General features: G+C 71.4%; 46 protein-coding genes and 1 pseudogene. 22 read left to right on the plus strand and 25 right to left on the minus strand.

Annotated elements, in window-relative coordinates; genetic code table 11:
• Positions 1-379 precede the first annotated feature (379 nt).
• The 10 genes from QMZ92_RS29320 to QMZ92_RS29365 all read right to left on the minus strand — a co-directional run bounded on the left by QMZ92_RS29320 (position 380) and on the right by QMZ92_RS29365 (position 10,377).
• On the minus strand, positions 380-1,153 hold the full coding sequence (locus QMZ92_RS29320; protein ID WP_283300586.1) for an IclR family transcriptional regulator: 774 nt from the start codon (positions 1,151-1,153) through the stop codon (positions 380-382).
• A 637-nt stretch (positions 1,154-1,790) separates the two neighbouring features.
• On the minus strand, positions 1,791-2,609 hold the full coding sequence (locus tag QMZ92_RS29325) for a beta-keto acid cleavage family enzyme (RefSeq protein ID WP_283300587.1): 819 nt from the start codon (positions 2,607-2,609) through the stop codon (positions 1,791-1,793).
• The gene (locus QMZ92_RS29330; RefSeq protein WP_283300588.1) at positions 2,606-2,968 is read right to left on the minus strand and encodes a cupin domain-containing protein; all 363 of its coding nucleotides are present in this window, start codon (positions 2,966-2,968) and stop codon (positions 2,606-2,608) included. The genes QMZ92_RS29325 and QMZ92_RS29330 overlap by 4 nt, the downstream gene beginning before the upstream one ends.
• 5 nt (positions 2,969-2,973) lie before the next feature.
• On the minus strand, positions 2,974-3,801 hold the full coding sequence (locus QMZ92_RS29335) for a cyclase family protein (RefSeq protein WP_283300589.1): 828 nt from the start codon (positions 3,799-3,801) through the stop codon (positions 2,974-2,976).
• A gap of 60 nt (positions 3,802-3,861) precedes the next feature.
• On the minus strand, positions 3,862-5,418 hold the full coding sequence (locus QMZ92_RS29340) for an ATP-binding cassette domain-containing protein (protein ID WP_283300590.1): 1,557 nt from the start codon (positions 5,416-5,418) through the stop codon (positions 3,862-3,864).
• A complete protein-coding gene (locus QMZ92_RS29345; RefSeq protein ID WP_283300591.1) occupies positions 5,411-6,403 on the minus strand; it encodes a branched-chain amino acid ABC transporter permease in 993 nt (330 codons plus the stop codon). The genes QMZ92_RS29340 and QMZ92_RS29345 overlap by 8 nt, the downstream gene beginning before the upstream one ends.
• The gene (locus QMZ92_RS29350; protein ID WP_283300593.1) at positions 6,400-7,311 is read right to left on the minus strand and encodes a branched-chain amino acid ABC transporter permease; all 912 of its coding nucleotides are present in this window, start codon (positions 7,309-7,311) and stop codon (positions 6,400-6,402) included. Before QMZ92_RS29350 ends, QMZ92_RS29345 begins: the two co-directional genes overlap by 4 nt.
• Before the next feature lie 49 nt (positions 7,312-7,360).
• Entirely contained in the window at positions 7,361-8,581 is a 1,221-nt protein-coding gene (locus QMZ92_RS29355; protein ID WP_283300594.1) for an amino acid ABC transporter substrate-binding protein, read from the minus strand.
• A gap of 3 nt (positions 8,582-8,584) precedes the next feature.
• Positions 8,585-9,595: a 3-hydroxyacyl-CoA dehydrogenase family protein gene (locus QMZ92_RS29360; RefSeq protein ID WP_283300595.1), complete on the minus strand. Its 1,011-nt coding sequence runs from the start codon at positions 9,593-9,595 to the stop codon at positions 8,585-8,587.
• Complete coding sequence (locus QMZ92_RS29365) at positions 9,589-10,377, minus strand: SDR family NAD(P)-dependent oxidoreductase (protein ID WP_283300596.1); 789 nt, start codon at positions 10,375-10,377, stop codon at positions 9,589-9,591. Before QMZ92_RS29365 ends, QMZ92_RS29360 begins: the two co-directional genes overlap by 7 nt.
• Before the next feature lie 759 nt (positions 10,378-11,136).
• On the opposite strand from QMZ92_RS29365, the gene QMZ92_RS29370 reads away from it, so the two are divergent.
• Positions 11,137-11,883 (plus strand): IclR family transcriptional regulator, encoded by a 747-nt coding sequence (locus QMZ92_RS29370; protein WP_283300597.1) that lies wholly within the window; start codon positions 11,137-11,139, stop codon positions 11,881-11,883.
• On the opposite strand, the gene QMZ92_RS29375 is transcribed toward QMZ92_RS29370, so the two are convergent.
• Positions 11,831-13,222, minus strand: a complete 1,392-nt coding sequence (locus tag QMZ92_RS29375; protein ID WP_283300598.1) for an MFS transporter — start codon at positions 13,220-13,222, stop codon at positions 11,831-11,833. The two genes, QMZ92_RS29370 and QMZ92_RS29375, sit on opposite strands and share 53 nt — an antisense overlap.
• Positions 13,223-13,508: 286 nt before the next feature.
• Here QMZ92_RS29375 and QMZ92_RS29380 point away from each other — a divergent pair, with 286 nt between their 5' ends.
• Entirely contained in the window at positions 13,509-13,706 is a 198-nt protein-coding gene (locus QMZ92_RS29380; RefSeq protein ID WP_283300599.1) for a hypothetical protein, read from the plus strand.
• Here QMZ92_RS29380 and QMZ92_RS36570 read toward each other — a convergent pair.
• Positions 13,617-13,985, minus strand: a pseudogene (locus tag QMZ92_RS36570) (IS1634 family transposase); the annotation flags it as partial. The gene QMZ92_RS29380 and the pseudogene QMZ92_RS36570 overlap by 90 nt on opposite strands.
• A 94-nt stretch (positions 13,986-14,079) precedes the next feature.
• A complete protein-coding gene (locus QMZ92_RS29385; protein WP_349307775.1) occupies positions 14,080-14,535 on the minus strand; it encodes an ATP-binding protein in 456 nt (151 codons plus the stop codon).
• Between the two features lie 950 nt (positions 14,536-15,485).
• Here QMZ92_RS29385 and QMZ92_RS29390 point away from each other — a divergent pair.
• Entirely contained in the window at positions 15,486-16,388 is a 903-nt protein-coding gene (locus QMZ92_RS29390; RefSeq protein WP_283300600.1) for an ATP-dependent DNA ligase, read from the plus strand.
• A gap of 225 nt (positions 16,389-16,613) precedes the next feature.
• Here the strand turns inward: QMZ92_RS29390 and QMZ92_RS29395 are convergent, their stop codons facing one another.
• Positions 16,614-17,063 (minus strand): LysR substrate-binding domain-containing protein, encoded by a 450-nt coding sequence (locus tag QMZ92_RS29395; protein ID WP_283300601.1) that lies wholly within the window; start codon positions 17,061-17,063, stop codon positions 16,614-16,616.
• 89 nt (positions 17,064-17,152) lie between these two features.
• On the opposite strand from QMZ92_RS29395, the gene QMZ92_RS29400 reads away from it, so the two are divergent.
• From QMZ92_RS29400 to QMZ92_RS29425, 6 genes are all read left to right on the plus strand, one after another.
• Entirely contained in the window at positions 17,153-17,584 is a 432-nt protein-coding gene (locus tag QMZ92_RS29400) for a nuclear transport factor 2 family protein (protein ID WP_283300602.1), read from the plus strand.
• Between the two features lie 413 nt (positions 17,585-17,997).
• Positions 17,998-20,016 (plus strand): HEAT repeat domain-containing protein, encoded by a 2,019-nt coding sequence (locus QMZ92_RS29405; RefSeq protein ID WP_283300603.1) that lies wholly within the window; start codon positions 17,998-18,000, stop codon positions 20,014-20,016.
• Positions 20,017-20,384: 368 nt separating this feature from the next.
• The gene (locus QMZ92_RS29410) at positions 20,385-21,086 is read left to right on the plus strand and encodes a hypothetical protein (protein WP_283300604.1); all 702 of its coding nucleotides are present in this window, start codon (positions 20,385-20,387) and stop codon (positions 21,084-21,086) included.
• The gene (locus QMZ92_RS29415; protein ID WP_283300605.1) at positions 21,083-22,510 is read left to right on the plus strand and encodes an ATP-binding protein; all 1,428 of its coding nucleotides are present in this window, start codon (positions 21,083-21,085) and stop codon (positions 22,508-22,510) included. Before QMZ92_RS29410 ends, QMZ92_RS29415 begins: the two co-directional genes overlap by 4 nt.
• Positions 22,511-22,536: 26 nt before the next feature.
• Positions 22,537-24,018, plus strand: a complete 1,482-nt coding sequence (locus QMZ92_RS29420; RefSeq protein ID WP_283300606.1) for an FtsW/RodA/SpoVE family cell cycle protein — start codon at positions 22,537-22,539, stop codon at positions 24,016-24,018.
• Positions 24,015-25,481 carry a penicillin-binding transpeptidase domain-containing protein gene (locus tag QMZ92_RS29425; RefSeq protein ID WP_283300607.1) on the plus strand — a complete coding sequence of 489 codons (1,467 nt, stop codon included), beginning with the start codon at positions 24,015-24,017 and terminating at the stop codon, positions 25,479-25,481. The genes QMZ92_RS29420 and QMZ92_RS29425 overlap by 4 nt, the downstream gene beginning before the upstream one ends.
• A gap of 131 nt (positions 25,482-25,612) precedes the next feature.
• On the opposite strand, the gene QMZ92_RS29430 is transcribed toward QMZ92_RS29425, so the two are convergent.
• Complete coding sequence (locus QMZ92_RS29430) at positions 25,613-26,716, minus strand: ferritin-like domain-containing protein (RefSeq protein ID WP_283300608.1); 1,104 nt, start codon at positions 26,714-26,716, stop codon at positions 25,613-25,615.
• Positions 26,717-26,845: 129 nt separating this feature from the next.
• On the opposite strand from QMZ92_RS29430, the gene QMZ92_RS29435 reads away from it, so the two are divergent.
• The 5 genes from QMZ92_RS29435 to QMZ92_RS29455 all read left to right on the plus strand — a co-directional run bounded on the left by QMZ92_RS29435 (position 26,846) and on the right by QMZ92_RS29455 (position 33,083).
• Positions 26,846-27,781, plus strand: a complete 936-nt coding sequence (locus QMZ92_RS29435; RefSeq protein ID WP_283300609.1) for an AurF N-oxygenase family protein — start codon at positions 26,846-26,848, stop codon at positions 27,779-27,781.
• Positions 27,782-27,972: 191 nt separating this feature from the next.
• Complete coding sequence (locus QMZ92_RS29440) at positions 27,973-28,719, plus strand: TetR/AcrR family transcriptional regulator (RefSeq protein ID WP_283300610.1); 747 nt, start codon at positions 27,973-27,975, stop codon at positions 28,717-28,719.
• A gap of 258 nt (positions 28,720-28,977) precedes the next feature.
• Entirely contained in the window at positions 28,978-29,253 is a 276-nt protein-coding gene (locus QMZ92_RS29445) for a DUF8847 domain-containing protein (RefSeq protein WP_138053207.1), read from the plus strand.
• Positions 29,254-29,293: 40 nt separating this feature from the next.
• The gene (locus QMZ92_RS29450) at positions 29,294-32,053 is read left to right on the plus strand and encodes an outer membrane protein assembly factor BamB family protein (RefSeq protein ID WP_283300611.1); all 2,760 of its coding nucleotides are present in this window, start codon (positions 29,294-29,296) and stop codon (positions 32,051-32,053) included.
• A 154-nt stretch (positions 32,054-32,207) separates the two neighbouring features.
• Positions 32,208-33,083 carry a coiled-coil domain-containing protein gene (locus QMZ92_RS29455; RefSeq protein ID WP_283300612.1) on the plus strand — a complete coding sequence of 292 codons (876 nt, stop codon included), beginning with the start codon at positions 32,208-32,210 and terminating at the stop codon, positions 33,081-33,083.
• A gap of 153 nt (positions 33,084-33,236) precedes the next feature.
• Here the strand turns inward: QMZ92_RS29455 and QMZ92_RS29460 are convergent, their stop codons facing one another.
• The gene (locus QMZ92_RS29460) at positions 33,237-33,872 is read right to left on the minus strand and encodes a TetR/AcrR family transcriptional regulator (protein ID WP_283300614.1); all 636 of its coding nucleotides are present in this window, start codon (positions 33,870-33,872) and stop codon (positions 33,237-33,239) included.
• Positions 33,873-33,966: 94 nt separating this feature from the next.
• Between QMZ92_RS29460 and QMZ92_RS29465 the strand changes: the two genes are divergently transcribed.
• On the plus strand, positions 33,967-35,421 hold the full coding sequence (locus QMZ92_RS29465; protein ID WP_283300630.1) for an amidase: 1,455 nt from the start codon (positions 33,967-33,969) through the stop codon (positions 35,419-35,421).
• A gap of 233 nt (positions 35,422-35,654) precedes the next feature.
• On the opposite strand, the gene QMZ92_RS29470 is transcribed toward QMZ92_RS29465, so the two are convergent.
• The 5 genes from QMZ92_RS29470 to QMZ92_RS29490 all read right to left on the minus strand — a co-directional run bounded on the left by QMZ92_RS29470 (position 35,655) and on the right by QMZ92_RS29490 (position 41,847).
• Entirely contained in the window at positions 35,655-36,896 is a 1,242-nt protein-coding gene (locus QMZ92_RS29470) for a styrene monooxygenase/indole monooxygenase family protein (RefSeq protein WP_283300615.1), read from the minus strand.
• A 62-nt stretch (positions 36,897-36,958) separates the two neighbouring features.
• A complete protein-coding gene (locus QMZ92_RS29475) occupies positions 36,959-37,582 on the minus strand; it encodes a GTP-binding protein (protein ID WP_283300616.1) in 624 nt (207 codons plus the stop codon).
• Positions 37,563-38,003, minus strand: a complete 441-nt coding sequence (locus QMZ92_RS29480) for a DUF742 domain-containing protein (protein ID WP_283300617.1) — start codon at positions 38,001-38,003, stop codon at positions 37,563-37,565. Before QMZ92_RS29480 ends, QMZ92_RS29475 begins: the two co-directional genes overlap by 20 nt.
• Positions 38,000-38,482 (minus strand): roadblock/LC7 domain-containing protein, encoded by a 483-nt coding sequence (locus QMZ92_RS29485; RefSeq protein WP_283300618.1) that lies wholly within the window; start codon positions 38,480-38,482, stop codon positions 38,000-38,002. The genes QMZ92_RS29480 and QMZ92_RS29485 overlap by 4 nt, the downstream gene beginning before the upstream one ends.
• Complete coding sequence (locus QMZ92_RS29490) at positions 38,479-41,847, minus strand: sensor histidine kinase (protein WP_283300619.1); 3,369 nt, start codon at positions 41,845-41,847, stop codon at positions 38,479-38,481. The genes QMZ92_RS29485 and QMZ92_RS29490 overlap by 4 nt, the downstream gene beginning before the upstream one ends.
• Positions 41,848-42,218: 371 nt before the next feature.
• On the opposite strand from QMZ92_RS29490, the gene QMZ92_RS29495 reads away from it, so the two are divergent.
• Complete coding sequence (locus tag QMZ92_RS29495; protein ID WP_283300631.1) at positions 42,219-43,031, plus strand: protein phosphatase 2C domain-containing protein; 813 nt, start codon at positions 42,219-42,221, stop codon at positions 43,029-43,031.
• Positions 43,032-43,078: 47 nt separating this feature from the next.
• Here QMZ92_RS29495 and QMZ92_RS29500 read toward each other — a convergent pair whose 3' ends face one another.
• Both QMZ92_RS29500 and QMZ92_RS29505 read right to left on the minus strand, forming a co-directional pair.
• Positions 43,079-43,573 carry a MarR family winged helix-turn-helix transcriptional regulator gene (locus QMZ92_RS29500; protein WP_502962167.1) on the minus strand — a complete coding sequence of 165 codons (495 nt, stop codon included), beginning with the start codon at positions 43,571-43,573 and terminating at the stop codon, positions 43,079-43,081.
• 355 nt (positions 43,574-43,928) lie between these two features.
• Positions 43,929-46,757, minus strand: coding sequence for a M4 family metallopeptidase (locus QMZ92_RS29505; protein WP_283300621.1), 2,829 nt, complete (start codon positions 46,755-46,757; stop codon positions 43,929-43,931).
• A gap of 149 nt (positions 46,758-46,906) precedes the next feature.
• On the opposite strand from QMZ92_RS29505, the gene QMZ92_RS29510 reads away from it, so the two are divergent.
• Positions 46,907-47,938, plus strand: coding sequence for a helix-turn-helix domain-containing protein (locus tag QMZ92_RS29510; RefSeq protein WP_283300622.1), 1,032 nt, complete (start codon positions 46,907-46,909; stop codon positions 47,936-47,938).
• Positions 47,939-48,226: 288 nt separating this feature from the next.
• Positions 48,227-49,054 (plus strand): trypsin-like serine peptidase, encoded by an 828-nt coding sequence (locus QMZ92_RS29515; RefSeq protein ID WP_283300623.1) that lies wholly within the window; start codon positions 48,227-48,229, stop codon positions 49,052-49,054.
• A 262-nt stretch (positions 49,055-49,316) separates the two neighbouring features.
• Here QMZ92_RS29515 and lon read toward each other — a convergent pair whose 3' ends face one another.
• Together lon and QMZ92_RS29530 are read right to left on the minus strand one after the other, a co-directional pair.
• A complete protein-coding gene (gene lon / locus QMZ92_RS29520; RefSeq protein ID WP_283300624.1) occupies positions 49,317-51,719 on the minus strand; it encodes an endopeptidase La in 2,403 nt (800 codons plus the stop codon).
• A 1,027-nt stretch (positions 51,720-52,746) separates the two neighbouring features.
• Positions 52,747-52,932 carry a hypothetical protein gene (locus QMZ92_RS29530; RefSeq protein ID WP_283300632.1) on the minus strand — a complete coding sequence of 62 codons (186 nt, stop codon included), beginning with the start codon at positions 52,930-52,932 and terminating at the stop codon, positions 52,747-52,749.
• A 93-nt stretch (positions 52,933-53,025) separates the two neighbouring features.
• Between QMZ92_RS29530 and QMZ92_RS29535 the strand changes: the two genes are divergently transcribed.
• From QMZ92_RS29535 to QMZ92_RS29550, 4 genes are all read left to right on the plus strand, one after another.
• Positions 53,026-53,721 carry a spermidine synthase family protein gene (locus QMZ92_RS29535; protein ID WP_283300625.1) on the plus strand — a complete coding sequence of 232 codons (696 nt, stop codon included), beginning with the start codon at positions 53,026-53,028 and terminating at the stop codon, positions 53,719-53,721.
• An 83-nt stretch (positions 53,722-53,804) separates the two neighbouring features.
• The gene (locus QMZ92_RS29540) at positions 53,805-54,548 is read left to right on the plus strand and encodes a response regulator transcription factor (protein ID WP_283300626.1); all 744 of its coding nucleotides are present in this window, start codon (positions 53,805-53,807) and stop codon (positions 54,546-54,548) included.
• Positions 54,545-55,642: a sensor histidine kinase gene (locus QMZ92_RS29545; protein ID WP_283300627.1), complete on the plus strand. Its 1,098-nt coding sequence runs from the start codon at positions 54,545-54,547 to the stop codon at positions 55,640-55,642. The genes QMZ92_RS29540 and QMZ92_RS29545 overlap by 4 nt, the downstream gene beginning before the upstream one ends.
• 287 nt (positions 55,643-55,929) lie before the next feature.
• A partial coding sequence (locus QMZ92_RS29550; RefSeq protein ID WP_283300628.1) for a 2-oxoglutarate dehydrogenase E1 subunit family protein occupies positions 55,930-56,243 on the plus strand: 314 nt, incomplete at its 3' end.

Consider the following 56,243-nt stretch of genomic DNA (forward strand, 5'->3'; position numbering starts at 1 on the left):
TCGGCCAGCAGACGGGACCCGGCATGGCTGACCACACCGTGGCCGTCGGCCGAGACGACGAGCTTGGGGCGCGAGGCGGTAGTGTGCACGCAGAAAGTGCCTTCCTGCTGGGATGACAGAGACCTTCGACAAGCCTCATCTTCCCAGCTCAGAGGGCACTTTCGCGTTTCGGATCAAGATCCGGACACCGCGGCAAGTGAAACAGGCAGGTTAGCCCCCGGGGTGAAGGAGTCCGCCGGGAAGAAGAAGGGCAAGAACAGCACCGGCCACGGCAACCGCTACCTCGCCCGCGTACTCGGCGAGGCCGCGGTCGGTGCAGCTCGAACCGACAGTACGTTCAAACTCCTCGGCGATGCGTCGAACGCTGCCGCCGGACCGCTCATGCCCATTCCTGCTTCGCGACGAGGTCGCGCAACGCCAGCAGCGCCTGAGCGCACTCCTCTTCACGGCCGTGAAAGCGCTGAGCCGGCATGGGAACGCTGACCGCCATCTTCTGGCCTGCCACTTCGAAGGCCACGCCCGCCGCACAGATGCCGTCGTTCTGCTCTTCGTAGTCGTAGGCGACTCCGGTCTCACGGATCCCGTTCACCTGCTCGAGCAGGTCAGGGAGCTTGGTGATGGTGTGCGAAGTGAGGGCCGGCAGTCGCGGAGGAAGGAGCTGGCGCATCCGGCTCGGCATGAGTGTGGCCAGGATCGCCTTTCCCGGAGCACAGGAGTGCAAAGAGAAGCTCTCCCCCACCGCGCTCGCGGCACGGAGGCGATGGGGCGCTTCCACCTGGTCGATGAACGTGATCTCCCCCCTGTCCAGCACCGACAGGTCGACGGTCTCCTTCAGACGAGCGGAGAGGCCGAGCAGGAACGGGTGGATGAGCCTCACGACCTCACGGGTGCTGGCCTCTGCGAGACGGGCGATCTCCGGCCCCAGCCGGTAGCGCCCACGCCCGCCCCTGCCCGACACGACGAGCCCCTCGTCCTCCAGCGCACTCATGATCCTGTGGATGGTGGTCCTGGGAAGACCGAGCCGCTCGGCCAACTCGGACTGTGTCAGCCCTCCCGGTGTCTCGCGGATCGCACGCAGCATCTGGGCTGCCCGCGAGATCACCTGGATACCACCCTGATTCCGTGCGGACGCCTCGTCGGATCGTGAAGTCATATACCTATTCTGTCCCTACGTACGGATCGCCAAGGAATTCCTGGCGGGCGAGCGTTCCGGCACTCGGCAACGAACTGCGAGGACAGGAACCGGGAGAGGAAGACGAACTCATTCTCACTCGAAGTCGTTCCGGTGCCGGAAGATCCTGCCCGATGTGCAGACGGCTGTGCAGTGCCAGCCCCCACGACGTGTCGTGACCCGGGTGCAGCATCCGGCTCCCGTGGATTTCTTGCCCGGGGCCGGAACGACCGTGGAGGGCACATGGGACGTAACGTTCGTGCCGCGCCGATTCGAAGAACTCGGACGGGTCGCGGAACAGGGCCATGAGGTCCTTGGCCCGCCGCGGGCCAAGGACCTCGGTGACCACGTGTTCATCTCCGACGTGCGTGGCGTCGGAGGGCGATCCCCGCCGTGCGAGAAAACGTGATCGGCGAGGCGCCGTCGCACGTAATTCCGGGTGCCGCCCCTTCCTCGGAACCGCCACTCCGGCGTCTCCTCGGAGCACCCGTGCACGTCCGTGTGGACAGTCGCGTGCATCACCGGAGGAAGTCGCTCGCACCCCCGTATCGAGCTGCAGCGACTCCAAATGCAGCAGAGCCGATGCCTCGTGCAGTTCCACGGTCATTCTTCCGTCGGATCAGGGGCTCGGTCGCAGCCGCAGCAAGGCCTCGGTTTCCGCGACCGAGGCGATGTCCAGGTCCAGACCCTGCGCGAGCTGAATGGTTCGGGCCACGAGAGGCTCGTTGCCCTGCGTCAGCTCGCCCTTGCGGAGGTAGAGCGTGTCCTCCATACCGGCACGAGCGTTGCCCCCCAAGGAGAGGGCCATGGCCGTCAGGTTCAGGTTCGACCTGCCGATGGCGATGATCTGCCAGATCGCTCCCTCGGGCAGGCGGCGCACGATGGTGAGGAGGTTGTCGGCGGTGGCGGCCGCCCCGCCGGCGACGCCAAGGACGATGCTGAACTGCAGTGGTTCCTCAAGAAGCCCTTGGTCACGAAGCCGCAGACACTCGTCCAGATGTCCGGTGTCGTAGATCTCTAGTTCCGGTTTCACCCCCAGCTCCTGCATCCGTGCCGCGAGCCGCCGCACGCCGGTGGGCGGGTTGCGGAACTCGCCGGCGCCGAAGCTCATACTGCACGGGTTCAGCGTCGCCATCCGCGGGCGGAGCTCCACAAGCTTCTCCCGGTCCTCGAACGGCACGGCCAGGCCGACGCCCGTGGAGAGCTGGATGAGAATCGGGCAGCGCTCCGCGATGAGATCCATGGTGAGGCGGGCGACGTCGAGGTCGGCGGTAGGGCGATCCTGTGCGTCGCGCAGGTGAATGTGGGCGACGGAGGCACCGAGGTGGTACGCCTTCTCGACGGCCTCGGCGATCTCGTGCGGCTGAGTGGGCAGCGACGGGTTGTCGCTGCGCTGGGCGATCGGCCCGGTCGGGGCCACAGTGACGACAACACTCACGGCCGGTTCTCCGGAGTCGGTATGGCGATGACGACGAGAAGGCGGGCGCCCCTGGCGGTACGGTTCTCGAGCGAACGGACGGTACCGCGCGGCAGGTGGACCGAGTCTCCTGGGCCCAGCGTCTCGGCCGGGCCGTCCTCGACGGTGAGGGTCAGCTCACCGTCGAGGACGTAGTAGACGGTTTCCTCAGCGGTCGGCGTGGTCTGGGCGGTGCCTGCGGGGTGGTAGTACGACTCCCCCACCCAGAACCGCTCGGTCGGCCCGGCTTCGTGGCCCTGGAGGCGCCGGGCGTCGACGCCGTCGTGCAGCGACGGGAAGTAGGCGGGTGCTCCCTCTCCCCTGACTATACGAGCAGCCATCGGTCTCAGCCCCGCTCAATGCGATAGGTCCCCCCGGGGTCCGCAATGGCGACGAGACGTACGATGCAGCCATCGCCTCCCACCCAGCGCCAGGGGAAGGCCGCGAAGGTCAGCCGTCGGCCCGTCACCTTGTCCAGGTCGCCGCCGATGTTCTCGAAGCCGTAGATGCCGGCGCTCAGGATCGCGTTGTGGCAGGGCTCCCAGTACGGGAAGTCCTCCTTGACGGGCCGACCTGTCTCTTCCTCGTACTCGCGCACCGCCCACGGCAGTAGTCCCCCGGACTCCTCACTGGGACCGTGCGGACCGATGGCCGTACCCAAAGGGTGGTCGAGTGCCTGGCAGTCGGAGCCGACGGCCTTGACCCGGCGCTCCACGAACCATTCGCCTGCCTCCTTGTAGAAGCCGGGCGAGTACGCGTAGTACTCGGCGCTGTCGGCGTACTTCCGGTGCCAGCCGGTGTTGACGATGACAAAGTCACCCGCCCGCACATCGGTCACCGAAGCGGCCTTCTCGAGATCGTCGGCAGTGACCACCTCCCACTTCTGCTTGGGGATGTCGAGCACGACGCCGGTGCCGAAGAAGTTTCGCAGCGGGATCTCGTGGAGGAGCGGGGTGCCCTCCACGACGTGTCCCGGTGCGTCGATGTGCGTGCCCGAGTGCATCACGGTGGTGATCTTCTGGGTCAGCACCCGGCTCTTTGCCATGCCGTGGAGCCGCTCGATCTTCACGTCCTCGAAGTACGGCCAGGCAGGTACGCCATGGCCCCACGGATGGGACAGGTCGTAGAACTCGAGGCCCTGCTCGTTGGGGCCTTCCGCCCATGTGTAAGTCATCGGTCTCTCCTTCGTGATGGGGTCCCGCGAATCGGAACGGGGGAACTGGTCAGGGGACGCTCAGTCGTCGATGCCGGATTCTCCGACGTAGAGGGAGCGCAGACTTGGATGCGTACGGATGTCCTCAGGGGTGCCGGAGAGCGCGATGCGACCGTGCGCGAGCACATAGGCACGATCAGCGAGACTGAGTCCACGCTCGAGGTTCTGCTCGACGAGCAGCATGGCCGTGTACGAGGACTTGAGCTTCTGGAGCGCTTCGTACAGCGCGTCAACCGCGACGGGCGCCAGTCCGAGACTGATCTCGTCGAAGATCACGAGCTTCGGGGCCGTCATCAGGGCGCGGCCGATGGCCAGCATCTGCTGCTGCCCGCCCGACATCGCCGTGCCGGGACCGGACCGCCGTTCGGCCAGGACCGGGAACAGCTCGTAGACATGCTCCAGGCGCTCGCGCGCGATGGGGGCGTCGACCCCGTCGGCGGCCAGGAGCAGATTCTCCTCGACCGAGAGTGTGGCGAAGATCCGACGGCCCTCCATGCAGTGTGCGATGCCCGCAGCTGTGATCTCGTCGGGACGCAGTCCGGTGAGTCGTCGGTCCTCCTTGGTGACCTCACCGGCGTGCGGGCGTACGACACCGCTGATCACATTGGCGAGTGTGGTCTTGCCGGCGCCGTTCGCGCCGAGTAGGGCCACGGCCTCCCCCGGGTGCACGACGAGGTCGACCCCACGGAGCGCGCGTACACCGCCGTAGGAGGCCTCAACGCCGCTGACCGTGAGCAGCGGACGCTCCGGGTCTTCCCGAGGCCCCGGCGGGGTGAGCTTCGCGCGCACCGGCCCTGCGTCGCCGGGCTTGGACGCCGTACCGAGATAGACGGCGGCGACCTTCTCATCGGCGAGGACGTCACACGTCGGACCTTCAGCGATGAGCTTACCGAAGTCGAGGACCGCGGCCCGGTCGCAGCAGGCGGTGATCACGTCCATTACGTGCTCGACGACCACGATTCCGTCGACCTCCCGACGCAGGCGCAGGATGAGGTCGATCAGCTCGGCGATCTCGTGCTCGACGAGCCCGGCACCGATCTCGTCGAGGAGAAGGACGGCAGGCCGCAGGGCCAGGGCCCGCGCCAGTTCCAGACGCTTCCGTTTGAGCAGGGGTAGTCCGCCGCCGAGCTGGTCGCGTTCGCCGTCGAGCCCGGTGCGTTCGAGAATGCCGAGGCACCGCTCGGTCGTGGCGCGCACCGATTCACGGCCCGTCGTGGCGTGACGTCCAGCGAGGAGAAGGTTCTCCAGCACCGTCATCCGCCCGAAGGGACGAGGGATCTGGTGCGTGCGGCCGATCCCGCGCCGGGTGCGACCGGTGGCGCTCATGCCGGTGACGTCGTCCCCGTTGAGGACGATGGTGCCGCCGCTCGGGGCGACCGCGCCGGCGATGAGACCGATGAAGGTCGACTTGCCCGCACCGTTGGGCCCGATCACCCCGAGGCACTCACCGTGGGCGAGTTCCAGGGTCAGGTCTTCGACTGCGGTCACTCCGCCATAGCGACGGGTGAGGCCGTTCACCGCCAGCAGGCTGCTGCCTGCTCGTACGGCGTCCTGGGGACGACTCAGGATCTCACGCATGACGGCGCTTCCTCCACCGGTGGACAGCGGTGCCCCAGATGCCCGCGGGGGCGAAACGGATGACGAGGATGAGAACGGCTCCGGTGATCGCTGTGTGCACTTCTGGGTAGTCCCGCAGGGCCTCACCCAGAACCACGTAGAAGAGCGCACCCAGCCAGGGACCGCAGCGCGTGCCCTGGCCGCCGATGATGGTGACCGCGACGACGTCGATCGACCAGGTGAGACCGAACGAGCTGTACGGCTCCACGGCCCCGAGTTTGACGGCTTGGAGTCCGCCAACCGCCCCCATGACGGCAGCGGCAAGGACGAACGCCCATAGCTTGATGCGGAAGGTCGTCACACCCATCTGCTTCGCGACGTCCTCGTCGTCGCGCACGGCTCGCAGCGAGAGGGAGGCTGGGGAGGCCAAGACCACGAGGATCACCGCAGTCGCGACGACCGCGACCGCCAGCGCCCACCAGTAGAGCTGATACGCCGCGAGCCCGGAACCGTGCAGCACGATGCCGGTGGCACCACCGAACGTCGATGAGTTGACCATGTAGATGCGCAGCGCTTCGGCGAGAGCGAGGGTTCCGATCGTGAAGTAGAGGCCGCGGAGTCGGAACATTGCCGGACTCACCAGGACCGCGAACACTCCGGCGACCGCGGCGCCGAGGCACAGGCTGGGCAACAGCGCAAAGCCGAACTCGTTGGCTGCTTCGGTCGCCGCGTAGATGCCCAGGCCTACGAAGGCGGCACTGCCGAGAGATATCAGCCCGGTGTACCCAGCCATCAGGTTCCAGGCCGTGGCGAGGGTACCGAGCTGTGCCGCACGATAGCCCACCTCTTGGTAGTAAGGACCGACGATGTACGGCAGAGCCGCTGCCGCCGCTGCCAGCATGGCGAGGACCAGCAGAGGACCGATCGGTCCATGGAGAAAGCGCACTCCGCGGTCGACGCGTGCCATGCCGGCACTCTGGGGTTCGGGGGCGAGGGTCAGGCTCATGCGCTCCTCCCAAAGAGCCCTTGAGGACGTATGGTCAAGACCGCGAGCAAGAGCAGAAGGCCGACGAAGAGCCGGTACCCGTCGCTGGCGAAGGCCGCTCCCCAGCTCTCCACGACACCGAGGGCGGTGCCGGCCAGGAGCGTTCCCTTGACGCTCCCGAGACCACCGAGAACGACGACGATGAAGCCGGTCAGCAGGTGGTTGACCCCCGAGGTCGGAGTGAACGAGAAACACATGCCGAGCAGGGCACCTCCGATGGCGGCGACGCCTGCGGCCAGAGCGTAGGTCACGGTGTGCAGACCGCCGACGCGCACTCCGACCACAGACGCTGCGACCGGGTCCTCAGACGCGGCGCGCAGTCGGCGCCCGAAGCCGCTGCGGGTGATCAACAGGTGGACGCAGATGCAGGCGAGGACAGAGATTCCGAAGGAGATGAGGTAGATCGCCGGAACGGTCACATCGCCCATACGGATCACCGCGCGGGTGTAGCTGCGGTCGATCGACTGGGTGTTGCCGGTGAACCACAAGATGATCACGTTCTGTGCGATGACGCTGAGAGCGAACGTCGTCAGCAGCGGTGCCTCGGAGCCGTGCCTCGAGAGAGGTTGCAGGAGGAGCCGTTGTAGTGGCACTGCAAGCAGTGCGACGACCGCCGCGATCAGCGGCAGTCCGAGCAGGGGATCGAGGCCGACCTGGTTGAGCAGCAGGAGCGATGCATAGCCACCCAGAAGGGCGATTTCGCCATGTACGAGGTTGACCAGCCGCATGACACCGACGACGAGCGACAGCCCCAGAGCGGTCAGGGCGAAGAGGCCGCCGAGAAGCAGACCCGTGACCGTGGCTTGCACCAGGTCGTGAAGGCCAGGGATATCCACCAGTTCTTCCCATTCGTAGGAGCGTTGGATCACACGGCGAACGTGGTGGGTGAGACCGCGTCCCGCCGCCGGCAGCGACCGATCAGCTTGCCGGAGAGAGGAACTTCCCGGTCGTGGCGTCGCTGGGCCAGACGACGACGGTCTTGCCGTTCTGCCACTGCACTTCGACCATGGGCAGCTTCGCGGTGTTGTCCGAGCTGAACAGCACCGGGCCGACGGGGTAGGTTCCGGACGTCCAGCGGATAGCGTCGTTGACGGCGTCGTTTTCGGTGCTGCCAGCCCGGGCGACGGCATCTAGCAGCACTTTCGCCACGGTGTAGCTGTCCGCGATGTGCTGACTCTGGCTCCCGCCAGACTCCTTCTCGTATGCGGCGGCGAGGTCCTTGGCCCCCTTGTACGGGAAGGACGGGTCCCAGTACGCGCCTACCGTCACACCGTCGGCGAGGCTGCCCAGTGCCTGCGCGAACTGCAGGGGCTCGGCACCCTTCTCCATCTGGATGAACTTTGGCTCGTATCCCGCTGTCGCCATCTGCTTGCGGATGGAGACAGCCTGCGGTGTGACCGCGCTCACCAACAGGATGTCGGCTCCCGATCCCTTTGCCTGCTGGACCGCGGCGCTGAAGTCGGTGTTGTCGGTCGGGAACTCAACGTTCGCGACCACCTTGTAGCCGTGTTGCTTCGCAAGTGAAGGCCATATCTGACCGCCGACGACCGTGCCGTCGGGACCGTTGTCGTGGAGTATCGCGACCTTCTTGTTCGTGGAGATTTTCTGGGACTTGAGCGTGTCGAAGGGAAGAGCGCCCACGTCGGACTCGTCGAAGAAGATGTCCCAGGCGTAGGTCCACTCCTTCACCGAAGTGAAGGCCTGGAGCGGCGAACAGCCGGTCACGAACGGTACTTTGGCGCGTTCGGCCACGACCGCGCCCGCCGTCACGAGGGCGGGTGTGCACGATCCGAGGAGCGCGGAGACCTTGTTGCTGCTGATCAGCGTCTGTGTGTTCTGCGACACCTGGTTGGGGTCCGACTTGTCGTCGAGTATTTTCAGCTCGACCTTGCGCCGGGATCCGTCGATGTCGATGCCGCCGGCTGCGTTCACTTCCTTCAGCGCGTGCTCGTAGCCCCACTTCTGGGAGCCGCCGAAGCCGGCCAGCGGCCCGGACAGGGGCAGGGAAGCACCGATGACGATGGTGTTCGTTCCGTCGGATTCGGACGAGCCGGTCTTGGGGCCGGCGCAGCCACTCGCTACCACGATCAGTGCGGCGGCGCCGAGTGTGGCCACCCGGGTGGAGACAGGTCTGTGCATGGTTCACTCCTTGTTGCAGCCGCCGTGTCGTGCGGCGAGTTCCGATGAGACATGAGCCGCGAGCGCAGCACCTGCTGCCTCTCGCGCCCCCGGTGGCCAGGTGAAGAAGCCCCGACCGCTCTTGGCGCCCAACCGGCCCGCGCGGATCAGGCCGTCGAGAACCGGGTGGGGCGTCACTGACCGGTCCAGAGCCGGGAGGACGGCTTCATGGATCGAGCGTGTGAGGTCCAATCCGATGTAGTCGGCGTTGGCCAAGGGCCCCATCTCCCCGAGCCGCAACCCGATGGTGTCGCGTACCACCAGGTCGACGGTTTCGGGATCGGCGACGCCTTCGGCGACCAGCGCAATCGCCTCACGCCACAGTGCATGCTGGAGCCGGTTGCCGAGAAAGCCAGGAACATCCCTGCGCACCCAGACTGGACGCTTCCCCAGGTGCTCCATCAGTGCCATCACATCCGCGACGACACCCGGGCTTGTGCTTTCACCTTGGACGACCTCGACGATCGGGATGAGGTCGGGGGGATTCCACCAATGAGTGCCAATGGCCCGGCTCGGATCATCGATGTACTTGGAGATGGAGGTGATGGGAAGGACCGAGGAGTTCGAGGCGAGCACGGCGGTCGGTGCGAGCTCGGCCATCTCCGTGAACAACCTGCGCTTCAGCTCGAGGTTCTCGACCACCGCCTCGGTGACCAGGTCCGCCCCGTCGAGGGCTTCCTCCACATGCATGGCCGTGCTGACGAAACCCGGAGAGTCACCACGGTCTTGCGCCAGGCGCTGGGCCTCGCGGCCGGCCTCGGGGAGAACCGACGGGTCCGCGTCCGTGAGGGTGACGTTCAGGCCCCGTGAAGCGAAGACCCCCGCGAGGCGTCGGCCCATCAGGCCGGCGCCGACGACGGCAATCGAACCGAACCGTGTGACGTCACCAGCGGGGAGGACCCCGGGTGCCACATCTCGGTCGGACGGCTCGGAAGGCTCGGACGGCTCGGACGGCTCGGACGGCGATGTCAGCATGCTGTGTAGCCACCGTCCAGATACAGGACCTGGCCGGTCAGGAACGCCGAGGCGTCGCTGAGGAGGTAGATCAGCGCGCCGGAGAAGTCATCGGGTTCGGCGAGCCTGCCGAGCGGGATGCGGCTGAGCATGGCCTCCCGGGTCGCGTTGCCCTCGGCGTCATCGGCGTACATCCACGCGGTCAGCTCGGACCGGAACACCGTAGGTGCCAGGGCGTTGACCCGGATCCCGTCCTTGCCCCACTCGGCGGCCAGACTCTTGGCCAGGAGGTCGACCGCGGCCTTGGAGGGACAATACGCGCTGTACCCCGCGGGATGCCCGAGCCGGCCGCGGGTCGACGAGACCAGCACGACGCTCCCGCCATTCCCTTGCTTGAGAAGCCGACGGCCGACGGCTTGGCAGGTCAGCCAAGCACCACGGACATTGGCGTCCATGACCGTCTCGAAATCTGCCACGGGCATGTCGACGATGGGCGCGACCTTGTTGACACCCGCCGAGGCAAGCACACCATCGAGACAGCCGAACACTTCGACCGCCCGAGCCACCATCGCCTCGGCGTCAGCGGCGGTGTCGGGACGCCGGTGCACGATCGCCACCTGATCGCGTGGCAGTTCGCGAGCGAGCTGTTCAAGAGCATCTAGGTTTCCGCCTGCCAGTACCACGTGGGCACCGGCCGCGGTGAGGGTACGGGCGGCCTCACCGCCCAGGGCACCGGACGCTCCCGTGATCAGGATCGTCTTCCCTCTGACATTGAACAGTTGGAGCGGGGACACGACAGTCATCACTGCCCACTTCCGTAATGCGGTTGCTTTCAACCGAATGGCGGGATCGTAGGTTTGCTGTGGGGTGCGGTCAAGAGGTCACCCAAAACTCGGGAAGCAATGCCGAAGCCCACAGAAGCCGCGCCGGAAACCTTGACGCTGCAACGCTGACCGCTCTATCCTGACCGCGATACAGAACATTCATTCCGTATTGCGGGATCAAAGACCTCCGCTCGGGCCGGATGGGGTTCCATCGCGCACCACCGCTACGCGTTCGGGGAGTCGCCATGGGGAAGCAGAGCGCGATCGACGGGGCTCCGGTGTCTTCCAGCCGCTCGCTGCGAAGCACCGCGACATGAGCGTCAGCGAACCGGCCCGCCGAGCCCGGCTCGCCAAGTCCATCGCGTTCCGCCTGCCGGGATTGCGCAGCGCAACGAACTCGTCGAACGGTGAGCAGCAAGCACCGACTGGCCACACATTTCTTCGACACGGGCAACCGTGTCTACCGCCCCGCTCCCCTGCTGCCCCATCCCGCAGATCTTGACGAATTTGCGCACGAGACGATGCACCTGGCTGTACTGCACAGCACCAAGATCGCGTACATCGACAAGATCTACGGCCGCCAGACGGCCCGCCCTGCCAGGATCTGCACCCCGTGCACGGGTACTGGCACTGCCCCGTTCGCCCTCACCCCGGGCGAATTCCGCCCGGCGGTAGGCGTACAGGAAGGGGCGGTCATGGAGGTGACAGCGGCGAGGATCGAGACGAGAATTCTTAGCGATGACGGACATCGGCCGGGCCACCATGGTCCTCGACGCGATCGCAGAGAGTGGCGGGCCCCTCACGCTGACGGCCCTGACCTCACGGACCAGGCTGCCGCGCTCGACCGTGCACCGGCTGGTTCAGGCCCTCGAGCACGAGCTCTATGTCGTCCGGATGCCCGATCGCCCGGGATACATTCTCGGTCCCGGGCTGTTGAAGTTCGGCATGAATGCGCACCTGCGGCTGCTGGCGGCCAACCGTGGTCGACTCTCCTCGTTGGCCCGCGAGATCAATGAGAATGTCGAGCTGGCGATCTTCAGCGGTCGCGAGGTGGTGGTCGTCGATCAGATCGCCTCTCCGGAGCGGCTGAAGGGCGTCACCAAAGTCGGTAAGAGCTTCTCGCTCCACGCCAGTTGCATCGGCATGGCCCTGCTGGCACAACTCCCTGACGAACGCGTGGTACGGCTGCTCCCGCCCCGGCTGGAGCGCTTCACCGACAAGACCATCACGGATCGCGAAGCCCTGATGACGGAACTCGCCGAGGTCCGGCGCTCGACCATTGCCATCGACATCGAGGAACACGACGTGGGGATCTGCGCCGTCGCCACAGGAATGCGCGGCCCCACCGGAGCCGTCCAGGCCATCGCTGTGGTCATGCCAACCCGTCGGTTCAAGGCCAAGGTGGGCCTGGTCATCCAGAGCCTGTGTCGGGCTAACCCGCTCGCCGATCCGGAACTCGCGTTGCGGCAGTACTGCGCCAGCTGATCAGCCCTCGATGCGGTGGCACCCCCCGCCCCCGACGCCATGGAGGCGAGCCACTGGCACCGGTTGGCCGGTCTGCCACGACTGCCACCCGGTGTCCGGCGTCTCGGACGGCAGTGCTCTCCCCGGGAACCGACAGCTCGCCGCGACGGGCGTGGTCGCCCACCGGGTTCCGGAAGGCTTCGTGGGGGAAAGCGCGGTCGGCCAGGAACAGCAGGAGCACGGCCGTGAGGCAGACTGCGGCCGCCAGCAGGAAGGTCACGAAAACACCGTGGGCTCCGCCTACCGTGATCGCTTTGCCGCCCAGCGTGGGTCCGAGAAAGGCTCCGATGAAGGAGGTGCCGTTGGACCAGCCGAGCGCCGTGGCGCGGACGGGCAGCGGGTAGAGGTCCGCCGTCGTCGTGTGCACGAGATTCATGGTGGAGTGCCCGCCGATGCCCATCAGGGCGATGCACAGGATGGTCGTGAGGACCGAGGTCGGCAGCAGGAGGATCCCGGCCAGGCCGAGCAGGGTGCAAGCGCTGGTGAAGACCGACAGGAGTGCGGAGCCGTGCCGGTCCGCAGCCCAGGCACTGCCGAAGGAGCCGACCACGGCGGCGCCGGCCAGGGTGAAGGTGAACAGCAGCGCGCCACGGAGCGAGTAGCCCAGGTCGATCATGGACTGGGCCGCCCAGACGTTGAGGCCCGTCCAGGCCACCATGTTGGCGATGGCGCAGACTGCGACGATCACAGCAACGATCGCCCCCGGCCCTCTGAAGAGCGCGCTGAGCTTCTGGCGAACCGTCCATCCGCGCCCCGCGACCTCCTGCGGCGTGTTGACTGGGATCTCCATGATCGCGACAGCCACCAGGACGGCCAGCGCGGCGCCTGCCCCGATGAAGAACATCGGCCGCCACCCGAAGGCCGGCAGGATCGGGATGGCCAGGAGCGAGGCCACCACGCCCCCCAACGGGATGCCGACCATGGTGATGGTCACGACCAGCGAAGCCCGCCGGGCAGCTGCGCTGTTGCGGGCGACCGTCATCGCGGTGGTGAGGGCGCCACCGACGCCGAAGCCGGTCACGAAGCGAGCCACCAGCAGCATCTCTGCCCCGACCGACACCCCGGTGGCGACGGCGCCGAGTCCGAAGAGACCGATTGCCGAGATCAGGACGGGTTTCCTACCCGCACGCTCGGCGACCACCGGCGCGATCACCGAACCGAGAATCGCGCCGATGTACACGAGGCCACCGATCAGGCCGGTCTCCCGGTCGGCGACCCCGAGGGAGGCATCTTTCAGCAGCAGTGGGACAACCGTGCCGTAGACGATGAGGTTGTAGCCCTCGATCACCGTGATGACCATGCAGAGGCCAATGACCGCGGGGTGCGACCGCGTCTCCGCGTTCGACGGGGGTCTCATAGGTGGGAGGTGGTGCATGCGGCTCTCCTGGCGACCCATGTCCAGTGCGCTGGCGCGCTGGACAACATCATGCGGAGGGGCCTGGTCTGGTGTCGTGTTTCTGTCCCGGCTTCCGGGACAGAAACACGACACCGGACACACCCGGCTGGTGGCGTTCGGCTCCTGGGTGCTTGACGTCGGTCGTAGGGTGCGGCTGTGGATGAGTTGCTTGTTGCGCGGGTGCGGCTCCTTGATCCGCGACGAGGACACCACCACCGGCTACGACCTGACGCTGGTCACCACCGACCTCGCCACCCCGGCCGCTGCGCTGGTCACCCGATACGCCTTGCGGTGGTCCGCGGTTGGCGACCAGCGCGAACAGCACCCGCTCCACGCACGGGTCCGGTCGGCGGCCGGTCGGTCGGTGGCGGCGCATCACGGCGTCTAGACCGTCCAGGACATGAGTGCCGCGCAGCCGGCGGGCCTCGGTGAACGTCAGCTCGGCGGGTCCGGCCAGCCCGGTGGCGCGGCCGGGTCCAGCAGCCGGGTCAGTGCGGCGACCAAGCGCTCGACGGCGCCGTGGCCGATCTCGTCCTCGCGGCCGAAGGAGTGCAGCGCCTTGGTGCGCGATACCCCGGGCCTGCGCGTCCCACTCGTTGTGGGCGAGTTGGAGGTGTCACACCGCCTGGCCGGATCTGCTTCTCCGGGACGACGTACGCACGTACAAGTGCCTGGCGCTGGGCCACTGCGACCGAAGCCGTGACCGGGCCCGCTCCGGCTGCCCGCGTACGCGGCTGGGCGCTGTGCCCGTCGGGCCGACGTCAGGCCATGGAGAGTTCGGCCCAGCGGGTCACCCGGTCGCGGTGGGCGTAGGTGCCGTAGCTTGCCGACAGTGCTACGACGATACCGATTCCACGGCCGTGTTCGTCCGACTCCAGCTCACCGGTCGGTCGCCATACCTGGGACGAGGGTCCGCCGTCGGTGACATCGATGCGAAGGGTGCGGGGACCCTCGTTCTCGCTGCAGCGCAGGCGGAGAGTGGCCGGGGGCAGGGCGTGGACGATCGCGTTGGTGATCAGCTCCGAGATGACCAGGAGCGCCACTTCGAGACTCTCGGTGGGCAGATCCCATCCGGCCAGGAGTGCGTGCGCCCGTCGGCGAACGGCTGCGATGCCCTCAGGGATATGTGGGACCTGAAGAACACGGTCCGGGTTCGCGAGCGTCACGCGAGGGCACTCAGCGCTGCCGAGTACGGCCATCCCGACCCCTGGGTTCATGAGCTGATCTGCCACGGCTCCTCCTACAGAAGCTGCGGGTGTCGGCACTGCTGGACGCCCGTGGACTCGCCTTCGGCCCAGGTTCGCGATGGGCCGGTTATCACCTCTTGGCGCGGTGATGTCCTGATATCGGACGCTACGGGCCGGGTGGGCGACGCCCCACAAGTTGTCCCGCCTTCCGGGACGAATTGGATGTTTTCCCTCCTGGATCGCAGGTCACGGGGGCTGATCGCCGCGTCCAGCGCGTCACCGTCCACACGTTGCAGCAAATGGATCTCGACAATCACGTGATCGCCAGCACCGTGCCTGCTCCTCGACTACCCGCACGCCCGCCAGGCCCTTCAAGTCGTCCGCTGGAGACGGGATGTGGGCTCCGGCACGCTGACGATCGAACGGATCTACCCGGTCACCAGCCCGCCGCCCGGCGCGGCCACCGGTGCACGACTCGCCGCATGGATCCGCGGCCACTGGAAGATCGAAAACCAGCTCCACCACGTCCGCGACCGCACCTTCCCCGAGGACGCCTCAAAGATCCGCACTCGGCACCTGCCCCGCATCGAGGCCGGCCTGCGCAACCTCGCCATCGGCGTCCNGGACTGCTGGCCGGAGGGGAATAGCGCACGGTTGAAACACCCCCCTCCCGCCAGTCGTTCGAGACATCGTCAAAGGCTCGGCGAGGCGCGCCGCAAGCTCCGTACGAACCGTCAGGAACGCCGCCGGTTCCAGGACCGGTTCGACGCGGCGGCCACGGTGATCACGGCTGTGCCGGCGGAGAACGCCGTTCTTCGCGAACGGCTTGCCGAGACCAGCCGTCGTCACCCCCCCCTCGATCGCGCGCACGCCATCCGCGAACGATGCTCGCGTGGCCCATGAGGCCGTCCCGGTGACAGGCCGCCGAGGACGGCGAGCCCCTCGCTGCCCTGAGAGCCGCGCGGGTTGAACCTGGCTGCGTGGATCAGAGCTCGCCGAAAGTGGCCCTTTTGCCGCCAGTCGACGTCATGCGCCCCCGGCCGGCGGACGAGATCCCCGAGCATGACAGCACGCCCGGGGGCTACCAGTACTCCCTCAAGCTCGATGGATTCCGCGCCCTCGCCTTCATCCTCGATGACGAAAGGGTCTTCCTGCAGTCACGTTCACGAAGGGACCTCTCCGGGGAATTCCCCGGGATCGCCGCGTACCTGCGAGATCACCTGCCACCCGGAATCGTGTTGGACGGGGAACTGTGCGCCTACCGCGAGGGGCGATTGACCTTCACCGACCTGCTCCGGTCCCACAACGATCGCGAGCGGTTGGGAGTCGCCGTGTCCTACATCGCGTTCGACATTCTCGCCGTCCCCGGCCGGGACGTCAGGGCCCTGCCCCTGAGGGACCGGTGGGAACTGCTCGGAGCAGCGCTGCGGGACGTCGGCCCGCCCCTTCAGCGTGTGCTGGCAACGCCGGATGAGGAAACAGCCCTCGGCTGGTTTCGTGACATGAGACCCGTGGGCGTCGAAGGGATCGTGGCGAAAGCGCTGAACTCGCCCTATCGAGCGGGAGCAACCTGGGCCTGGAGGAAGATCCGGCATTCCGATACGCGAGACGCCGCGCTACTCGGTGTTTTCGGCCCGGTGGAACGACCGCAGGCACTTCTCGTCCGACTGACCGATGATCGAACCGTGAAGACGTCTCCTCGGTTGACCCCGGTGCAGTCACGGCAGGTCGGCGAGCTGGTACGCGGCCTCGTGGGCGAGCTGACCGACCACCCGGACCACGGACCTGTGCGAATGCTCACCGAGCCGCTCCTCGTTGAACTGCGTCAGGCAGCCGGACGCCACGGGACCGCCCGTTTCGTGCGCGTACGGCCCGAGGCGTGAACATCGGGTTGCGCCCTCAAGCTCCGTCGACCTCACTGCCGAAGGACGCTTCGGAGGTCGGGGCCTTCGACGAGTGAACGGAAGTCCGCAGCAAGTCGCAGCCCCACGGCAGGCTCGTCCGTGAGCACCGCCCGGTGCAGTTCAGCGCCAAGCGGGTCGGCCGATCCCGGTCTCAGGCAGCCGGGGCGGTCAGGACGGCCTTGGCCGCGAGCCGGGGATTCCTGATCACCGGATTGGGGTCGCCCTCGCGGCCGGCCAGGACGACCTGGCCGGCGGGAGCGCCCTCGATCGGGACGGTGACGAGGTCGGGACGGTGACGAGGTCGGGACGCAGTGAGCTACGCCGATCGCCGACCGGAAGCACGGCGATCGCCTTGCCCTTGCCGTCCGCGACGAGTTCGAGCTTGTCCTCGCAGCTCTCGATCGGCGGCACGCCGGCCCCGAGGATCCGGTAGGACGTCCAGTCCACGGTCTCGAACGGGCACGGCGCCGCCTCCTCTCCGGCCAGTTCTTCCGCGGTCACCGACGCGCGGTCGGCCAAGGGATGGCCGCGCGGGACCACGAGCATCCGGGGCTCCTCGTACAGCGCGGTGCAGCCCGGGCCGGTGGCCGAGATCGAGCGGGGCACCGCCCGGCACGCCGTCGTCACGGTCCGCCGACTCCCGGACTCGCTCATTAATCAAGTTTGACTAGATGAACCGGTGGGGGTACGGTCTCCATTAGTCAAGTTTGACCAGCCTCCCACGTCTGCGTGAAGGAGCATGTGTGCCCCAGCTTCCCGACACCGGGTACCTCCCGACCCCCGACGAACTCGCCTCGGTCCAGGCGTGGTTCACCGAGTACGACGCGGCGGCAGCGCGCCGTGACATCGAGCGGATGGCCGACATGGCCGTCTTCCCGCTCAATCTGGTCAGCGACGACTCCGCGGGCAGCGGTGCCTCCGCCCAGTGGGACCGCGAGCAGTACGTCCGGACCATGACCCAGGTCATGGGGGACGGGTCCGAGGACATCGCCTTCGAGTCGGTGCGCACGCCCGTCTTCCTCGGCCCGGCGATGGCGGTCGTCTTCACCGACTCCACCATGACGGTGGGCGGCACGACCCAGCAGCTGCGGTACGCGGACGTCCTGATCAGACGGGACGGGCGGTGGGCCTTCCAGACCATGCTGCAGAGCGGCTGGGGTGACAACCTGCGCTGAGCCCCCCACCCGCACCGTGCGTCCCCGCGCCCGCAGCCGCGTCGACGGCTGCGGGCGCTCGCACGTCCGGGTACGACCGGGGCGCGTTCGTGCGCGGTGCGCGGCCGCGGGCCGTGCGCGCCCCGGCGTCCGAGGGCGCCGGCACCCGCCGGACTGCCGACGAAGGGCCGAGAGGCGTGAACGCCGGTACGCACTTTCCGGTGCGACGCGCAGTCCGGTCGTCGCCCCGCCCCACCCCACCGGCCACGTTGCCGCTCACCTCGCCGGTCACCGGCGACCGGTGGCGCCCGGCAGGGCCCGCACGTCCCGCCGCCCGTCCGGCGAACCGTTCATCCGGCTCACTTGCGCGGGGTGGGTTACCGCAGTCCTGGTGCACACTCTCCCCAGGCATCCGGCTCGCGGAAGGGAACGGCGTGTTCACGGGGATGGACGAGGTCGACTGGGCCTCGATGGGGCATGCGTACGGTCCGGCTGACGACGTACCGGGGCTGCTGAGGTCACTCGCCTCCGCGGATCCGGCCGAGCGGGAGACCGCGCTCGACGGGATGTACACCGCGGTGCACCACCAAGGCGACGTGTACGACTCCACGCTGGCCTGCATCCCGTTCCTCCTGGAACTCGTCGCCAGCCCCGAGGTGCAGGACCGCGGCGCCATCGTGGAGTTGCTGACCAGCATCGGCGGCATCGACCTCGACGACGACGAACTCGACCCGGAGGACGAGGAGTTCGAGGACGCCGCGAACTACGCGATGGCCGCCGCCGCGGTGGCCGCGGGGGCTGACGTCTTCGTCGGGCTGCTGGGCGACCCGGACGCCGGGGTCCGGCTCGCGGCGCCGTGCGCCCTCGCGATGCTCCACGGTGACCCGGCGCGGGTACTGGCCCTCCTGAGGGCCCGGCTGGAGAGGGAACGGGACACGGAGGTACGGCTCGCACTCGTCGAGGCGGTCGGGCGGATCGCGCTGCGCCACGAGCCGCTCCGCGCCGAGTCGGTGAGCTGGCTGACCACGCTGCTCGCCCCGGACCGGCCGCCCGGGTTGCGGCTGTCCGCACTGACCCAGCTGGCACGCTGCGCACCCGGCCTCCTGCCCGACGACGTGGCGTCGACGGCGACCGCGCTGCTGCGGGCCACGGACGAGGCCGCGGCCGGCGCCGGGCCGGGGGCCGGGTCCGGGGCGGAGGCGGCGGGGGGCGACGGCCGGCCCGGCGCGCCCTGGGCGGACGACCTGCTCCGGACGCTCCACTCCGCGCTCGGTGACCGCGTCGACGACCGGATCGCGCTGCTCACCGGCCAGCTGACCAGCGCCGACCCTGACCAGCGGACGGACGCCGTGTGGATGTGCCACGGGCTGATCCGGGCCTGGCGCGGGCCGTACGACGAGGTGGTGCGACTCGTCGGTGCGCAACTCGGCGACCCCGATCCGCTGCTGCACGGCGCGGCGGTCAGCCTCCTGGAGAGCCTCTTCGGGCTGGCGCTGCCCGCGGCCGACGCGCTCGCGGAGCGGGTGAGGACCGCCGACGGGGAACGGCCGGCGGACCGTCGCGCGCTCGTCGCCCTCGCCCGGCTCGGTGACGCGCGTGCCGTCCCGGCGCTCGCCCGCGCACTGGAGCAGCCGGACCTGCCGCGCGACGCGGCGTTCGCCGTGCCGTACCTCGGCGACCGGGCCGCGCCTCTCGTGCCGGTGCTGCGGCGGCGGCTCGGCGAGGTGGCCCTGGACGAGCAGCTCTACGACCGGGCGGCACCACTGCTGAACGGACTCGCCGGCGTACGGGCGGCCGAGGCGCTGCCCGAGGTGCTGCGGGTGCTGCGCGGCGCGCCGGCGTGGGGCGGCGAGTGGGTGACCGAGGCGGCACTGCGGGCCCTCACGACGTTCGGGGCCGCTGCCCTTCCGGCGGTGCCGGAGCTCCGCGCACTGCTCGGCGGCGCGTCCTCGCACCCGTCCTCGTCGGTCGTCGCGGCCGCGGCGCGGGCGCTGTGGGCGGCGACGGGAGACGCGGCCGCGGTACTGCCGGTGCTCCGCGAGCTGCTCACGGCGGACGGTCCGGACGAGCGCCGCGCCGCCGCCGCGGCGCTCGGCGCGGTCGGCCGCGCGGCGGCCGACGCGGCGCCCGCACTCCGCGACCTGCTCACCTCGCCGGAACGCTGGCTCCGGATGGACGCGGCGGTCGCCCTGTGGCGGGTCACCGGTGAGGCCCGGGAATCCCTGCCGGTGCTGCGGACCGCGTGGGAGGAGAACCGCTACGGGCGGGTCGAGATCGCCGAGTGCCTCGCCGAGATGGGCCCGTCGGCGGGGCCGGCCGCGCCCCTGCTGCGTGCGGAGCTCGCGCGGCCCCGGCGGCACAACGTGCTGGACGGGGGGTCCGGGAGCCACGACATCGAGCAGGACGAACGCCTGCTCACCCTCTGCCGCGCGGCACTGCGCCCGCACGCGTGACGCCGCGCCCGCGGCTCCGGTGGTGCGTGGGGCCGTCCATGCCTGCGGAGCTCCCGCGGTCGGAACCGGAACCCGTGCGGCTTCGCCGCGATCGCGATCGCCGCCGGGGCCGGCGCGGGCACCGGTGCGGGGGTTCCCGTCCCCCGCGGCGAGGCCCTGCGGTAAGGGCAGGGGCCGGGCACGCGGCAGGTGCGGTGTTCGGCGCCTCCGGCCGTGGGGCGTGTTCCGAGAGTCCCGTCCGGCCGGGGACGTCCGGCCCGCGCGGACGCGCAACCTCAAAACATCCAGAGCCCCCCGCAAGGGGCAAAAGGGACTTCCGTACCCTGGGGGGCGGCCCGCATTCGAATCGACCCCTCCCAGGACTCCCGTTGCCACGCCATCGCGCCCCCCGCCCCGCGCTCGCCGCCGTCGCAGCCGCCGCGCTGCTGCTCGCCGGCTGCGACGACGCCGGCGGACTGGAGAGCGCCGGGGCGACGCCGACCGCCGTCGGCCCGGTGCGGCTGTGGCCGGAACTGCCGGAGATATCCGCACCCCCGGTCGACTACGGCGAGAGCGACACCGAACACATCCGCGGGATCGCGGTCCCCGGCGGCGATGTCCACGCCGTGGACCCGGTCGCCGTCGTCCAGGCGGAGGTGGCCGCCCACCCGGGCCGGGTCACCGGCCCCGACGGGCTCTACGAGCAGACGGCCCGGCAGATCCGCGAGTGCCGGACGAGGCCGGCGAAGTGCCCGGTGCTGAAGCCGTACTACCGCGATCTCACCGGCGACGGGAAGGACGAGCTGATCGTCGGCATCACGATGCCCGAGCAGCAGACGGCGATCCGGGTGTACATGCCGGAGAAGGGCGGGCTGACGCGCATCATGTCCGACGCGGAGGCGATCGTCAGCGTCGAGCTCGCCGGCCGGGACCTGATCCTGCGGGCCGTGTCCGCGGGCATTCCCGGCTACGAGTACCGCACGGCATGGTCCTGGGACGAGCGGCAGCGGGCGATGCTCCCCGCACGCGACGAGATCGTCCGGGTCAAGCCGTCCCGGCCCGCACCCGAGCCGTCGGCGGACCCACGATGACCGGCAGCACGCCGTTCCGCCGCAGACGGCCGCGGCGCCGCCCGCGGCTGCGCAGGCCGGCCTGGACCGCCACGCTCACCTGGAAGGCCACGGTCTTCATCACCGTGATGTGCTGCGCGCTGGCGGCGCTGCTCGGTGCGCTGGTGCATGTGTCGGTGACCCGCCAGACCGTGGAACAGGCCCGCGAGAAGGCGCTGTCGAGGCTGGAGGACGCGACCGAGGCGTACGAGGCGGGCGAGCCGATGGGGCGGTACGGCGCCCTGGACCCGCAGGCACTGCCGTCCGGACTGCGGGCGCTGGCGCTGCGCGGGCAGCGCGGCACGGTGGTCTCGGACGTCGACGGCCGGCCGACGATGTGGGCCGCGGGCCCGGCGGACGGCCGCGCCCTGGCGGTGCGGATCGACTACACGCTGAGCGCGCAGACCATCGTGGGCCTCGACCGGGCCATCGTCGGCTCCTCCGCGCTGGCGATCGGCGCGACGCTGCTGGCGGGAGCCTTCTCGGTGACCCGGGTGACCCGCCGACTGCATCTGACCGCGCAGGTGGCGCGGCGGATCAGCGCGGGCGATCTGGACGCGCGCGTCAACGACCCCCGCACGAAGGACCCAGCGCGCTGCGAGGACGAGGTGGCCACGGTCTCCGGCGCGCTGGACACCATGGCCTCCACCCTCCAGGGCAAGCTGCTGAGCGAGCAGCGCTTCACCGCCGATGTGGCGCACGAGCTGCGCACCCCCCTGACGGGCCTGTCCGCGGCGGCCGAGCTGCTGCCGCCGGGGCGCCCGTCGGAGCTGGTGCAGGACCGGGTGCGCAGGATGCGGACGCTGACGGAGGACCTGCTGGAGATATCTCGGCTCGACGCGGGCCGGGAGAAGGTCGACCTCGACATCCGTGAACTGGCGCCGTTGGCCGAGCGGGTGGTGCGGATGGCGCGTTCCACCGGCTCGGAGACGGAACTGCTGGTCGTCCGTGACGCGAGCGTCGAGACGGACAAGCGGCGGTTGGAACGCGTGCTCGGCAATCTGATCGCCAACGCGCACAAGCACGGTGCGGGGCCGGTGGTGGTGACCGTGGACGGGCCGGTGGTGTCGGTCCGGGACCACGGGGAGGGGTATCCGGAGTACCTGCTGGAGCACGGGCCGCAGCGGTTCCGTACCGAGTCGGGGGGCAAGGGCCACGGTCTCGGCCTGACGATCGCGGTGGGCCAGGCCGCGGTGATGGGCGCGCGGCTGGAGTTCGGTAACGCTCCGGGGGGCGGGGCGCTCGCCCGGCTGACGCTGCCCGAGTACGTGCATCTCGCCGACCGCCCGGACGGGGGCGCCGCGGCCTCGCCGGACACGACCGGCGGATCCCCGGCGGTGCCCGGCACGGATGCCGCTCCCGGCACCGACATGCAGCACACCGAGTCCACGGATAAGCGGACATAACAGCCCTGCTTGCTACGTTGCGTCGCATGACCGCAACGGCAGCGGAGGCTCCCCCGCCCGAACGGCCCCCTACGGCGCGACGGCGGGGCGTCGAGCTCTCGCTCCTCGTGTGCGCCGTCCTCATCTCCGTCTACGGCTATGCCGACGTGGGTCTGGCCAGGAGCGGAGCCGTTCCGCCCGACGCCCTCGCCTACGGTGCGGGTCTCGGTCTGCTCGCGCTGCTCGCCCATCTCGCCGTGCGACTGCGGGCGCCCTACGCGGACCCGCTGCTGCTGCCGATCGCGGTTCTCCTCAACGGTGTGGGTCTCGTCCTCATCTACCGCCTCGACCTGGAGACCCCGGCCGACCGCGCCGCCCCGGCCCAGCTGATCTGGTCCACCCTGGGCGTCGGGCTGTTCATCGCGGTCGTCGTACTGCTGCGGGACCACCGCGTGCTGCAGCGCTACGGGTACCTCTCGGTCGTCACCGCGCTCGCCCTGATGATCGTGCCGATCCTCTTCCCCGCGGTGAACGGCGCCCGGATCTGGATCCGGATCGGAGGTCTCTCGTTCCAGCCGGGCGAGTTCGCCAAGATCCTGCTGGCGGTGTTCTTCGCCGCGTACCTGGCCGCGAACCGCCATGCACTCGCCCACACGGGCCGCCGGATCGGACCCCTGCAACTGCCCGCCGGCCGGGTACTCGGCCCGGTCGTGGCCATCTGGCTGATCAGCGTGGTCGTACTGGTGCTGGAGCGGGACCTCGGCACCTCGCTGCTGTTCTTCGGGCTCTTCGTGGTCATGCTCTACGTCGCCACGGGCCGGACCGGCTGGATCGTGGTGGGGCTGCTGCTCGCGGGCGTCGGTGCGTTCGCCGTCGGCACCCTGGAGCCGCACGTGCACAGCCGGGTCGAGTCCTGGATCGACCCGTACGCGTCCATCACGGCGGGCGACGGGCCGAGCCAGCTCGCCCAGTCGCTGTTCGCCTTCGCGTCGGGAGGGGTTCTGGGCACCGGCCTCGGCGCGGGGCACTCGATCCTGATCGGCTTCGCCGCCAAGTCCGACTTCATCCTGGCGACGGCCGGCGAGGAACTGGGGCTGGCCGGGCTGACGGCGCTCTTCCTGCTCTACTCGCTGCTGGTGGCGCGGGGCTACCGTGCGGGACTCGACCTGCGCGACCCCTTCGGGGGGCTGCTCGCCGTGGGCCTCGCCGCGATCGTCGCCGTACAGGTCTTCGTCATCGCGGGCGGGGTGACGGGCCTCATCCCGCTGACCGGTATGGCCATGCCGTTCCTGGCGCAGGGGGGTTCGTCCGTCGTCACCAACTGGATCATCGTGGCGCTGCTGATCCGGCTGAGCGACTCGGCCCGTGAGCCGCACCCGGAGCCGGTGGAGGCGGGTGTGATCGCACCCGCCGTGCCCCCGGCGGCCCCGGCAGGACGGACGGACGCGGGACCGGCGGAACCCGCGGTCCCGACGGAGGCGGCGGCACGGACGGATCCGCCCGGACCGGCCGCGGAGGGGACGCGATGACGCGGTACATCCGGCGCGCCGCCGCGCTGAGCCTGTTCCTGCTCGCCGCGTTGTTCGTGAACGCCGTGCGCGTCCAGGTGCTGCAGGCCGACGGCCTCAACGGCAGCCCCGCGAACCGCCGTGCGGCCATCGCGCGCTACGACGAACCGCGCGGGACCATCGTCGTCGGCGGCCGGCCGGTCACCGGCTCGAAGGACACCGGCGAGCAGCTGCGGTACGAACGCACCTATCTGGACGGTCCCCTGTACGCGCCGGTCACCGGCTACTCCTCGCAGACGTACGGCACGACCCTGCTCGAGCACGCGGAGGACGGGGTGCTGTCGGGGACCGACCCGAGGCTCGCCCCGCTGCCGTTCTGGAACGAGTTCACCCGCTCCGAGCGGCCCGGCGGCAAGGTCCTGACCACGGTCCGGCCGGCCGTGCAGCAGGCGGCGTACCGAGGGCTCGACGGCAGGCGCGGGGCGGTCGCGGCGATCGAGCCGTCGACGGGCAGGATCCTGGCACTCGTCAGCAGCCCCTCGTACGACCCCGGGCTGCTGTCCGGCAACAGCGCCGAGGTCACCGCGGCCTGGCGGCGGCTCAACGGGGCGGAGACCCACCCGATGCTCAACCGGGCCATCCGGCAAACGTATCCGCCCGGCTCCACGTTCAAGATCGTGACGGCCGCGGCCGCACTGGAGGCGCGGGTCGTCACGGACGCGGACGCCCCCACGGACACACCGGACCCGTTCGTCATCCCCGGCACCGGGACGACGCTGCCCAACCCCGTGCCGGGCTGCCGCAACGCGTCCCTGGTGTACGCGATCAAGTGGTCGTGCAACACGGTGATGGCGAACCTGGGCGCGAAGGTGGGGCTGAAGGGGATGCTGGAGACGGCGGGCCGCTTCGGCTTCAACGACGCATCGCTGCGGATCCCGTCCGGCGTCGCGGTGTCCAACTTCGACCGCCGCATGAGCGTGGACCAGCTGGCGCTGTCGTCCATCGGCCAGTTCGACACCACGGCCACGCCCCTGCAGATGGCGATGGTGGCCGCGGCCGTCGCCAACGGCGGCGAGCTGGCCCACCCGTACCTGGTGGACCGCACGACCACCTGGGACGGGGACACGGTCAGGGAGACACCGCGCCGGTCCTACCGTCGCGCGATGTTCCCGGCGACCGCGCTGGAACTGCGGCGGATGATGGTGGAGGCGGCGGAGAAGGGCACGGGGACGCGGGCACTCATCGACGGGGTGACCGTGGGCGGCAAGACCGGCACGGCGCAGCACGGCATCGGCAACACGGGTACGCCGTACGCCTGGTTCATCGCCTGGGCGCAGCACCCTGAGGCGCCGCGGCCCGCCGTCGCGGTCGCGGTGGTCGTCGAGGACCCGGAGGCGGCGGGCGGCGAGATCAGCGGCGGCGGCGACGCGGCGCCGATCGCACGGGCGGTGATGGTCGAGGCGCTGAAGGCGGCGAAGCCCTGAGCGACGGGCCCGGCGGCCCTGACCGGTGCGGGACCGCTCAGGCGCGGGGCCCCGCTGGTCGCTCGAGCCCGGACAGCTTCCCGGAGCGTCGTCCGATCGGGTGATCGACGGCAGTGGCGTGAGCGGCCCGGTCAGTTCGCCCCGTCCGCGATCGCCTCCTCCACCTCGGCCACCCGCTCCGCCTCCTCCGCCGCGAAGCGCTCCCGGTCCAGGCGCTCCGCGAGTTCCTCGTCCTGGGTCATCAGCAGATCGAGGTTGGAGTCGCCGAGTTCGAAGACGCCCATGTCGACGTACGCCTTCTGGAGCCGTTCGCCCCAGAGCCCGATGTCCTTGACGCAGGGCACGATCCGGCTGAAGAGCAGCTTGCGGAAGAGGTGCAGGAACTCGGACTGCTCGGTGTACTCCTCGGCCTCCCGGCGCGGGATGCCGAAGTCCTCCAGGACCTCCAGCCCGCGGATCCGGTCCCGCATGAGGTAGCAGCCCTCGATGACGAACTCCTCGCGCTCGCGCAGCTCCGAGTCCGTGAGCTGTTTGTAGTAGTCGCGGAGCGCCATGCGCCCGAAGGCGACGTGCCGGGCCTCGTCCTGCATCACGTACGCCAGGATCTGCTTGGGGAGCGGCTTGTCGGTGGTGTCGCGGATCATGCCGAACGCGGCGAGCGCCAGGCCCTCGATGAGCACCTGCATACCGAGGTACGGCATGTCCCAGCGGGAGTCGCGGAGGGTGTCTCCGAGCAGGCCCTGGAGGTTGTCGTTGATCGGGTACAGCATCCCGATCTTCTCGTGCAGGAAGCGGCCGTAGATCTCGGCGTGCCGGGCCTCGTCCATGACCTGGGTGGCGGAGTAGAACTTCGCGTCGAGGTCGGGAACGGACTCGACGATCCGCGCCGCGCACACCATCGCGCCCTGCTCCCCGTGCAGGAACTGGCTGAACTGCCAGGAGGAGTAGTGCCGGCGCAGATCGCCCTTGTCCTTCTCGGTCATCCTGGCCCAGTGGCGCGTCCCGTAGAGGCTGAGGGCCTCGTCGGGGGTACCGAGGGGGTCGTACGGGTCGACCTCGAGATCCCAGTCGATGCGCTTGGCGCCGTCCCACTGCTTGTCCTTGCCCTTCTGGTAGAGGGCGAGCAGCCGGTCTCGGCCGGAGCCGTACTCCCAGCTGAAGCGGGCCGCGCCGGTGGCCGGGACGGTCCAGACGGGTTGCCGGGGCGGGCTGGTGTAGTGGTCATACGTCGACACGAAAGGCTCCCTCGCCTCGCACTGACGAACTGACGGTCTGTTGGCAGGCTCACACGTTGGTAGACGCGTAGTCAACAAGTGCCGCACAGGGGATTGACGGGCTTACTGACGCACAGTCTCATAATCGTCATGACGACTGTGTCCGAACGCGATCTCACGCTCCTCCGCGATGCCCTCGGGCCCCTGCGGGACCGCGAACAGGTCGCCGCGCGCCTGCTCGAGTCCTCGGCCAAGCACTCCTTCGACCCCGACGAGGAGCTGGACTGGGACGCCCCGGTCGAGGAGGGCAAGTGGTTCTGGCCTCCGGAGCTGGTGTCCCTCTACGACACCCCGCTGTGGCGGCGGATGTCCGAGGAGCAGCGGATGGACCTGGCCCGGCACGAGGCGGCGTCCCTCGCCTCGCTCGGCATCTGGTTCGAGATCATCCTGATGCAGCTCCTGGTGCGGCACATCTACGACAAGCCCGTGACCAGCAATCATGTGCGCTACGCCCTCACCGAGATAGCGGACGAGTGCCGCCACTCGATGATGTTCGCGAAGATGATCCAGAAGGGCGGCGCCCCCGCGTACCCGGTGCCGCGGGTGTACCACAACCTCGCCCGCGTCCTGAAGACCGTCTCCACGACCCCGGGCTCCTTCGCGGCCACGCTGCTCGGCGAGGAGGTCCTCGACTGGATGCAGCGCCTCACCTTCCCGGACGAGCGCGTCCAGACGCTGGTCCGCGGAGTGACGCGGATCCACGTGGTGGAGGAGGCCCGGCACGTGCGGTACGCGCGTGAGGAACTGCGCCGCCAGATGGTGACCGCGCCGCGCTGGGAGCAGGAGTTCACCCGGCTCAGCTGCGGCGAGGCGGCCCGGGTCTTCTCCGTGTGCTTCATCAACCCCGAGGTCTACGAGAACGTCGGCCTGGACCGGCGCGTTGCCGTCGCCCAGGTGAAGGCGAGCGGACACCGCCGTGAGGTGATGCAGTCGGGCGCCAGGCGCCTCACGGACTTCCTCGACGACATCGGCGTCCTCCGGGGCCCGGGCCGCCGGCTGTGGAAGAGCTCGGGACTCCTCGCCTGAGGGCGGCCGGGTGCCGGGGCCCGGTGCGCAGCGGGAGGCGGAAGCGGGCGTTCCGGCCGGGCGCGCCTCCCTCGCCCGGGACCGGCACACCCGTCCGGCGCCGGCGGCCCTCCCCGGCCGAACCCGTCCGGACCCCGGCCAGTGGTCCGGACGGCCCCCCGGCTCCGGGACCCGGCGGATAGGCTGCCCGTATGACCTCAAGTGCTCCCGCGACGCGCGCGTACCGGCGCCTGAGTGTGGAGGAGCGGCGTGACCAGCTCCTCCGCGCCGCCCTCACGCTGTTCGCACACCGGGCGCCGGAGGACGTGTCACTCGACGACGTGGCCGAGACCGCCGGGGTGTCCAGGCCGCTCGTGTACCGGTACTTCCCGGGCGGCAAGCAGCAGTTGTACGAGGTCGCGCTGCGCAGCTCCGCAGACGCGCTCGTGCTGTGCTTCGCGGAAGCTCCCACCGGACCGCCGACCGAACGGCTGGGCCGGGTCCTGGACCGCTACCTCGACTTCGTCGACGAGCACGACGCCGGGTTCAGCGCGCTGATGCGCGGCGGTAGCGTCGCCGAGACGTCCCGGACCTGCGCGATCGTGGACGAGGTGCGACGTGCGGCCGCCGAGCAGATCCTGGTCCACCTCGGCGTACCGGAACCCGGCGCGCGCGTGCGCATGATGGTGCGCACCTGGATCGCCGCGGTGGAGGCGGCCTCGCTGATCTGGCTGGACGGGGACAAGCGCCCGTCCGCCGGGGAGCTCCGGGACTGGCTCGTCGACCATCTCGTCGCCCTGCTCGCGGCGACCGCGGCCACGGACGAGGAGACCGCGGGCGTCGTCCGGAACCTGCTCGCCCTGGAGAACCCGTCCGGCCCGGTGGGGACGCTCGCCCGGCGCGTACTGCCCCTCGCGGGCGACGCGGGCCACCTGCTCCGGGGCGTGTTGCGAGAGTAGCTCCGTCCGCCCGCAGGGCGGGGCCCGATCGTCCGGTGCGTGCGACCGCACGGCGGAGGACCGCCCTCGTACGGGACGCGCCCCGGTGTGCTGCGGCACGCAGCGGGACGCCGTGCGGGGCGTCGCGTGCCGGTGGACCCGGCACGGTGTCCGGCTCCCTCGCACACGGGTGCCCGGCGCGGGTCGCGGGCCGTCCGGCACGGGGCCCGGGACCGCCCCGGGAGGGACGGGACGGCGCCCCTGCGCGAGACTGGAAGGGTGAGAAGCGAGAACACCCCCTTCGTCGGCGGCCCGCTCGACGGGCGGGTCCTGCCCGTCCTGGTCGGCCCCACCGGCAACCCGCCCCTCTGGTACGAGGTACCGGTGCCGGACGAGGACGGTGGCCCGCACACCGTGTACGCCTACCGCCGGGTCACCGCCGGACACTCCAGGCGGCTCGGGCTGCCGCGCGGCTGGAAGTACGAGTACGCGCCGGAGGGGCGGGAGCGCCGCAGGCTCAACTGGCCCTGGTCGAAGCCGAAGCGGGCCGAATAGGATCAACGGCGTTCGACGACCCACGGGGGGAGTTTCGCCGATGGAGGCACTGCGGGAGGCGCTGCAGGACGGGGATCCACGCCGAATCGGCCCGTACACGACGCTGGCTCGGTTCCGCGCGACCGCGAGCGCCGTCCAGTACGTGGGGCGCGACGAGGCGGCCGGCGGTGAACCGGTGGTCCTCTCCCTCGCCCGGGCGGAGCTCTCGGCGCTGCCGGCGTTCCGCTCGCGATTCTCGGCGGAGGCGCGCACCGCGGAGCGGCTGGCGGGAGGATGGGTCACCGCCCCTCTCGACCTGTCCACGGACGGGTCCGAGCTGTGGACCGCGTACGCGTACGTGCCCGCTGTGACCCTCGACGAGGCGATCGCCCTCGCCGGGCCGCTCCCGGAGCGTGCCGTACGGACGCTCGGCGCGGGGCTCGCCGAGACCCTGTCCCGCGTCCACGCGGCGGGCACGGTGCTGCACGGTCTCGCCCCGGAGACCGTGCTGCTGGCCTCCGACGGGCCCCGGCTGTCGGCCTTCGGCGCCCTGGGCGCGGCCGCGCACGCCGAACCGGCCCCCGGCGGCGGTCTGTCCGTACGGCTGGGCTACCTCACCCCCGAGCAACTGGCCGGCGAGCCGCCCGGCACGGCCTCCGACCTCTTCGTCCTCGGCCTCCTCCTCGCCTACGCCGCCACCGGCACCACGCCGTTCCCGGACGGCCGGGCCATCGCCGACGCCGCACCCGAACTGGACGGCGTACCGCACGGGTTGCGGGACGTGGTGGCGTCCTGCCTCGCCAAGTCCCCCGCCGACCGGCCGACCGCGGGCAGCGCCGCGGCGGCGCTCGCCCTGGAAGGCGCGACGGCGCCGGCGAAGGAGGGCTGGCTGCCGGAGCCGGTGCTCACGGCCCTGTCCGCCCAGGCCGACGCGGTGACCCGGCTCGCCCTGGGCGGCCGAGCGGCCGTCTCTCGGGACCCGGTGCCCGTCGTACAGCCGCTGCCGCCCGGCGACACGGCGGGCGCGGAGGCTTCCCCGCAGGACGCCGGCGCAAGCGGGCGGGCATCCGCCACGGCACCGGACGACGCGAGCCGCACCGCGCTGCCCGCGCAGGACGCGGGTGGAGGCCGCCCCGCACCGCCCGCCGCCCCGTCCTGCGACGCGACCGGCACCGTCCGGGCCGGTGCCGGCCTTCCCCCGCAGGACGCCCCGGGCACGGGACCTGAGGACGGACGCGGCCGGGACACCCCGGCCCCCTCCCCCGCCGATGCTCGCCGCGTCGACAGGGTGACGGCGGCGCTGGGCATTCCCCGGGTCCGGAGCGCCCCGGAGGATGCCACGGCAGGCCGGGCGGGCTCGGCCGCGCCGGGCGTCCTGCCGGTCGTCGGGTCCGGTGCTGCGACCATCGCGCCGGACGCCCCACCGGTACACGGAGCCGAGCCGGTCACCGCCGCGCAGGGTGCCCTCCCCGCCCCGCCCCCCGCCCCGGTGCCTCCGGTGCCGGAGGCACCCGCCGGACGGGCGGTCCGGCTCACGGACACGGCCCCCGCCGCGCCGGACGGCGGCGACGCGCCCAAGTCCGCCCTCACCGCATCGGTGCTCGCGGCCAAGGCGGGCGCGGAGCGGCGGGCGTTGGTGCTCGGAGCCGCCGCGGGCACCGTCGGACTGCTGGTCGGGGGTGGCATCGGCGCGGCCCTCGCGGGCGGGGACGAGAAGGCGGCCGCAGCTCGGCCCGGGCCGGCTCCGGCCGCGAAGCCGCTGCCCGGTGTGCCGCCGGCGCCGCTGTGGGTGTACCGCCACGCGGGCGACGGCTCGGCACAGGCCACCGCCTGGCGCGACCGGGTGCTGGTCGTGTCGGACGACAAGGGCTGCACGGGTGTGGATCTGCGCACGGGCCGCCGGCTGTGGACCCGGCCCGCGGCCGCGAGCGCGGGACACCGCCCCGTGGTCGCGGGCGACGGCCTCTTCCTGATCGGTGCCACGCATTTCCTCTGGCTGTCGCCGCAGGACGGTACGGTCCGCCATCGGATCGCGGCGCCCGCGCATGTCAGCGCGGTGACGGCCACCGAGGGACCGGTGGTCTGGTTCACGGGGACTGCGGGCGCAGGAACGTTCCTCGTCGCCTACGACGCCGTCGCCCGGAAGGAGTTGTGGCGCGCCCAGGTCCCGAACGGCCGCGGCCGGAACGCCGTACCCCGGTATCAGGGTGTCGCGGTCCGACCAGACGGACTCCTCGTACGGCAGGACGGCGGCTCGCTCACCCCCCAGCAGCAGAAGGCGAACAAGGGGCTCGGACTGTTCGCCCTCTACGACAGAACCGGCGGCAAGCGCCTGTGGGGCAAGCACTTCGGCACCGTCCACCAGAGCGCACCCGTCTTCGGCGACGCCGTGGGCCGGCTGTTCGCCCTCGCGGGACCGGATCTGCGCGCCTACGACACCCGCAGCGGCAAGCAACTGTGGCGGGCCGCCGGCGCGGCGGGCGAGGGGAGCGTCCACGGCGGAACCCTCTTCGTGCCGACGGCCGGGCACCGGCTGCTCGCACTCGACGCGGCGTCCGGCGCCACGCGGTGGACGCGGTCCACGGAGGCCGGCGGCGGGGGCGGTCAGCCGCGCGTGCTGCTCTCCACCGGCGGGCGCACCGCGCTGGTGCTGGAGTCCACGCAGGTCACAGCGTTCTCCACGGCTGACGGCACCCGGTTGTGGAAGTTCCAGGACGCAGGCGGCCCCGATCCGGTGACCGGCTACCGGGGCGTGGTGGCCGGCCGCACCGCCGTCGTGTGGCGCGGCCGGGCCTTCTACGGGCTTCCCCTCGGGCGCTGACGGACCGCGAGGCCGCCAGCCGACACGCCGCACGGCGGGCGGGGCCGCCCGCAACGGGTGACGGTGTTGGTCCGGTCCGGCCCCTCGGGCGGCCTTCGCACGAGCCGCGCCGCATCATCGCCGACGGAGTCCGTGGGCAATCGGAGGTGATGACGTGTCAGGCAGCACGCTGCGAACTCTCCGCGCGACGGCACTGGTCGCGGTGGCGGCGCTCGGGGCCACGGGGTTCGGGCCGACCGCAGCCGGACCCACGGCGGCGGGACCGACGGCGGCCGGGGCAGCGCTCGCCGGAGGCTCGACCGCCGCACCGGGGCAGTCCCGGGAGCCGTCCGCGCGTCCGGGGACGGGACTGGGTGCGGAACAGGACGGCGACGACACGGAGGCCGGCGGCACCGCCCCCCTGCCCGGGACACCCGGGAAACCCGCCCGGGCACCTGGAGAACCGGCCGCGGCGCCCGGGAAACCCGCCGCCGCACCGGGGACACCGGCGATCGGGCCGGCGGTCGGTGCGGTGCCCGCGAGGGTTTCCCAGGCCCTCACCCGGCTGCAGGGTCTGTTCCGGCAGGCGGCGGAGGCGAGCGAGGCGTACACCACCTCCCGGGACATGCTCGTCGAGCAGGCTGCCGAGACCAGACGGCTCCACACCGCCCTCGCCGACGCGCGCGGCGCCCTCGCCCGCAGCCGGGACGAGGCCGGGCGGCTGGCCCGGCGGCAGTACCAGGGCAGGACCGAACTGTCCCCGTACCTCCGGCTCCTGCTCGCCCGCGACCCCCGGAGCGCTCTGGAGCAGGGCCGTCTCCTGTCACGCGCGGCGGACGGCAGTCGCGCGACGATCGCGCGGTTGGAGGAGCGAGCGCGCCGGGCGGACGCGCTGGCGGCGGCCTCCCGCCGGGCCTTCGACGAGCAGCGTGCCCTCGCCGAGCGGCAACGCGCGCAACGGGACACGCTACGGGACCGCCTGGACGAGGTGGAGGAGGTGCTGGCCTCACTCTCACCGGAGGAACTCTCCGTTCTGGCTCCGGAGAACTGAGGCTTGCGGGGAACCACGGTGTTGCTTCCCTGGGAGCCCTTGGCCGTACACCAGTCGCGACGTGGCCGGAGGGCAGCTTTCGCGACGTCGGACGGCCCGCCCTCCGCCATCGGGCGCCTCGCCGGGCTGATCGGGTGACCAGCGCCACGAGCGTCAGACGTCCTGTCCGGGACGGCTGGTGCGGAGGCGTTCCCAGAGGCTGACCACGTGCACGTGCAGGGCGTCCTCGGCCTCCTCGGCGGTCAGGTGCCCTACGAGCACATGACTGGTCAGGCCGTCCGAGAGGGCGAGTAGGGCCCGGGCCTCACGCTGCGGATCGAGCATCGCCGCGCCGTCGCCGGCCGGGCCGCTCTCACCGGCCTCCGTGATGAGGCGGCCGAGGAGGTCCTGGAGAGCCGCGTAACTGACTCTGAGTCTGGCGGCGAGTGGCTCGCTGACGGCGGCCTGGGCAACGAACGCGAGCCATACCCGTGCCTCGGCGCGGTGCTGCCTGCGGAGCAGGGCGATCTCGGTGGCCGCATGGCCCAGGGCGGTAGCGGCTGACTGGGCTGGGCTGCTGGACAGGCGGGCCCGTACGCGTTCGGTGATGCGCTCACCGACGTGGTCGACGGCGAACAGGAGCATCTCTTCCTTGTTGCGGAAGCAACGCTGAACGGCCCCCAGGGAGACCTCCGCGCGGGTGGCGACGTCGCGCATGGTCACTCCCTCAGGTCCGCGCTCATCGACGAGGAAGCAGACGGCCTCGGCGATCCGTCGGCGTCGGCTCTCGTAGTCCACCTGCTTGGGCATGTTCGGGCGCCTCCTTTTTCCAATACAAACGTATCGCTTCTGGGCTATGGTTCCGACCCGAACGCTTCGACACATGAATCGCCACGACATACGAATGGGGAGGACGAGGATCGTGCGGGACGCCCTGTGGAAGATGCCGGCCGCAGCCCAGGCAGAGGCGGTCCGGGATGGAGACCTGTCGGCTGTCGAACTGGTCGACAGCCACCTGGACCGCATCGCCGACGTCAACCCGCAGGTCAACGCGGTCACTCAGCTGATGGCCGAGCGCGCCCGCGAAGCCGCGGCGCAGACGGACTCGCGCCGGGCGGCGGGAGAAGAGCTGGGGCCTCTCGCAGGGGTGCCGTTCACCGTCAAGGAGACGACCGCCGTCGAGGGTGTGCCGACCACGATGGGAGTCACGCGCTTCCGCAGCCTGGTGGCGACGGCCGACGCACCCCCGGTGGCCCGGCTGCGTGCCGCCGGGGCCATACCGATCGGGCACAGCAACATACCCACTCTGGTCCTGGCCGGGATGCACACCCGCAGCGAGTTGTTCGGCGACACCGTCAACCCGTGGGACCGGGGCCGGACACCGGGAGGCTCCAGCGGCGGCGACGGAGTGGCCGTCGCCACCGGCATGGCCGCGATCGGGCTCGGCAACGACTCCGGTGGATCAGTACGGATCCCTGCCTCTTTCTGCGGCGTGGCGGGACTGAAGCCCACCACCGGGCGCTTCCCCGCCGACCACCGTGTTCTCGGCCAGGACGACCCGGGACCGGCCTCACAGATGCTGGTCACCGACGGGCCCCTGGCCCGCAGGATCGCCGACCTGCGGCTGGCATACGAGGCACTGGCCGGGACCGACCCGCGGGATCCGCGAGCCGTACCGGTGCCCGTCCGCGGTGAACCGCTGCCGGGACCGGTGAAGGTCGCGGTCGTCACCGATCCCGGCGGCCACGGCGTCCACCCCGCCGTCCGCGGTGCTGTCGCGGCGGCGGCCGAAGCGCTGCGGGACGCCGGGTACGACGTGCAGGAGGTGGCGGACGTCCCGCGGCTGAACGACGCACTCGAGGCGTACCACCGGATCGTCGTGACCGAATTCGCCCCGACCTGGCCGATGGTGCGGACACTGCTCGGCGAGGGCGGAGACCGCTACATCGAGATGACGATGGAGAGGACCCCGCCCGCGACCGCGGCGGAGTTCATGCAGCTGATGGGGGTCTGGCTGGGCATCCGCCGTTCCTGGGCGGAGTTCCTCGACGAGTACCCGCTGCTGCTCGGGCCGGTGTTCACCGAGCCGCCCGTGGAGCCGGGGCTGGAGTCACGCGACCGGGCAGGACGGGAACGAGTCGGCGCGGGCATGCGCCTGTGCACGGTGACCAGCTTCGCGGGCGTGCCCGGGGTCGCCGTACCGACCGGAGTGACCGACGGCCTGCCGTCCGGCGTGCAGATCGTCGGGCGCGCGTTCCGGGAGGACCTGTGCCTGGACGCTGCCCAGCATGTCGAGGACCGCCTCGGAGTGCTCACACCGATCGACCCCCGCCCGGAAGTCCCGGCGGTAGCGCGGTAGTCGGTGCCGCGACAGGGACGGCGGGACGGGGCCTCCTTCCCGGCCGAAGTGTCGGCGGACGAGCGTCTGCCGACCGGAACCCGCCGGGAGGTCCGAACGGGCCCCCGGACAGGGCCTTGGGTTCTGGCGGTCCTCGCAACACCCGCGATCTGTGGGAGTTGCGAGGACCCCTTGAACCCAAGGGCTCCGCCCGGGGCCCCGGGCGTTCGGGGCCGGGGCGGAGCCGTTGGGCGTCAGGCCGTCGCGCCGCTGACCGAGGCCAGGTACGCGGACGTCTTCTCGGGGTCGAAGAAGAAGTTCTCGAAGTCCGACGGGTCGTTGAAGCCGTTCGCGAAGCGGTCGGCGACCGGCTGGAGCTGCCCCGCCGCACCGATCAGGTTGAGCACGTGCTCCGGCGGAACGCCCAGCATCGCGTTGGTCCACTTGGTGACGTGCCGAGCCGTCTCCCAGTAGCCGTCGAAGGTCGTCCGCATCCACTCCTCGTCGAACGGCCTGTCGCCGTGCCCCACGATCGAGTCGAGGTAGGAAGCTGCGCACTTCGAGGCCGAGTTGGAGCCCTGGCCGGTGATCGGGTCGTTCGCGACGACGACGTCCGCGACGCCGAGCACCAGGCCGCCGCCGGGCAGCCGGCCGATCGGGTTGCGCACGGTCGGGGCGTAGCGGCCGGCCAGCGTGCCGTTGGCGTCCGTCAGCTCCACCTTCGTCGCGCGGGCGTACTCCCACGGCGTGTACTTCTCCATCAGCTCCAACGTGAGGGAGAGGTGTTCGGCGGGATCCTTCACGCCCTGGAAGACGTCGAGCGGACCGCCCGGAACCCCTTCCCAGAACAGGATGTCCGCACGGCCCGAGAGGGTCAGCGTCGGCATGATGAACAGTTCGCCGACACCCGGGACCAGGTTGCAGCGGACCGCGTCGTACTCGGGGTGCTCGGGGCGCGGGCCGAGACCGTGGACGTAGGAGACGGCGAGGGCGCGCTGGGGCTCGCTGTACGGGGAGCGCGAGGCGTCGCGGCCGAACATGGAGACGAGTTCGCCCTTGCCCGCCGAGACGAGCACCAGGTCGTAGGCGCGGGCGAAGTAGTCGAGGTCGGAGACGGCCGCGCCGTGGATCACGAGCTGCCCGCCGCGCTGGGCGAAGGTCTCCATCCAGCCGGCCATCTTCAGCCGCTGGTCGACGGACTGGGCGTAGCCGTCGAGCTTGCCGACCCAGTCGATCAGCCGCTGGGACTCGGGACCGGCCACCGAGACGCCGAGGCCCTCGATCCTCGGGGCCTGCGACTCCCAGAAGTTGATCTGCAGATCGCGCTCGTGCTGGAGCGCTGTGTGGAACATGCACTGCGTGGACATGACCCGGCCGGACCGGATCTCGTCCGCCGTGCGGTTGGACATCAGGGTGACTTCGTAGCCCTGGGCCTGGAGTCCGAGAGCGAGCTGGAGTCCGGACTGACCGGCGCCGACAATGAGGATCTTCCGCATGGCGCGTCTCTTTCTGGACGTACGGGGATGGAGACGTACGGGAATCGGGGGACGACGGGAGGCTATTCGGGAGTGACGTCGAGCGCGTGGCCCACGAGTGCGAGCAGTGACTCGATCACCGTGATCCGGTTGCGTGCGTCCATGATCACAACCGGGACGTGCGAGGGTACGGTCAGGGCCTCCCGTACGTCCTCGGCCTCGTAGGACGGGGTCCCCTCGAAGTGGTTGACGGCGACGACGTACGGGATCCCGCAGCTCTCGAAGTAGTCGAGTGCCGGGAAGCAGTCCTTCAGCCGCCGGGTGTCGGCCATCACGATCGCGCCGATCGCGCCCCGCACCAGGTCGTCCCACATGAACCAGAACCTCTGCTGGCCCGGGGTGCCGAAGAGGTACAGCACGAGGTCGTCGTCGAGCGTGATCCGTCCGAAGTCCATCGCGACGGTCGTGGTGAGCTTCTCGGGCGTGGCGGTGAGATCGTCGGTCCCCTCGCTCGCCTGCGTCATCAGCGCCTCGGTCTGCAGGGGCGTGATCTCGGAGACCGACCCGACGAAGGTCGTCTTGCCCACGCCGAAGCCCCCCGCGACAACGATCTTGGTGGCGATCGGTGCGCGGGTGTGGTCGTTCTGCCAGGCCTGTACGTTCTCGTCCTCCGGGGCGGTGGGGAGGTCAGAGACGGCGGAGTCCACTCAGCACCCTTTCGAGCAGCGCGCGGTCCGGGCGGCCGTCGCCGTGCCCGGTACCGTACACGCGTATTCTTCCCTGGTCGGCGAGGTCGCTGAGCAGCACCCGGACCACGCCCAGGGGCATCTTCAGCAGCGCGGAGATCTCGGCGACCGTCCGCATCCGGCGGCAGAGTTCGACGATGGCCCGCATCTCCGGCATCACACGGGCCGTGAGGTTGCCGTTCGTCAGCTCCCTGCTTCCCCTGCCTGCGGCGGGGAGACCCCATTCCTCGCCCGACTCCAGGGCCGCGACGAACGTCTCGACGAGGAGCACGTGGCCGAAGCGGGTGCGGCCTCCGGTGAGCGAGTACGGGCGGACGCGGGCGGGGCGTTTGCCCTCACCCCGGACAGGAAGCCTGGGGGCGGGTTGGGCGGCGGACGTCACTTGGCGCTCTCCAACGATTTGCGCAGCTCACTGCGGACTTCGGGGGTGAGTACGTGCCCGGCGCGGCCCACGAAGAGCGCCATGTGGTACGCGACGACGCTCATGTCGCAGTCCGCGGTGGCGTCCACACCGAGCAGCGAGCCGTCGCTGATCGACATCACGAAGAGGCTGCCCTCCTCCATCGCGACCATGGTCTGCTTGACGCCGCCGCCGTCCATGAGCTTGGCCGCGCCGATGGTGAGGCTGCCGATGCCCGAGACGATGGTGGCGAGGTCGGCGCTGGAACCGCGCGGGCCGTCCTGGCGGGGTACCGTGGCGGGGGCGGCGTTCCGGGCAGGGTCGGAGGAGAGCAGGAGCAGCCCGTCGGACGAGACGACGGCGACGGCGCGTACCCCCGGTACCTCCTCGACGAGGTTGCCCAACAGCCAGTGAAGGTTACGGGCCTCACTGCTCAGCCCGAAAGTTCCTGTCGCGGTCAACTGTGTGCCTCCTCGACGGTGTCCCCCGATTCCTCGCTCTGCGACTTCTGTTCCGTGCCATGTGTCCGGGTGGTGTCGGCGAGCTCCGCCTCCGCGTCGCGGCGGCCGTCCTTGGCACCCTGGTGGAAGCCGCCGAGCCGACGGCGCAGTTCCTCGGCGTCGACGGACCTGCGGCGCCCCTTCTGCCCACCGAGCGGGGCGACGACCTTGGGCGTCCTCTTGGGCAGCCCCTTGTCGGTGACGGGCTCGGGTGTCCCCGCGGGGTCGGCGGGCGCGGTGGTCTCCGTGCCGGCACCGGTGTCCGGCGTCTCGTGTGCGGCGGCGTCCGCGCCGTCGGCGGCGCTCCCCCCGTGCCTGCGGCCGGGGGCCGCCCCCGTCTCGTCGCGCTCGTGGGCGTCGGGCTCCGGCGTGGGGTGGGGCAGCCGGACCTGGAGCGTGGTCTCCGGGGTGGAGGCGACGGACTCGTCGGTGTGGGCGTCCTCGTCGGCGTGCCCGTACGCGTCCTCGTCGGCGGCACCGGCCTCGGGCCGGAAGCCGCTCGGAGCGTCCGTGGGCCCGGGCGCGAAGGGCGAGCGCTCGGGCACGGCGCCATGGGCGTCGGGGGCGGGGGCGCCCGCACGGGACGGAGCCGTGAAGCCCTCGGGGCCGGGGAGGGGGTCGGCCCCGGAAGCGCCCGACGCGTACGCACCGGCGCCCGCCTCGGGCGCGAAGGGCGAGCGCTCGGGCACGGCCTCGGCGGCGCCGCCCACCGGCGGCGCCCCGGACTCCGGCTCGAAGGCCCCGGTGCCGGACGTGGTCGCCCCGGTGCCCATGGCCGCCTCGCTGCCGGGTGCGGTCGCCCTGGTGCCCATGCCCGTCTCATTGCCGGACGTGGTCGCCCCGGTGCCCAGGCCCGCCCCGGCCTCCGCCTCCGGCGACTGCCGGGGGCCCGGCACGACGGGCGTGGTCCGCGGTACGACGGACGCGGCCTCCGGATCGCCGGCACCGGCGTCCTGGACGGCCTTCTCCGCGGCGGCGATCAGCGGATCGCCGACGGCGGGGCGACGGCCGGGCAGCGCGTTGGAGTTGGCCTCCGCGACCGAGCCGGGAAGGTTGACCACCGGACCGGCTCCCGGCACCGGAGCCGTCTGCCTCGTGGCGGTCGCCGCGCCCTCGGGCAGCAGCCCCTGCGGGAGGACCACGACGGCGGCGATGCCGCCGCCCTTCTGCTCGCGCAGCTGGACGCGCGCACCGTGGCGGCGGGCGAGCAGACCGGCCACCCTCAGCCCCAGCCCCTCGCCGCCCTCACCGGGGTCGAGGTCGTCGGCCCGCTCGGTGGACGCCAGCCGCGCGTTGAGCTCCTTGAGCCGGTCGGGGGACATTCCTATGCCCTCGTCCTGGACGGAGAGCATGATCTCGCCGCTCTCCAGGAGCCATCCGGAGAGCTGGACCTGGGCGTCCGGGGGCGAGAAGGAGGCGGCGTTCTCCAGCAGTTCCGCCACGAGGTGGCTCAGGTCGTCCGCGGCGAACCCCGCGACATGGGCGTGCGAAGGCAGCGACTGGATGGTGACGCGCTCGTACCGTTCGATCTCGCTGACCGCGGCCCGCATGACGTCGACCAGCGGGACCGGGCCGGGGTGGCTGTGGCCGTGCTCGGCACCGGCGAGGACCAGCAGGTTCTCACTGTGCCGGCGCATCACCGTGGCCATGTGGTCGAGCTTGAAGAGGGTGGCGAGCCGGTCCGGGTCCTGCTCGCGCTCCTCCAGGCTCTCGATGACGCCCAGCTGGCGCTCGACGAGACCGAGGGTGCGCAGGGAGAGGTTGACGAAGGTGTGGCCCACGGTGCGGCGCAGCTTGTCCAGCTGCTCGGTGACCTCGGCGGTGCGCTCACGGAGTTCCGCACGCTGGGCGGCGAACTCCTCCCGGGCGGCCGCCAGTTCCCCGTGTTCGGCGTCCAGGTGCCGGCCTCGGGCCGCGAGGTCCACCAGTTTGCCGTGCAGGGTGTTGAGGGATCGCACGACCTGGGCGAACTCGTCGTTGCGGCCGGTGAAGCGGATCGGTTCCTCGCCCTCGGGCGCGCCGGCGAGGCGGGCGGCGCCGATACGGAGCACGGCGAGCGGGCGCGTGAGGGTGCGGGCGACGGCGGCGGAGATGCCGACCACGACGAGGAGGCAGCCGCCGAGCAGGGCGATGCGCAGTTCCAGGGCGGTGACGTCGTCGTCGCGGAGTTGCTCGAGACGCTCGACCTGGGCGGAGGCGAGCGCCGACTCGACGCCGCGCATCTGCTCGATCCTGGCGGACAGCGAGGAGTCGACCTTCTCGCGGTTGGACTCGCGGTCCTTCTCGGAGAGTTCGGGCTGGTCGGTGAGCCGGGCGAGATAGGACTCGGCCGTCTTGACGTCGGGCCCGGTGACGGTGCCGGTCAGCTGTCCGCGGGCCGCGGCGCTCGCGGCCTGGTCGAAGTCGGCGAGTGCGGCGAGCTCGCGGACGCGGGCCTGCTGTGCGGCGGAGCTCAGGACGGTCCGTGCGGCCTCGGACTCGGCGTAGTCCTCGTTCTCCACGGGCAGTCCCGTGATCGGGTCGAAGGAGGGGCCGTCGCTCGCGGGGCCGGGCACGGACAGTGCGGCGAGCAGCAGACCCCGGGTGGCGGACGCCTGCTCGACGGCGTGGCCGAGGGCGGCGGGTGCGCGGGTGGCGTCGGCGGCGCGGGCAGGGGTCTTCTCGGCGAGCTCGTCGGCGAGTGCGTGCAGCCCCTCGACGACGGCGGTGTACGCCTTGTGCGCCTCGAGTGCGGTGCCCTTGCCGGTGAGCGCGGTGCGCCGGACGGAGTTCACGGCGCCGAGGTCGCGGCGCAGGTCCGCGTGGGCGGCCGGGACGTTGCCGCGGATCTCGTCTATCTGCCGGTCGACGCGGGCGCTGAGGTTGGCGGAGACCTCGCGGCGGTCCTTCTTGTCGCCCTGCTGGTCCTCGCGGCCGGCCGCGACGTACGCGGTGACCTCGTCGCGCTCGTCGGCGAGGGAGTGGGCCAGGGTCACGGCCTGCCGGTTGAGCTCGGCGAGGGTGACGAGCCGCTGGGACTCGGTCAGGTCGCCGGAGGCGAGGAGGATCGCCGGAGCACCGGCCGCCGCGACCGTGAGGGTCACCGCCGCGACGCCCGCGACCAGCCGGCGGCGCACACGCACGGGCCGTCCGCCGGGGAGGAGCCCGGAGGTGGAGGCCGCACGGGCCTCGACCGACGGCTCCGTGAACGCCGGAGGGACGGGGTTCGCAGGGCCGTCCGACGTCGCCGAGGGGATCGCGGGCGCCGGGGGCACCTGAGGTGCCACGGGCCCCGAAGAGGCCGTACTGCCCATGCTGCCCTTGCCCCGAGGCCGCTTCTTCTGCACCGGTGCTCGCATTCCTGACTCGTCCGCCCATGAAGCAGAGGTGACGGCCGGTCATCATGAGAGTCCCCCACCCCTGGCACGGTCCACGACCATTCCAGCGGCTTCAAGAGGGGGACGCGCATCGGCCGCTCCGCCACACGAACGAGTGAACATCACTCCGGAGTTGGCAAACAACTCATTCGCGATCGCACTTTCCATCCCAACGGAGGGTCGGTTGGACCTTGGGCCCAGGCTTTGGCAGGATGCCCGCCCGCAGCTCGACGGGAAGTCGATTCCGCTGAGAAGGCCCAGGTCGAACCGGTGGTGGAGACCAATTGGAGGCACTGGCAGGCTTCGTGAAGGAATCGTGTCGGCTCATGCAGACTGGGCTCATGCGCTTCGAACTCGTCACCGTGCCCGGCACCGCCGAACGCCCGAACGAGGACTGGGCGTCACTCGCCCTCCCCGCTTCGGGCCAGGGCGGATCGCTGGTCGTCCTGGACGGGGTGACGCCGCCCCGCGGCGACGACGGTTGTGTGCACGGCGTCCCCTGGTTCACCTCGCGCCTGGGCGGAGCGCTGCTCGAACTGTCCGGTTCGCGGAGGGATATGCCCCTGACCGAGGTCCTGGCCCTGTCCATTCGGCGCACCGCCGACACACATCGCGACACGTGTGACCTTTCTCACGTCCGCACACCTCAAGCAACCGTCGTCGTCGTGCGCTGGGGCGCGGAAGCGGTCGAGCACCTGGTCCTCTCGGACTCGACGCTGCTGACGGAATCGCCGGACGGCCTCGTGCACGCCGTGCTGGACGACCGGCTGGACCGCATCCCGCGGGAGGTTCTCCGCTCACTCAGCGCGACGGACGCCCTGCGCAACCGGGACGGCGGCTTCTTCACGGCGGCCGCGGACCCGGAGGTGGCGGTGCACGCGGTCACCGGCACGACCCCGCGCGCGGAGGTGCGGGCGGTGGCGGCGCTCACCGACGGGGCGTCCCGCTGGACCGACCTCTTCGAGGAGGGGAGCTGGGCCGACCTCATGGCGCTGCTGCGCAAGGAGGGGCCGAACGGGCTGGTCGGCCGCGTTCGGGCGCTGGAGGCCGCGGACGCGCTGCGGGGCGGGCCGACGCGCTGGAAGACCCACGACGACGCGACGGTGGTGTACGCGGAGCTTCATGACCCGGCCACCGAAGGCCCGCGGGCCTGAAAGCGCCCGGGCGGGCCGGCGACCGGCCGGGGACCGCGGGACAGCCCTCAACCGTCCTCGGAGCGGGCGTTGAGCTGGTGCAGCAGACGGGCCAGTTCGGCCACCTCTCCGCGGTCCCAGCCGGCCAGCTTCCGTACGTACCGGTCGCGCCGGGCCGTCCGCACGGCCCGGAACCTGCTGAGTCCCTCGTCGGTCAGGGCGACGAGGGAGGCACGCCCATCGGCCGGATCGGGCTCGCGGGTGACCAGTCCAAGCTCCTCCAGCGCGCGTAGCTGCCGGCTCATCGTGGCCTTGCCGACCCCGAAGTAGCCGGCGAGATCGGTGGCGCGCTGGGCTCCGGACTCCTCCAGCCGTACGAGCAGTCCGTACGCGGCGGGCTCCAGTTCGGGATGGACCTCACGGGCCATCTCGCCGGAGCTCGCCCGGGCCCGGCGCAGGAAGACGGCCAACTCCCTTTCCAGGGCGAGGAATTCAGAGACCTCCTGGTCCACGCCGTTCCCTCCCTTCGGCTCGGGTCCGTTCCCCGTACCGCTTCCGTGCACGTCAGCACCCTTCGCGCGCTTTCCCGGCGATGAGAGTTTCCTTCGGCGGCCGCCGTCGCCGCAGCTCGTCCAGTATTTCGCAGGCCTGGACCAACGGCAGGCGCGGGCTCCCCGTCCCCCCGGCCCGGGGCTTCATTTCCGACATGTTCGCACCACGCCGCCCTCCGCCCCTCACCCGCGGTTCTCACGGCACCGGAGAACCGGACCGCGTCGGGGCGCTCACCGACGGCCCGACCCCGGACCTGCCGCCCCCGGAGCGTGTCCTGAAAGTCCCGTCCGGCCGGGAAGCGGCGGTCCGCGCGCGGAGCCCCCGGTGCGGCAGCGCCGCACCGGGGGCTCCGGTCAACGGGATCGATCAGCCGCAGCGGCCCGCGGGGCGGGTGCGGGTGACCAGGTCCGTGAAGCCGGTCGTGCCGTCCAGCCACACGACCTGCCTGCCGGACACCGCGGCGGGCGAGATCTGCTCACCGCGGTTGCAGGAGACGCGCTCCAGCCGGCTGCCGTCCGTGGTCAGCTGCCACAGCTTCGACAGCGTCTCGTTGCGCCACTGGGTGTCGGGCGTCTGGCTGCTGACGGTGACGGCGTCCTCGGACACGGTCAGGTCGACGCCGTGCAGTGCCCGCGGCTTCGCCTCGGGGGCGATGTCGTAGACGTTGCCCCCGTCGAGATCCGCGCGGCGCACACCCGTCTGGCCGGTGTCGTTGAGGTTCTCGTCGGTCAGCCAGAAGACGTGCTTGCCGTTGATGCCGGTCTGGCCGAGGCTCTGGGGCTCGCCGAGCTGCCCCGTCAGCGTCTTGGTGCCGGTCTTCAGGTCCAGGACCTCGACGCCGAGCAGGTAGCCGGTCTCACCCGGGTAGAGCTTGGCGTAGGCGATCCTGCCCTGCGAGATCGACGGGAGCGCCGTGGCCAGGAAGAGGCTGCCGCCGTCGGCGTAGGTGGGCCGGGTGTCGCCGGGCCGGAGGTAGGCGACGTGCCGGTCGCCGAAGAGGCCGAAGCTCTCGAAGACCACGACGCCGTTCTCGACCCGCAGCCCTGAGATGTCGCTGGTCGAGGTGTACAGCTTCTTGATGGGGCCGCCGGCGAGCGGACGGGAGAGGATGTCCAGGCTCGTGGTGCCGTACGCCACCCAGACGACGTTCTTGCCGTCCGTAGCCGGGTACACGTGGAAGCGCCCGTCGTTCGGGCTGATCAGCTTCGGATGGCCGGAGCCGTCCGCCCGGCCCGCGTAGACCGAGTAGGGCTCGGAGCCGTCGTCGTTGGACTGCGACGCGGTCCACCAGCCGCCGCCGGCCTGGACTCCCGTGCCGCTGATGTTCAGCTTGCCGAGGAGCTGGTCGGTGTCGACACCGAGCGCGTCCTCCCAGCCGGGCACGATGCCGTGGGCGCTGAAGGACCGTTTCACCACGTTCCGCTGCTTCGCGGTGACGCCGAGGTCCTTCGCCGCGGCCAGCACCGCGTTGCGGCCCTCGGTGAAGCCGTCGAGCGGTGTCATGTACTCGGACAGCGCCTTGTACACGATCCGGTCGGCGAGTTCTCCTCCGAGATCCTGGCGCATGTCCCACAGCGCCCCCGAGAATACGGTGGAGTTGAGGTGGACGCCGCCGTTGTCGGTGCCGAACGTCACCCCGAGGAAGTTCTTCGAGGTGGTGGCACCGTCGTCGAGGTCTCGCAGGGCGCAGTCCCGCGCGCTCTTGGTGCGGCACAGGTCCTCGCCGATGAGGCCCGCGTCCGGGTCGTCCATGGACCGCCCGGAGGCGGTGACGTCGATCGCGTTGCCGAAGTAGTCGGCGACGGCCTCGTTCAGCGCGCCGGACTGGCCGGCGTAGACGAGGTTGGCCGTGTTCTCCACCACTCCGTGGGTCATCTCGTGGCCCACGACGTCCAGATCGGCGGAGAGCGGCTTGAACTCCTCGTCACCCGAGCCGTACACCATCTTCTGGCCGTCCCAGAAGGCGTTGACGTACGAGCCTCCGAAGAGGGTCACGCCGACCAGCGAGTTCACGGTGGAACCCCGGCCGTCGAGCCCGTCCCGGCCGTGCTGCTTCTTGTAGTAGTCGTAGACCTGTCCGGCCGCCCAGTGCGCGTCGACGGCGCCCGCTTCGGTGGCCGCCTTGCCGAACTCGGCGGTCGCGGACTCGAACACCTTGATGCCGCTGGGCCACTGGCCCGAGACGTCGCCGACGTCCTGGCTGGAGGCGTCCCAGGTGCTGAGGGTGTTCTTGCTGGTGTCGGCCATGCGGGCGTGGTCGATCATGCCGTACCGGCCGGTCGCCGCGTCGAGGCTGAGCTCCAGGTCGACCCTGGCGCCGTCCAGGCGCAGGCCGCTGCCCTTGGCGGCGGGGGCCGCGGGCTCGTCGGCCGCGGCGTCCGCCCGGGCGGCCCGGGCGGACGCGGCCATCGGCCCGGTGACGGACTTGATGCCGCTGTACTGCAGCACCGGGAACCCGGACCGCGCGTCGACGTACACCTCCTCCAGCACCGGCTCGCCGGTCACCGGGTTCGTGCCGCGGACCGTCACATGGCGGGTCAGGACTCCGTCGCCCCGCGGGATGACGACGAGGCCGCCCGCGGTGCCGGTGAGCGCCTGGGCCTTCTGCGACTTCTCGCCCTCCTTGCGGATGGCGTCGGCCTCGGTGAGCCGGGAGTTGCCGAGCCGGGCCGCGGTGGCGCTCACGGCGCGGCGCACCGCCACGTCCTCGGCGACCGTGGCCTCGGTGCCGGTGGTCAGCCCCGTGAAGTACTTGCCGGAGGTGCCGGTGACGACGCGCTTGCCGCCGGAGGTCTCCATCCGCACCACGTACTGCCCGCCGAGGACCGGTACCCCCCGGTGCTTCTGCTGGAGCCGTACGGTCTCGTCCGCGCCGCGCTTCAGCGTGCGGACGGGCGCGAGGTCCCGTCCCGGTTCGGCGATGCGGTAGCGGCTCTCCTTGGCCGCGAGGTGCCCGCGGGCCGCGTCCGCCGGAGCGGCCTTGGCGTCCACGGGCTCGCGCAGCCCCTCGACGAGAGCGGGTGTCGCGGTGTCCTCCCCGGGGACGACCTCGACGGGCGGTGCCGGCGGCGGGGTCGCCGCCTGGGCCGGGACCGCGGTGATCAGGAGACCGGCAGCGGCCAGGAGCGCCGCGGCCCCTGTCCCCCTGGTGACGCCGAGTGCCGGTCTTGCCTGGTTGTGCCTGGGCTTGCGCACAGTACGTACCCCTCCCACGTGCTGGTAAGCCGGTTCAGGTGGTCATGGCCATGCAACCCGTGAGGCGCCAACCGATCAATGCGGCGGGTGCGTTGAGAAGTGGACATGCCCACTTGTGTGCTCTGTGAAGGCGGAGTGAGAATCCCCGCATGATCGAGGCGGAGTTGCACTACCTCGGTTTGGGGGCGACCGAGGAGCGCGCGTACGAAGCCCTGCTGGAGGAACGGGCGGAGGGTGCCGAGGACCTGGCCCTGCACCTCCGGCTGCCGAGGGACGAGGTGGACGCGGCGCTCCACCGGCTCGTGGAGCACGGGCTCGCGCTGCCGCCGCGCGGGGGCGGGACGCTGCCCCGTCCGGCCGCACCGGCCGCCGCGATCCGCACCCTCATCCACCGCCGCCAGGCCGAACTGCACATGAAATCGGCCGAACTGGAGCGATTACGGATGACCGCCGATCAACTGGCGGGGCGGCTGACGGCGGGAGCACCGGCCGTTCCGGGGAGCGGCATCGAAGTGATCACGGGGCAGCGCGAGATCGGGGAGCGTGCCGACGACCTGCTCGCGTCCGCGGAACGCGAAGTGGTCGTCCTGGACCGCCCGCCGTACGTCAGGGGCCGACCGGGATACGGGACCTTCCGCATGCCGGGGTCCGGCATCGGGGGACTGCTGGACCGGGGGGTGAGCGTACGGGCCGTCCTGGACCGGGACGGTCTCGCCGCGCCGGAGCGCGTCCGGACGCTCGACGCGCTGGTGGAGCGGGGGCTTCGGGCCCGGGTCGCCCCGGCCGTACCGACCCGGCTGATCGCCGTCGACCGGCGGACCGCCCTGCTGCTCCCGGGGGACGCGGCGGACCCCCGGGCGTCCGCGCTGGTGGTCGGGGACGCGCTGCTGCGCCACGCGCTCGTGCCGCTCTTCGAGACGGTGTGGGACCGGGCGGCCCCGGCGGACGGGGCGCTGCCCCCGGAGCCTCCACCGGCGGGCGGGGCGCTGCCCGCCGAGCAGAGGGAACTGCTGGCCCTGCTGGCGGCCGGGCTCAAGGACGAGGCGATCGCACGCCGGCTGGGCGTCCATGTGCACACCGCACGGCGGCGGATCAGCAGGCTGCTGGAGTCGCTCGGCGCCGAGACCCGCTTCCAGGCCGGGGCCCGGGCGACCCTGCGGGGCTGGCTCGACGGCTCGTGACGGTGTGCCGGAAGCCGCTCGGAACCGGTGCTGCCGCCGACCGCCGTGCCGTCGGACCGGAGCGCCGGGGACGAGGCGGCGTTCGACGCGGCAACGCGTGCCGGCCGCCCTCTGCCCCGTTCCCTTCTTCCGGCCCCGGCGGCATGACTGCCGTCCCTGTGGCGCTCCGGGCATCCTGACGTGGTGCCGGTCGGGCACGGCTCGGTGGGGGAACACCGGAGCCGGCTGGACGGCGGGGCCGGATGCGACAACGACGGAGACCGCGGGAAGTTGCTCAAGGACGGTGCCATGCTCAGGAACAGGCCGCTGCTGTGGTCGGCGGCGGTGGTGCTCACCGCCGCGGCCGCGTGCGCCGCACCGTCGCACTCGGCGACACCGCGCGCGACCGCCGGACCACGCCCGCCGGCCGCGGGGCCCTCACCGCAGACGTCGGCCGTCCCCTCCGCGGGACTGGACTGGGTGGGCGTGCTGCTCGACGACGAGGACCACTGGTGCACGGCGAGTGTCGTCGACAGCCCGCACGGCAATGTCGTCGCCACCGCCGCGCACTGCGTGTTCGAGTACGGGACGTACGCCAGCGACTTCTCGTTCGCACCCGGCTTCCGGGGCAGCGGTGAGGGCGCGTCCCCGCACGGCACGTGGAGGGTCGCCGCGGTCCAGGTGGACGACCGCTGGCTCAAGGACGGCGACGAGGCGTACGACTACGCCTTTCTGGCGCTGGAGCCGGACGCGCGGGGGCGGCAGGTGCAGGACGTGGTGGGCGCGGCCAGGCCCGAGTGGATGTCCGGGCCGGACCGGCGGGTCACCGTCGTCGGCTACCCGAACGCCGACCACAACCCGGCCCACCGTCCCATCGCCTGCACCACCGACGCCCGCCACGACGCCGACCAGCCCCCGGAGATGCTCCGGATCGAGTGCGCGGGCTTCTGGGACGGTACGAGCGGCAGCCCCTGGCTGGCGGACCACGTCGATCCGGCCCGGCCCGGGCGGGTGATCGGCGTGCTGAGCGGGGGAGACACGGACACGGAGTCGACGGCGGTGCTGTTCGGCGCACGGGCCCGGGCCCTCTACGACAAGGCGGCCCGCGTGCGGGTGCCGGCAGGTCCCGGCCGTTGAACGGAGTGAGCGGGCCCCGCCCGTTGAGACGGAATGAGCGGCGGCCGGGGCGGACACCGCTGCCCACGCAGCGAGCCGAACCGACCCCGGGGCGGACAGCCCGCCCACTGAACGGGCCGCACCGCCCCGACGCGCACGCCCCTCCCGCTCAAGGGCCAGACCTCCGGTCCCGGCGCGGGGCCCGGAAACGGCGGTCGCCGTACACGGGCCCGCGGGAGCTGGCCCGTGTACGGCGACCCTGTGAAGGGCCGTGCCCCGCGGCTCACGCCGCGGCCGGCACCGGCACCTCGGCCGGGGACAGGGCGATCTCCAGGACCTGGCGGACGTCCGTCACGGGGTGGACCTCCAGCTTCTCCAGGACCTCGGCGGGGACGTCGTCCAGATCGGCCTCGTTGCGCTTGGGGATCACGACGGTGGTGATCCCGGCACGGTGCGCGGCGAGCAGCTTCTGCTTCACGCCGCCGATGGGCAGCACCCGTCCGGTCAGCGACACCTCACCGGTCATCGCCACGTCCGTGCGGACCAGCCGCCCGGAGAGCAGCGACGCCAGCGCGGCCGTCATCGTGATGCCCGCGCTCGGCCCGTCCTTCGGGACCGCACCCGCCGGGAAGTGGATGTGCACGCCGCGGTCCTTCAGATCTCCGACGGGCAGCTCCAGTTCCGCGCCGTGCGAGCGGAGGAAGCTCAGCGCGATCTGTGCGGACTCCTTCATGACGTCGCCGAGCTGACCGGTCAGGGTCAGTCCGGAGGCGCCGGTCTCCGGGTCGGCCAGCGACGCCTCGACGTACAGGACGTCGCCCCCGGCGCCGGTGACCGCGAGCCCCGTGGCCACGCCCGGCACCGCGGTGCGGCGCTCGGCCGGGTCCTGGGCGGACTCGGGCACGTGGTGCGGGCGGCCGATCAGCGCGCGGAGTTCGCCGTCGGTGACCGTGAACGGAAGTGCGCGCTCGCCCAGTTCGTGCTGGGCCGCGACCTTCCGCAGCAGCCTGGCGACCGCGCGCTCGAGGTTCCGCACGCCCGCCTCGCGGGTGTACTCGCCCGCCAGCCTGCGCAGCGCGGACTCGTCGAGCGTCACCTCGCCCGGTTCCAGACCGGCCCGCTCCAGCTGGCGCGGAAGCAGGTGGTCGCGGGCGATGACGACCTTCTCGTCCTCGGTGTAGCCGTCGAGCCTGACCAGCTCCATCCTGTCGAGCAGCGCCTCCGGGATGGCCTCCAGGACGTTGGCCGTGGCCAGGAAGACCACGTCCGACAGGTCGAGCTCGACCTCCAGGTAGTGGTCGCGGAACGTGTGGTTCTGCGCCGGGTCCAGGACCTCGAGCAGCGCCGCCGCCGGGTCCCCGCGGAAATCGGAGCCCACCTTGTCGATCTCGTCGAGGAGGACCACCGGGTTCATGGACCCGGCCTCCTTGACGGCACGGACGATCCGGCCGGGCAGCGCGCCGACGTAGGTGCGCCGGTGGCCGCGGATCTCGGCCTCGTCCCGGACGCCGCCGAGCGCGACACGGACGAACTCACGCCCCATCGCACGGGCGACGGACTCGCCGAGCGAGGTCTTCCCGACGCCGGGCGGGCCGACGAGCGCGAGGACCGCGCCGCCGCGCCGGCCGCCGACCACGCCGAGCCCGCGGTCGGAGCGCCGCTTGCGGACCGCCAGGTACTCGATGATCCGTTCCTTCACGTCTTCCAGGCCGGCGTGCTCGGCGTCCAGGACCGCCTTGGCGCCCAGGATGTCGTACGCGTCCTCCGTGCGTTCGTTCCACGGCAGTTCGAGGACGGTGTCGAGCCAGGTGCGGATCCAGGAGCCCTCGGGGTTCTGGTCGCTGGACCGCTCGAGCTTCTCGACCTCCTTGAAGGCGGCCTCGCGGACGTTCTCCGGGAGTTCCGCGGCCTCGACGCGCGCACGGTAGTCGTCGGGCTCGTCGCCGTCGGACTCGCCGCCCAGCTCGCGCAACTCCTTGCGCACGGCGTCCAGCTGGCGGCGCAGCAGGAACTCGCGCTGCTGCTTGTCGACGCCCTCCTGGACGTCCTTGGCGATGGACTCGGCCACGTCCTGCTCGGCGAGGTGCTCACGGAGCTGCTCGGTGGCGAGCCTGAGCCGGACGACCGGGTCGCTGGTCTCCAGCAGCTCGACCTTCTGCGCGATGCTCAGGAAGGGCGAGTAGCCGGCGTTGTCGGCGAGCGCGGGAACGTCGTCGATCTGCTGGACACGGTCCACGACCTGCCAGGCTCCGCGCTTGCGCAGCCAGCTGGTGGCGAGGGCCTTGTACTCCTTCACGAGCTCGGTGACCGAGCCCGGCAGCGGGTCGGGCAGGGTCTCGTCGATGAGGGTGCCGTGGATCCAGAGGGCGGCACCGGGGCCGGTCGTGCCGGCCCCGACGCGTACCCGGCTGTGGCCCCTGATCAGGGCGCCCGGGTCTCCGTCGGAAAGCCGTCCCACCTGCTCGACGGTGCCGAGCACACCGGTCGCGGCGTAGGTGCCGTCGATCCGGGGGACGAGCAGCACCCGCGGCTTCCCGGGCTCCGCTCGGGCTGCCGCCTGGGCGGCTTCCACCGCGGCTCGTACGTCGTTGTCCGACAGGTCGAGCGGTACCACCATCCCCGGCAGCACGACCTCGTCGTCGAGTGGCAGCACGGGCAGGGTGAGCGGTGTGGACGTCGAAGCCATGATCTCCCCTTCGGCAGTCAAGTTGAGTTACACGGACTCAATGCAAAGCGAGTCGCCGATGTTCCCCCGGGGGCGTTCGCCGTGAGCGATACCACCTGCCACCCACGGCGCCCGACTGGATGTAATAGGTGCATGGCATCCACACCTATTACGCAGGCCATCCGGGCCCGGGTGGACGGCTGGGTCGTCTCCCACGGGGCGGCCGAACCGGTCGCCGAGCCCTGGGGGCTCACGGTGGACGTGGGGCTTCCCCGGCACACGACACGCCATGTGCTCACCGACAACAGCGAGGCCGCGGCCGCAAGGTCGCCGCTTCGGCCGGGACGCCCGGCAGGTGGCTCAAAGTGTTCGAGGAGGAGGGACGGGTCCTGGAGTGGCTGGGGCCGGACTGGGCGCCCGACGAGCCCGGCTTCCTGATGACGACGTCCCTTCAGCGGCGGACCACGCCACCGCCCGCCGCGCCGGAAGGGCACCGGCTGCCCGCCTGGACGAGGGACCGCGTCACACGTGTCCTGATCGCGGCCCCGGACGGCGCCTTCGCCGCCCGTGGGCAGAGCGCCACGGCCGGCACCACGGCCGTCGTCGACCAGGTCGAGACGGCCGCCGAGCACCGGCGCAGGGCTGGGCTCGCTGGTGATGCGCACACTGCAGCACGCGGCCGCCGAGCGGGGCGCCACCTCCGGTGTGCTCGGAGGCACACCCGACGGGCGGGCGCTCCACGAGTCGCAGGGGTGGCGAGTGATCGCCCCGCTGGTCAGCGTGTACTACGCGCCGCCACGGCCGTCCTCGGCGCCGGGCCGGCCGGCCCGGCGCCGACGGCCTGAGGGGCACGGGCAGCCGCGGGTCCTCCGCTCCCCCTCCGCCCCGCCCTCCCCACGGGTGCACGGAGCCGCGGCCCCGTACACCGGGCTCAGCGGTCCTCACCTCCCCCGGGGGCGGCGCTCCCTGCGGCGGTGTCACGAGCACGTGCCCGCCGGCGCACCAGCGGGCGGCTCGCCAGACCGGAGAGCAGGGCCAGGGGATGGCCTCAGTTGCCCAGCGGGTCCTCGTAGGCGAGCAGGTCCAGCGCCAGGAGCAACGACACGCCCGCGAGCGGGGAGGCCCCCGGAATTGGCCGGAACAGAGCGGTCAGTGCGCCGACGTCCGCCAGCAGACCGAAGCTGATGCCGTAGTCGAGCCGGTGCAGCGAGGTCTCCGGCAGCCGCCCGGCCATGACCCACAGACCTCCCCGCCTTGCGATGCACCGCGTCCGACGCCGCGCGCTGGTTCCCCGGGGATTGCGGGGCAGCCCTTAGCCTGGGGGGCCATGGAGCCTCTCAGCCAAGCCGCCGCCCCACGGACCCTCGACCGGCGCTCAGGGCCGTACGGCGAAGTCGTCCTGCGCGAACGCGGCGGCCCCGACGGGGAGATCCACGAGATCATCGCCAACGGCTGCTTCCTGATGGACACATCGGACGGCCGCTCCGAGCGGCTCCTCATGGACGCCGCGTACGAGGCCCTCGGCGGCCGGCCGGACCCGTCCGTGCTGATCGGCGGACTGGGGGTCGGCTTCTCCCTGGCCCGCGCGGCCGCCGAACCCGGCTGGTCCCGGATCGCCGTCGCCGAGCGGGAACAGGCGATCATCGACTGGCACACGTCGGGCCCGCTGGAGCGCATCTCCGCCGCGGCACTGGCCGATCCGCGCACCACCGTCCTGCACACGGACCTCGTGGGGTACCTCCATAACGCTTCGGACACGTATGACGCGCTCTGCCTCGACATCGACAACGGCCCGGACTGGACCGTCACCGAGGACAACGGCAGCCTCTACTCGCCGGTCGGACTGGCCGCCTGTGCACGGTGCTTGAACCCCGGAGGCGTCCTCGCCGTCTGGTCGGCGCAGCCTTCCCGGAATTTCGAGGACTCATTGCGGAATGCCGGATTCAGCGGGGTAAGAACCGAAGAGATCCGGGTTGCCCGAGGCGTACCTGACGTGGTCCACCTGGCAGTTCGCCCTGCGTAGCCGGGACCTGGTCGGTGCCTTTACGCTGCCTACCTGACACACCGATCTACACGCAGCTCGCAGTGCGCGACAGGGGCGGGGCGATGGAGCAGACACACACCAGCAGCAACGGCGCGGCGGCACAGCCGACCGGAAGTACCCAGCGCCGGGTGCTGGTGGTCGAGGACGACACCACCATCGTCGACGCCATCTCGGCCCGTCTGCGCGCCGAGGGCTTCCTCGTCCAGACCGCGAACGACGGCCCCGCGGCGGTCGACGCCGCGGAGGCCTGGCAGCCGGACCTGATGATCCTCGACGTGATGCTGCCCGGCTTCGACGGCCTCGAGGTGTGCCGCCGGGTGCAGGCACAGCGGCCCGTCCCGGTGCTGATGCTCACCGCCCGCGACGACGAGACCGACATGCTGGTCGGGCTCGGCGTGGGTGCCGACGACTACATGACCAAGCCGTTCTCCATGCGCGAACTGGCCGCCCGGGTGCACGTCCTGCTCCGCCGGGTGGAGCGCGCCGCGCTGGCCGCCGTGACGCCCCGCAGCGGCATCCTGCGCCTCGGTGAGCTGGAGATCGACCACGCCCAGCGCCGCGTCCGCGTCCGGAACGAGGACGTGCACCTCACGCCTACCGAGTTCGACCTGCTCGTGTGCCTGGCCAACACCCCGCGAGCGGTCCTCTCCCGCGAGCAGCTGCTCGCCGAGGTCTGGGACTGGGCGGACGCCTCCGGCACCCGCACGGTCGACAGCCACATCAAGGCGCTGCGCCGCAAGATCGGCGCCGAGCGGATCCGTACCGTGCACGGTGTCGGGTACGCCCTGGAGACCCCGGCGCCATGATCCGGCGGAGCCGGCTCCGGTCCCGGCTGGGGGCGGTGGAGATCTCGATCAAGACCAAACTCGGCGCCTTGGTCGTCGCGGCCGTGCTGATCACGACCGGGCTGGCGCTGGTCGCCTTCCGCACCGGGGCGGAGCTGCGCTACATCACGGTCTTCGCCATGATCACCACGCTGCTGATCACCCAGTTCGTGGCGCACGGGCTGACCGCTCCGCTGGACGAGATGAACACCGTCGCGAAGTCGATCTCCCACGGCGACTTCACCCGCCGGGTGCGGGGCGACGGCCGCCGCGACGAGCTGGGCGACCTCGCCTCCACGATCAACCGCATGGCGGACGACCTGGAGGCCGTGGACCAGCACCGCAAGGAGCTGGTCGCCAATGTCTCGCACGAGCTGCGCACGCCCATCGCGGCGCTGCGCGCGGTGCTGGAGAACGTCGTGGACGGCGTCTCGGCGGCCGACCCCGAGACGATGCGCACCGCGCTGAAGCAGACGGAGCGGCTGTCCCGGCTGGTCGAGACGCTGCTCGACCTCTCCCGGCTGGACAACGGCGTCGTGACGCTCAAGGCCCGGCCCTTCGAGGTCTGGCCCTATCTGTCCGGGGTTCTGAAGGAGGCCAACCTGGCCGCCGGGCAGCGCAGGCTGTCCTCCGGATCCGGCAGCCACACCCGCAAGGACGTCCATCTGCACCTGGACGTGTTCCCGCCCGAGCTGACCGCGCACGCGGACGCCGAGCGGCTGCACCAGGTCGTGGCGAATCTCATCGACAACGCGGTCAAGCACTCCCCTCCGCACGGCAGGGTCACGGTCCGTGCCCGACGGGGCCTCCAGGCCGAGTCCCTGGACCTCGAGGTCCAGGACGAAGGTCCCGGGATCCCCGAGTCCGAATGGCACAAGGTCTTCGAGCGCTTCAACCGGGGCAGCGCCCCGTCGAAGCAGGGCTCGGGCAGTGACGGAGGCACCGGTCTGGGCCTGGCCATCGCGCGCTGGGCGGTGGAGTTGCACGGCGGCCGCATCGGCGTGGCCGAATCGACACGAGGCTGCCGCATCCGGGTCACTCTTCCGGGAAACCCCGCGTCGCGCGGGTTGACGTAGGGTTCGAAGAGGAGCGAAGCCCGTGGTGAACCGGACAGGCGCGTCCTGCGTCCATGTGTCCGGGGAGCAGGACAGGGGTGCGGCCCTCGCGGCCGCAGCCGTGTTCCGCTGCACCCAGTCCGTAGGGAAACCACGTTTGTTTCCCGCCATTTCCTACGTCGAAACCGGCTGTCAGGTGTGACTTAGGCGACGATGACCACGCCCGGCCTGCACCTCCCCGCCGGGTAGGCGTAGCCTTTATTTCCGCTGTCCATCACCTTGTGAAGCGGAAGAGGGCGGTTGCCGCCGTGTCGTCTCAGTCCCCCAGTAACTCGAGTACTTCGACCGACCCCGACGGGCAGGGGAAGAACCCCGCCGCCGCGTTCGGGGCCAATGAGTGGCTCGTCGACGAGATCTACCAGCAGTACCTCCAGGACCCGAATTCGGTCGACCGCGCCTGGTGGGACTTCTTCGCCGACTACAAGCCGGGCGGCGGGGCCGCCGGCGAGACCGCGCCGTCGGCCGCGACGGCCACCGAGACGCCGGGCACCGCACAGGCTCCGGCTCCCGCGGCCCCCGCCGCCCAGGCACCCGCAGCGCCGGCCCAGGCGCCTGCCGCCCC

The sequence above is a fragment of the Streptomyces sp. HNM0645 genome (assembly GCF_030056615.1).
Lineage (GTDB): Bacteria > Actinomycetota > Actinomycetes > Streptomycetales > Streptomycetaceae > Streptomyces > Streptomyces marianii.

Coding starts and splice junctions, on each gene's coding strand:
- QMZ92_RS29320 (WP_283300586.1), bottom strand. CDS start 1,153: ATGACTTCACGATCCGACGAGGCGTCCGCACGGAATCAGGGTGGTATC.
- QMZ92_RS29330 (WP_283300588.1), bottom strand. CDS start 2,968: ATGGCTGCTCGTATAGTCAGGGGAGAGGGAGCACCCGCCTACTTCCCG.
- QMZ92_RS29335 (WP_283300589.1), bottom strand. CDS start 3,801: ATGACTTACACATGGGCGGAAGGCCCCAACGAGCAGGGCCTCGAGTTC.
- QMZ92_RS29340 (WP_283300590.1), bottom strand. CDS start 5,418: ATGCGTGAGATCCTGAGTCGTCCCCAGGACGCCGTACGAGCAGGCAGC.
- QMZ92_RS29345 (WP_283300591.1), bottom strand. CDS start 6,403: ATGAGCCTGACCCTCGCCCCCGAACCCCAGAGTGCCGGCATGGCACGC.
- QMZ92_RS29355 (WP_283300594.1), bottom strand. CDS start 8,581: ATGCACAGACCTGTCTCCACCCGGGTGGCCACACTCGGCGCCGCCGCA.
- QMZ92_RS29360 (WP_283300595.1), bottom strand. CDS start 9,595: ATGCTGACATCGCCGTCCGAGCCGTCCGAGCCGTCCGAGCCTTCCGAG.
- QMZ92_RS29365 (WP_283300596.1), bottom strand. CDS start 10,377: ATGACTGTCGTGTCCCCGCTCCAACTGTTCAATGTCAGAGGGAAGACG.
- QMZ92_RS29370 (WP_283300597.1), top strand. CDS start 11,137: ATGACGGACATCGGCCGGGCCACCATGGTCCTCGACGCGATCGCAGAG.
- QMZ92_RS29375 (WP_283300598.1), bottom strand. CDS start 13,222: ATGGTCATCACGGTGATCGAGGGCTACAACCTCATCGTCTACGGCACG.
- QMZ92_RS29385 (WP_349307775.1), bottom strand. CDS start 14,535: ATGAACCCAGGGGTCGGGATGGCCGTACTCGGCAGCGCTGAGTGCCCT.
- QMZ92_RS29395 (WP_283300601.1), bottom strand. CDS start 17,063: ATGAGCGAGTCCGGGAGTCGGCGGACCGTGACGACGGCGTGCCGGGCG.
- QMZ92_RS29415 (WP_283300605.1), top strand. CDS start 21,083: ATGACCGGCAGCACGCCGTTCCGCCGCAGACGGCCGCGGCGCCGCCCG.
- QMZ92_RS29420 (WP_283300606.1), top strand. CDS start 22,537: ATGACCGCAACGGCAGCGGAGGCTCCCCCGCCCGAACGGCCCCCTACG.
- QMZ92_RS29425 (WP_283300607.1), top strand. CDS start 24,015: ATGACGCGGTACATCCGGCGCGCCGCCGCGCTGAGCCTGTTCCTGCTC.
- QMZ92_RS29435 (WP_283300609.1), top strand. CDS start 26,846: ATGACGACTGTGTCCGAACGCGATCTCACGCTCCTCCGCGATGCCCTC.
- QMZ92_RS29440 (WP_283300610.1), top strand. CDS start 27,973: ATGACCTCAAGTGCTCCCGCGACGCGCGCGTACCGGCGCCTGAGTGTG.
- QMZ92_RS29450 (WP_283300611.1), top strand. CDS start 29,294: ATGGAGGCACTGCGGGAGGCGCTGCAGGACGGGGATCCACGCCGAATC.
- QMZ92_RS29460 (WP_283300614.1), bottom strand. CDS start 33,872: ATGCCCAAGCAGGTGGACTACGAGAGCCGACGCCGACGGATCGCCGAG.
- QMZ92_RS29465 (WP_283300630.1), top strand. CDS start 33,967: ATGGGGAGGACGAGGATCGTGCGGGACGCCCTGTGGAAGATGCCGGCC.
- QMZ92_RS29470 (WP_283300615.1), bottom strand. CDS start 36,896: ATGCGGAAGATCCTCATTGTCGGCGCCGGTCAGTCCGGACTCCAGCTC.
- QMZ92_RS29495 (WP_283300631.1), top strand. CDS start 42,219: ATGCGCTTCGAACTCGTCACCGTGCCCGGCACCGCCGAACGCCCGAAC.
- QMZ92_RS29510 (WP_283300622.1), top strand. CDS start 46,907: ATGATCGAGGCGGAGTTGCACTACCTCGGTTTGGGGGCGACCGAGGAG.
- QMZ92_RS29515 (WP_283300623.1), top strand. CDS start 48,227: ATGCTCAGGAACAGGCCGCTGCTGTGGTCGGCGGCGGTGGTGCTCACC.
- lon (WP_283300624.1), bottom strand. CDS start 51,719: ATGGCTTCGACGTCCACACCGCTCACCCTGCCCGTGCTGCCACTCGAC.
- QMZ92_RS29530 (WP_283300632.1), bottom strand. CDS start 52,932: ATGGCCGGGCGGCTGCCGGAGACCTCGCTGCACCGGCTCGACTACGGC.
- QMZ92_RS29535 (WP_283300625.1), top strand. CDS start 53,026: ATGGAGCCTCTCAGCCAAGCCGCCGCCCCACGGACCCTCGACCGGCGC.
- QMZ92_RS29540 (WP_283300626.1), top strand. CDS start 53,805: ATGGAGCAGACACACACCAGCAGCAACGGCGCGGCGGCACAGCCGACC.
- QMZ92_RS29545 (WP_283300627.1), top strand. CDS start 54,545: ATGATCCGGCGGAGCCGGCTCCGGTCCCGGCTGGGGGCGGTGGAGATC.